This window comes from Streptomyces monashensis (assembly GCF_001866665.1).
GTDB classification, from domain to species: Bacteria; Actinomycetota; Actinomycetes; order Streptomycetales; family Streptomycetaceae; genus Streptomyces; species Streptomyces monashensis.
This window is the reverse complement of sequence record NZ_MLYO01000009.1, coordinates 173,015-230,685: the sequence shown is the minus strand read 5'-3', so window position 1 is coordinate 230,685 and position 57,671 is coordinate 173,015. Positions and strand designations below refer to the sequence as shown.

Sequence of the window (57,671 nt, the reverse complement as noted above, 5' to 3'; positions counted from 1 at the left end):
TCTACGCCGACCGGGGCTATGACCACGACAAGTACCGCAAGCAGCTCCGGGCTGTCGGGCTACCAGCCCGACCAGCCGCCTTCCATTGTGGCGGAAGCGGTGCGGGGTGCGGTGTCGGGGCCGGTGGTGCCGCGCCCGGTCGACGGCATGGAGGTGCACGGAAGAACAAAGAACATCGCGGAGTAGATCCTCCGTACCGGTCACGCGCTCGTCACCACGTGCCATACGGTGTCAATGATGCAGCAGACCCGCGAGTGTGCCCGTGAGGGTGGCGGCGAGAGCCAGGGTGGCGGCGAAGGCTGCGGCCCCGCGGGTAAGAGCAGCGGCGCAGGTCGCGTGGTCACGGCGGGCGAGGTAGCCGGCGGTGACCGCGACCAGGACTGCGATCAGCGAGATCAGTGCACAGCTCAGCAGGATCACGGCGGCGTGGTCGGTCACGGTTGTTGTCCTCTTCGTCGTGTGCGGTGGTGACGAGGGACAGGTTGAACCGATGGACGTTCGACGCCGTTCGGTGAACGATGATGAACACTGTCGAACGGGAGCTGAGCCGTACAGAGAGCTGAGGGGGCCGTGTCGGACAGGGTGCAGGGTGCGGCGGCGCTGGCCGAGCTGCGGGCTCGGCTCAGGAAGGGCTTTGCCGCATCGAGATTGCGCTCGCAGCAAGACCTCGTACGCGCTGCGAGCCTGGGCCGTACCACGGTCAGCCAGGCGTTGAGCAACTCGGCGCCGGCGCCGAGTGCCGAGACCGTCGGTGCACTGGCGAAGGCGCTGCATCTGAACGTCGATGAGCTGCTTGACCTGCATGCCGACGCGGTCGGCCGAGAAGCGTGGCAGCACAGTCGGCTCGGGCGGCCGATCAACGAGTGGGATCCGCTGGATCTGGAGATCCACCCCGCTGTCGATGTCCCATCAACCATGGGAAATGCCCGTGGAGTTGCGCGCCTACCCGGGTATGTTCGGCGCGCACACGACGAGGACCTGGCGGTGGTGGTCGAGCGTGCGGTGGCCGGCACGAGCGCGATGGCTGTGCTGGTCGGTTCCTCCTCGACGGGCAAGACCCGGGCGTGCTGGGAGGCCGTTCAGCCGCTCGCGTCCCTGGGGTGGCGGCTGTGGCACCCCTTCGATCCCACCCGCGCCGGGTCGGCACTCGACGGCATCGCCCACGTGGAAGCGCACACGGTGGTGTGGCTCAACGAGGCCCAGCACTATCTCGGTGCCGGCTCGGGTGTCGGTGAGCGTATCGCCGGTGCCCTGTACGGCCTGCTCACCGATCCCGGGCGCGGCCCGGTGCTGGTGCTGGGCACGCTGTGGCCCGAGTACGCCCGCGCCTACACCCGGCGCCCCGGCCCCCAGGACCCGGATCCACACCCGCAAGTCCGTGCGCTCCTGGCCGGCCGTCACATCAACGTGCCGGAGGCCTTCGACACCGCCGCGCTGGAGTCCGCCCGAAGGCTGGCGGCGGACGGCGACCGGCAACTCGCCCAGGCTCTGGAACGCTCCGATGCCGGTGCGGTGACCCAGTTCCTGGCCGGAGCACCCGAACTGCTGCACCGCTACCGCACCGCCTCCCCGGCCGGCCGCGCTGTCCTTCTTGCCGCGATGGACGCCCGCCGCCTCGGCGCGGTTTTCCCCCTGCCGGCCGCCTTCCTCGAAGACGCGGCCCAGGACTACCTGACCGATTCCGAGTACTACGCCCTCGCCGACGACTGGCTGGAGCAGGCCCTCGTCGAGCTGACCAGTACCGTCCACGGCAACATGGCTCCTTTGCGTCGCACCCGTTCCGACCACACCCGTGGAGCCTCGGAACCTGCAACGGCCCCACCACCCAAGCCTCGCTACGAGCTCGCCGACTACCTTGAACAACACGCTCGCTCCGAACGCGGTCGCTTGTGCCCCCCGGCATCCCTCTGGCAGTCCGCGCTCGACCACCTCACCGCGCCCGGCCACCTCGCCGTCTTCGCGGAGGCGGCTATGCGACGGTTTCGCTTGCGCCATGCTTCCCAACTCTGGGGCAAGGCCAGCGGTACCGGCGACCCCGATGTCCTGGCCCGGTTCGCATGGTTGACCGAGGACTGGGACACGGCCGGGCGTCTGTACTCGGAAGGGCATGCTTCCGGTGATCCACACGTTCTGTCGCAACTCGCGCACAGGCTGCGGGAGGCAGGAGACCGGGACACTGCCGATCGCCTGCAGCAGTTGGCCATCGGCACCGGATCTCCCGCGTTCCTGTACCAGCGTGCCAGATATGCCGAGATGTCCGGGGACCAGACGCAAGCGTTACGACTTTTCCAGCGGGCCGCGGACGCCGGCGACAGCATGGCCGTATTCGAGCTCGCCAAGCGTCGAGCAGCGGCCGGGGACTGGACGGGCGTCGAACGCCTGTACCGGCAGGACATCGATACCGCAGCCGACTTTTTCATTGCCCTGTACGTTGGGCTGTGGCGCGAGATCGCCGACAAGGACGAAGTCGAGCGGTGGCACCGGCTCGCCACTGAAGAGCACGACCCCCAAGCCATGTTCCTGATCGCCTGGATGCGGGAGCAAGCCGGAGACCAGGAAGGGGCCGAACAGCTGGCACGGCAGGCCGCCGAGGCCGGCTACCCCGTCATCGCCTTCAAGCTCGGCTGGGCTCGGTATACCAAGGACCAGGAGGCGGCCGAGCGGGCCTTCCTGCCGGCCGCGCACGCCGGCCACTCCGACGCTCGTTATTGGCTCTCCAACGTGCGGGATCTGGCTGGAGACCGGGAGGGCGCCGAGTACTGGCTCCGACAGGCCTGCGACGTCGGCAACTACTTCGCGATGCGCAACCTTGCCGTTCTGCGGGCGGCGGCCGGGGACTTGGCGGAGGCGAAACGCCTTGACCAGCAGGCCGCCGACGCCGGTGACCCGATCGTCATGATCCAGACCGCCTCGCACATAGGGTGGATCGATCCCGACGAGGCCGAGCACATGTGGCGCCAGGTCGCCGACTCCGGACACTACTTGGAACTCCCGCTCGCCCGGGATATGGCTCGGCTTTGGCCCCACGGCCTGGAGCCTGACGGCACGCCGTCCGCCCCATGGTGAGTGGCCACCGGGGATGCCGTCACCGCTCTCCCGCCAGGCCCCGGGACCTCTCACGGCCGCCTGCTGCGGCAGGAAGTCGCTGAGCCGGTAACCGGGCGCAGGACCGCCATGCAGAATCGGCGACTCGGCATCACTGATATTGCGCTGAGCGACAGGAGAAGAGGAAGAGAGGGAACGACCCTTGTCGGCGGTCAGAGTGGTCTCATACGCGCGGGCCGTGGGTGACAGCTCCGAGCTGCGACTGCGACTTCATCGTTCAACCAGCGGTCCTCAACTGCGCAACCCACCATCCCCATGGACGCGGGGAGCAGGCGAAGGTCGTCGATGCGCCGTTGCCCTGGGAGGGATCACCGCCGCGCGTGCAGGGGTGAACCGTTGACCACGAAGGAGCGGCTGGAGATCGGCTTCCGGTCCCGGCGCGAGCGGGGGGACCAGGCTGGTGTAAACGTTCTTGACCAGGATGGCGTGGTCCCCGCACCGTGTCCGTCGACGTGCCCGGCTACCAGCCCGACCAGCCGCCTTCCACCGTGGCGGAAACGGTACGGGGTGTCTGTGTGCGGCAACCGTCACGCCGATGACGTCGCCCGGCAGGAAGCTGCCCCCGAAACTGCGCGCTGCCAGGCTCTCCCACCACCGGACGGGGCGCCTTGGTCCTGCGCTGATGGGGCCGCGGTGTGCGCGGCCCCATCAGCGCAGGGCAGCGATCAGGGATTGGTCATCGCGCCGTGGTGTTGGTGCCGGTGGCCCAGAGGGCACCGCCCTTGCCGGGGCCTCCCGTGTTCTTGCAGACGACGAGGTTGCCGTCGTTCTGCACCATCGCGTACGCGCCGTCGGAGTCGGCGGACAGGCTCGCGCGACCCGGCGGCGCAGTCCCCGGGCGCGCTCAGCGGGCCAGGACGACGACCAGGAGAGTGCGGGCGGGCGGCGATCACCGCATCAGGTGAATTCCGGCCCCGATCGGAGCCATCGGCAGCGCGCCGTCCGCTCGACGGAGGTTTGCTGAAGCCGCCGGGAAAGCGACACGGGAGAGGTACATGCGGCAGGCCGTCAGCACCCCTTGAGCCCGCGAGGCGTCGCGGGTTCGGTGCCGTCGTGCTGTTCGCGCTCCTGGGCCCTGCTTCACGCGACGTTCACCCCGGGCCCGGCCCATATCTCCGGCCTCGACCTGGACGGATGCCGTGAGCAGCGGACGGCCGTGAGCAGTCACGACTGCTCACTGACCCCACCCGTGGTCCCGAGCGACCCGGCCGACGACGACCAACGTGAAGGAGCCGTCTGATCCCGCAGCTCTACGCGGAGCCGCCTCGGAGGGGGAGATCGGCCGTTTCCGGGCCGTACATGGACGCTACTGGGTGTGGAGGCCCGCTGCGGTTGCGGTACTTCGCAGCGGCAACGCAGGATCTCTGCGGGGGCGACTATGGAACGGCATCTGTTGATGCAGCTGCTGGCCGACGACAACGACGACGTATCCGCGGCTGACCTTGCTGCCCTCCGTGGCGGTGCTACCCACTTCGTGTGGGATTGGACCGTTCCCGCAGAGCAATCTGCCTGGGGCTATGCGACCCGACTTCGGTACCTGCGGCGGAAAGACATTGAGGCTCGGGGCCTGGACCGAGCGGCGCAGCTCCTTGGCCGACATGACCAACCGGTGCGCTACGGTCAGATCACGGCTGCCGACCGCACATGGGTCTTCACCCTCTTCCTCACCGAGAACGGCGGCGCACTCGTGGCCTGTGCCGGCGTACGGCAGGCGGGCGAATAGCCACTGCTTCAGGACTTCACGCGGGAGGGGCCCAGGACGGCACTGCTGCCGCGACGACTTTCAATGCCTTTCCCCGATCATGGCCGTCGGGCACCGCGCCGCAGGTCGGACGCGTGCTGGCGCTCCTGACAGGCGGTCATTGCCATCGCGTGCCCTTCCTGTCCGCTATCGGCTGAACCATGCTCTCGTGCCCCGAAGCCCACGCCCTCATGGCGTCGGCGACCTGGTTGTCGTGGCCGGCCACGGGACGGGCATGGAGCCGCTGCCTCGGCCGGACAGAGCGATGGGACGGGGCAGTGCAGGGGCCCTCGCCTACGCGGGCCGCGGAGGAGCGCCTGAGGTCTCTGCCCGCCTGTTGCGGATCCGCCGCAGGCAGATGGCGACAACGGCCATGAGCAGCAGCGCCTGCAGATAGGGCATGGCGCGGTAACCGGTCTGCAAGACCACGTAGTTGAGCCAGTCCGGGTGCATCGGGTAAGGCAGACCGGGGTCGAACGGCAGCGTCATGCAGGTGGTGTGCGCGATCAGAACGAGGTCGAACCAGGAGCGGGGCAGCATCGCTACGAGGATCCAGGCGACCGCGTCGTACCACGGCCGGACGTAGGCGGTGCCGAGCAGGTACCCGGCGGCGAGTGCCAGGGCCGGGCGGGCCGTCGCCTGGACGATGGCGCCGTCCTCGACCGGTGGCAGCGCCACCAGAAGCAGAGCAGCGATGCCGAGGACCATCAGGATTTCCACGACCGGCACGAGGTGCACGGCTGCGGAACCGAACACCGGTGTCAGCAGTCTGCGCTGAAGCAGCGGCCACGGGGAACCGACCACTGGCTGGTTGCTGACGGCCGCGGCATTACGGATGGCCCGCGGCACGACGCCGTAGCCGAGTGCCAGCAGCAGTACACCGGCCGACGCGGCGGCGACCAGGCGGCGTCGGTCGTGCCGCATGCCCCATGCGAAGGGCAGCGCGAAGATCCCCAGTGTGAGCTTGACCGCGGTCGCCGCCGCGAGCGCGAGGCCGACGGTGAGACCGGAACGCCGCAGCGCCCAGAAGGCGACAACCACACAGAATGCACCGATCACATCAACGTGGGGTCCCACCACCAGGTTCCACAGCAACACCGGGTTGAGTGTCCACAGCAGCTGCGAGCACACCTGCCGTTGTGGATCCGGTCCGGCCAGACGCAGCAGGAGCGCCCCAGTGGCGACGAACGCGGCACCGTTGAGCAGGGACAGCACCCACACGGTGAGCAGCATCGAGGTGCCGCCGACCAGCGAGGCGGCCCATTCGGTCGCGGTGACCAGAGGCCCGTAGACCGACGGATTGTGCAGCCATGGTTCAGCGATCGACAGTTGTCCGATCGGGTCGCCGTGCCGGGCCAGTCCAAAAGGCGTCACCCGGTACGGGTCGAGCCCGAGGGCCGCCATCCGGCCGTACGCGGCATAGTTGAGCGGATCCGTGGTTCCCAAGGCGGGCACGCACATCAGGCCGAGGACGGCGAGCGTGCCGGCAGCGAGCAACCTGCGGGGGCGGGGTGACCATCCGCGGCGCGTCGCGGCGAGCCCAGCGATCACAGTGGCAGTGCCGACGAGCAGCACCACGGCGACGAGCACCCAGATGAGGAGATCCGGCGGGCGAACGTTCCAGAACCATGGCGGAAGGTATCCGGCGGGCCCGAACGACGGTTCGACGGCGGAAGGTCCCAGCAGCCCCACAAGGACCATCAGGAGAACACAGCCGGCGTATGCCAACAGGGCACCGTTACCGAGAGCCCTGCCACCGCCAGATCCACCCGCACCCTCCGCGACAGGCGGACGGGATTCGGAATTCCCCCTTGAGACCAGGGAAGACGACAGATTGCCTGACACGCCTATGGCCTCGGCCTTCGTGATCAGTGAGCCTGAACAAAACTGCCCTGGTTGGTCGGGGTCCAGAACGCTGCTCAACTATTGACGCAATGAGCGCCGTACAAGACACGACCAGGTGAAACTTGGGTTACTTCACCGTGTCCAAGGAACACCACACGGCCGATCTCGACCCGCCTCTCACATGGGATCCGCACTGCCAACAGATCTGCAGGGAGGCGGAGTTGTCGGTCTCGGCGAGCAGGGAAGCCAACGGATTTCCCTCTCAGGTCTCCAGCGCAGGTAGCGTCCCGGCGTCTTGGGGTTCCAGCCGACGTCGGCGAGCGGGCGCGTTACCTCGACGATGCTCTCTTCGGTGATGGGGCTGCCGTCGGTGTCCCAGGCATCGCCGGAGGCCAGGACGCTGAGCAGGGCTTTCACGATCGGGGCGGGGGTGGCGCCGGTCATGGTGAGACGCCGCCAAGGCCCTCACCCGCGTGGGACGCCCACTCCCACCGGCCGCCGAGACTCTGGCCGCCGCCAACCACCACATCCTCGGCGAGACCTTCCACTCCATGGCCGCCCTGCGCTACGGCGACCACGTCGCCAAGGTGTCAGCCGCCCCGCGCTCGGCGAACGTGAAGGCCCTCACGGGCCGCCCCGTGGAGAAGAAGGCAGGCGGATCGGCGCTGCGCGACCTCGTCGTCGACTTCTTCGCCCACAACAGCGCCGAGTACGACATCCGCGCCCCACTCTGCACGGACATCGAGCGCATGCCCGTGGAGGACGCCTCCGTCCTGTGGCCCGAGGAACTGTCACCGTACGAGGTCGTGGCGGTGCTGCACCTCCCCGCCCAGGACGCCTGCAGCGACGCCCGCCGCCGGTACGCCGACGACCTCCTCTCGTTCAGCCCCTGGCACGCCCTGGAGGCCCACCGCCCGCTGGGTTCCATCATGCGCTCGCGCCGGGCCGCCTACCCCGCCTCCAGCGACTTCCGGCACCGCTTCAACGGGATCGAGCCGCAGGAGCCGTCCGACATCAAGGAGCTCCCCGCCTGATCAGGACTGCCCGATCCGTGGATGCGGCCACGGATCGGGCCGAAGCTCGCGTGTCAGAATGAAGGCGCCTGTTCTTCCGCCCGCCTGCAGCGAGGTTCTTCCGTGTCCCAGTCCGTCGGCCGCGTGCCACAGCGACGCAACGCGCGGTCCAACCGGGCGCGCATCCTGGCCACCGCACGTCAGGAACTCGGACGCAACCCCGACATCACCCTGGAGGAGCTGGCTCGCGCCTCTGGTGTCGTCCGGCGCACTCTGTTCGGGCACTTTCCCGGGCGGGCGGCGCTCCTCGAGGCGCTGGCCGAGGAGGCCGCCGAGGCTCTGCAGACAGCCGTGACGGTCGAAGCGCCGGTGGCGGAGCCGGCGGACCGGGCGCTCGCGCACTTCACCCTGTCGATGTGGCCCGTGGGCGACCGCTACCGGATGCTCCTGGCGCTGGCCCGTCGGGATCTTGGCGTGGAACGTGTCGACGAGATCCTCAAGCCCGCCCGTGTCAGGGTCACCGGCATCCTGGAGCAGGGCCAGCGCGACGGCGTCTTCCACTCCCATCTGCCGCCCGCCGTGCTCAGCGCCGGTCTGGAGGCGATGACGGTCGCCCTGCTGGAAGAGGTCAACACCGGGGCGTTCGAGGACGACGGCACCCGGGTGGCCGTCGCCACGCTCATCGCGACCGGTGTCCCGGAGGAGCAGGCGCTCACCGTGGTCGACGACGCCGCTGCCACGGCAGCGGCGGAGCATGTTGCCGACGCCTGAGCCCCGGTGCGCCCCGTCGAGGCAGTGGTCAGGACAGACCCCGGCGTGAAGGCGCCGGGGTCTCTTCATGTGCACCAAGACCTCCTTGTCAACCCCTGAGCTTTAATTACTCCCGAGTGTGCAATTATTTCGCCGCGCCCCTGTGGCCTGCCCGCTCGGCACGCTGTGCGACCCATGCCTCCTTCCCGGCCTTCTCCCACCCGGCGCCGGTGGACATCTTCGGCATCGTGCACCGGGACATCGAGCGGTCAGGTCGAGGGCACGGGCTTCGGGATCGCGCGGGACGCACGGGACGTCGGCATGACGCAGACGTCGGTCGTGACCGGACGGCCCAACATCTCTCGCCGGAGCAGGCGCTGGGGCGGGAGGCCGGCGCCCGTGACGGAGGCGAGGCGGCCGGCACCGTGGTTCTCATCCCCCACGACATGAGCTGCCAGTCGTCGGGTGGCGGGACACAGACCGCCGGTGTGGCCACCACGCCGGCCTCGGCGACCGGTGGTCAGTAGGACCTCGTCGGCGCCGGTCAACACCGAGACCTCGACCGACGAGTGCGGTCGAGGGCTCTTGGCTGTCGTCCTCCGGGCTGCTGCGCGGCACGGGTGCGCGCGCTGCCGTCCAGTGCGGACGGCAAAAAGGGACGGTGCCGGGCGTCCCCTCCCGGCACCGTCCGGGACCGTGCGCCGCTCAGGCACGGTCCGTCCTGGGGTGGTGGGGGCCGGAACAGGTGTCCGGCCCGCTACCTCGTGGGGCTCAGGCGGCGCCCACGGACTCGGTCTCCTGCGCCGGCACCGCCGTGTCCTGCTGACGGTGCTTGCCGGTGTGCCCCCGGCCGGGCAGGACCGCGATGACGATCACGGCTCCGACGGCCATGATGATGCCGCCGACGAGGCTGGTGTGGGCGATGGCGTGGGCGAAGGACTCGTGCACCGCCGCGACCAGGGTCTGGGCCTGCTGGGGTCCGCCCTGGGGGTTCTTGGCGACCTGTTCGGCGACCGCGAGGCCGCCGCCGACCGAGTCCTTGGCGGTGTCCGTCGCGGCGGCCGGGAGGTGGCCGCCGACCAGTTCGGTCAGCTTGTGCTTGTAGGTCGTGGCGAGGAGCGAGCCGAGGATCGCGATGCCGAGGGAGCAGCCGAGTTCCAGCGCGGTGTCGTTGGCGCCGCCGCCGACGCCCAGTTCCGACTCGGGGAAGGAACCCATGATGGTGTCGGTGGCCGGGGACAGGCTCAGGCCGATCGCGAAGCCCAGCACGAGCAGGGACGGCAGGAAGTCGGTGTACGTCGACCCCGCCTCGATGCGAGTGAGCAGGATGACGCCCGCCGTCCCGAGCACCATGCCGACGCCCACGACAGCCTTCACGCCCAGCTTGGGCGTCAGCTTCGCGGTCACCGCGGCGCCGACGAACACGGCTCCGGCCAGCGGCAGCAGGCGTACGCCGGTCTCCAGGGCGTCGTAGCCGAGGACGAACTGCAGGAACTGGGTGGAGTAGTAGATCGACCCGAAGGTGCCGAAGAAGAAGAACAGCACCGCCATCATCGAACCGGAGAACGGGCGCTCGGCGAACTTGCGCACATTCAGCATCGGGTTCGGGTGGCGCAACTCCCAGGCCGCGAAGGCCAGCAGGCCCACTCCGGCGACCGCGGACGCGGTGATCGGGCCGGTGCCCCAGCCGAAGTGCGGGCCCTCGATGGTCGCGTAGACCAGGGAGCCGATGGAGACGATCGACAGCAGACCACCGACGTAGTCGATACGGCCCATGCCCTCGGCCCTGGAGGGCGGCACGAGGAGCAGCGCGCCGACGACGCCGAGGACGGCGATGGGGACGTTCATCAGGAAAGTGGAGCCCCAGGCATGGTGCTGCAGCAGCCAGCCGGCGGCGAGCGGGCCAGCGGCGATGGCGAGGCCGGAGGTGGCGGACCAGGCGGTGATGGCCTTGGCCCGCTCGGCCCTCGGGAAGATCGCGACGAGCAGGGACAGGGTGGCCGGCATGACGACGGCGGCGCCGACGCCCATGATCGCCCGTGCTGTGATGACCAGGTCCGTGTGGTGGACCTGGCTGCCCATCACCGAGCCGCCCGCGAAGATCAGCAGGCCCAGCACCAGGGCGCCGCGGCGGCTGTACTTGTCGCCGATCGCACCCAGCACCAGCATCAGCGCGGCATACGGGACCGTGTAGCCGTCGATGACCCACTGCAGGTCACTGCTGGACAGGCCCAGGTCCCTCGTCATGTCCGGCGCCGCCACGATCAGCGAGGTGTTCGCCATGACGACGATCAGCAGGCTCAGGCAGAGCACCAGCAGCGCCCACCAGCGCCGGGGATAGGGCCCCGTCATCCTCTCGGCGGGTGTGTCGGCAAAGAGCGGCATCGAAAGCTCCTCGGCAGGAGGCGAAGCGAAGGCTTCGTGGGTTCGCGGATCGGTGTGAGCGGTGCGGGTGCGGCCATGGGCCCCCGAGGCACCGGGCAGTTAATTGCCCATCGATGTGCAGACTAGTTTGTTGCCCGTCGATGTGCAAGTATCGACCGCCCTCCCACCGTCGACCGGAGGTTCCGACATGACCAGCACGTACGGGGTAGACACCCCAGGGCGCAGCCGCAGCCTCCTCACCCGGTCCCGCATCCTCGAAGCGGCCAGGCAGGAACTCGGCCGTGACCCCGACAGCAGCCTCGGGGACATCGCCGAAGCCGCGGGGGTGGTGCGCCGTACGGTCTACGGCCACTTCGACGGCCGGGCCGCGCTCGTGGACGGTCTGGTGGAGGACGCCGCGCGGGCACTGCGGCAGGCGCTCGCGGACCCGGGGGCTCCTGGCGCGGACGCGGTCACGGCGCTGGCACGCTTCGTCCTCGCCGTATGGCCCGTCGGCGACCGGTACCGCATGCTCCTCCGCCTGGCCCCACACGACCTCGGGGCCGAGCGGGTCACCGAGGTCCTGGCTCCCGCGCGCGAGACGGCGGCGGCGATCATCGCCCGGGGGCAGCGGCAGGGGGTCTTCCAGACCAGCGTGCCGGCCGACCCGCTGAGCCGGGCGCTGGAGGGTCATCTGCTGGGGCTCCTGGAGTGCGTCAACGCCGGCACCTGGAGCGACGACGGCACGCGCACCGCGGCTGCCGCCCTGATCGCCGTGGGTGTGGACGGCGACCTCGCCGTCACCCGCGTCCGAAGCCTCGGCCGGCCGGAGCCGGTCGGCGCCTAGGTCCGGGACACCTGTCCCAAGAAGTTCCCGAGCACGTCACAGAGATGGAGAGGACACCATGTACCAGTCGCAGCCCGATGGCGAGTTCGTCGGCGAGTCGTACTACGGCGACGCCGCCGTATGCGCGAGCCCGCCCCCTCCCCGGAGGCGGCGCAGGATCATCATCGCCGCGTCCCTGGCGGCGCTGCTGGTCGGCGCCGTCGTGGCCGACCGTATCGCCGCGGCCCATGCGGAGAGCCGTACCGCCGAGGCGTTCCAGGAAGGCATGGGCACACCTGGCCGACCTTCGGTGCACGTCGGCGGATTCCCTGTGCTGACTCAGCTGGCCCAGGGCAGCCTGCGGCACGTCGACATCACCGCGGACGACATACCGGCCCGGGGAACCACCCGGCCGCTGCCGGTGACGAAGCTGACCGTCGGCCTGGACGGGCTCAAGACCTCAGGGAACGCCAAGAAGGCCCATGCGCGCAGCGTCGAGGCGACCGCCTTCCTGTCCTACGACGACCTGTCGAGCGCCCTCGGCGTGCGGATCTCACAGGGCGACAAGCCGGGACGGGTCGACGCGACGGCCAGTCTGCCGCTCGCCGGGGACGTGACCGTGAGCGCGGCCGTCTCGGCGGTCAGTGGCAACCGCATCGCCTTCTCGGACATCCGCGTCACGCAAGGCGAACTGATCCCTCCGGCCAAGGTGCTGCTCGACAAGGCCCTGTCGAAGCCCATCCCGCTCCAGAACGTCCCCGAGGGCCTGCGCCTGCGTTCGGTGACTCCCACGGAGAGCGGGACGGATGCCCGCTTCACCGGCAAGTCCGTTATTTTCCGCCCGGGTTCGTCGTCGGTCGCGTGAAGGTCAGGCGAGGTCGGGCAGGGGCCGCCGGGCGACCTCGTGCGCGTCGTCCGCCGGGAGACCCAGCATGCGCAAGACCATCTCGGCGAGGTCGACCGCGGCCTCGTCGCCGTTCAGGTCGGGGCGGGCGAACCTCAGCTCCACCAGGGACAGCAGCGTTCCGCCCAGTGCCGACATGGCGACCGCCGGGTCGACGGCGGTGAAGCGGCCGGACGCCATGCCGACCTGGAGGTCACGCAGTGCCCGGGAGACCAGGCCGTTGTCCGAGTGGATGTGCCCGAGGCCGCGGCGGCGCAGGACCTGCATCAGCTCCGGGTGGGACTCGGCCATCCGCGCACTGAGCCGGAAGCCCGCCGCCAGCAGTTCGGCCGGGTCGTCGATCCCCGCCAGGTGCTCGTCGAAGTTCTGGCCGAACTCCTCCAGGGCGTCCACCACGGCCGCCTCGAACAGTTCCGTCTTCGACTCGAAGTGGTTGTAGAAGGAGCCGAAGCCGACGTCGGCGCGCTCGGCGATCGCCTGGATGCTGGCGCCGGTGTCCCCGGTCTCGGCGAGTATCTGCCGGGCCGCGCGGACGAGCGCCCGACGGGTCTCGGCGCGGCGTCGCTCGAATCGGTTGCTGGGCGGGGCTGACGTAGGCATGCGCAGAGTCTATCGGCAGGGCGATCGCGATCGCAGTCCTGATGAATTCATCATTTCCTGTCGCGAACGGCTTGACGACAGAACTGTCACAGTTGATGATTTCCTCATTACGGCAATGTTGCTCGGAGGGCACCATGTCTGAAACCCGCGTCCACGGGGCTGACGTCAAGACGGCCCACCAGGACCTCCACAGCGAACAGGGCGCCCTGCGAGGTGAGCATCCGGGGAGGGCTCGGAACCCGCTGATCAAGGTCGCCGACCTGGCCTGGCTGGAGTTCGAGAAGCCGGACCTGGACCGGGCCGAGGTCTTCGCCCGCGACTTCGGCTTCCAGATCGCCGCGCGTACCGAGGGGGAGGTGTGGCTGCGCGGCACTTTCGCCGGATCGCCCTGCATGGTGATCCGACGCGGGCGTACGTCCCGGTTCATCGGCCCGGCGTTCCGTGCCGCCGAGCGGGCCGACCTCGACCGGCTGGCGCGCGCCACCGGCACGTCCGTGCGGGACACCGACGTGCCCGGCGGTGGCAAGGCGGTCGACCTGCTCGACCCGTCCGGCTTCCCGGTGCGGGTGGTGCACTGCGGCACTGAGTTGCCGGCGCTGCCCGAGCAGCGGCCGCTGCTGCTCAACTTCGGTACGGATCACCGCCGTACGAACGCCACCCAGCGGCCGCCGCGCGAGCCGTCCCGGATCCAGCGCCTCGGCCACGTCGTCCTGGAGACCCGGGTGTTCGCCCGGGCCCTGGACTGGTACCTGGACACCCTGGGCATGATCGTGTCCGACTTCCTCTTCCTGGACGGCCAGCGCGACCGGGGTCCGACGATGGCGTTCGTCCGCTGCGATCTGGGCAGCGTGCCGGCCGACCACCACACCCTCGCCATGCATCTGGGGCCGGGCACCGGCTATGTCCACTCCGCCTACCAGGTGACCGACCTGGACTCGATCGCGGTCGGCGGCGAGTACCTCAACGAGCGCGGTTACAAGCGCAGTTGGGGGATCGGTCGGCACATCCAGGGCAGTCAGCTCTTCGACTACTGGCGCGACCCCGACCACTTCATGCTGGAGCACTTCGCCGACGGCGACCTGTTCTCCTGCGACGTCGAACCCGGCTGGGCGCCGATGTCCACGAGCGGGCTGGCCCAGTGGGGTCCGCCGGCCACTCGAGACTTCCTCGGCGCGAGCCCCTCCCCGCAGCGGATCCGCGACGTGTTCGAGGCCCTGCGCGGCGACAACGAGATGGACCGCGCACGCCTGTTCGGCCTGCTCAAGGCCGCGAGCTCCTGAAACCCCCGACCTCTCACAAAGGCACTGACATGAGCACCAACGTCCTGCGCACCGCCGACGGCTGGTGGGTCGTCCGCGGCCACCGCGCCGTACCCGTCGACACCGAAGCCGCGACCACCGCGGAACTGATCGCCGACCGCGCCGCCGTGCACGAGGCGGCTCGTTCGGACGACGCGGGCACGCCCGTCGCCGACCTGGTCGTCCTCTCGCCGGTCACCACCCCCTGCCGGGTGGTCGCACAGATGGTCAACTACCGCAGTCACGCCCGTGATTCAGGCTTCACCGGCGACATTCCGCCCGCCTTCTTCCGCAAGGCGTCCGGCTCGGTCAGCGGACCCGCTCAGGCCGTGGTCCGACCGTCGCACGTGAAGTTCCTCGACTACGAGATCGAACTCGGGCTCGTCATGGGCGCGGCGCTGCCTGTCGGCACTGTCGTCGAGGAGCGGGACCTGCCGTCGTACGTCGCCGGGCTCGTGATCACCAACGACGTCAGCGCCCGTGACGTCCAGCTCACCAAGACACAGTTCTACGAGAGCAAGTCGTACCCCACCTTCACTCCGACCGGCCCGTACCTGACCCTGCTGGAGCCGGAGGAGTTCGCCCATCTCCTCGACCTGCGGGTGACGTTGTCGGTCAACGGCGAGCTGCGCCAGGACCGCACCCTCGCGGACATGATCGTCCGCCCGGCGCAGGCCCTGACCCTGCTGGCGCGGTTCCAGACCCTGGAACCCGGCGACCTGCTGCTGACCGGTACCCCTGGCGGCACGGCCCTCAAGGCTCCGCCCAAGGCGGTGGAGAAGATCGGCTCGCTGCTACCGCCCGCCGCGAAGTGGAAGGTGTTCTTCAAGAGCCAGGCCCGCAACCCGCACTACCTGCGCACGGGTGACGTGATCACGGCGACGATCTCGACCCCGGACGGCCGGATCGACCTCGGTGAGCAGCGCACGCCCGTCACGGACGCCAAATAGGGACCCGAGGTGAGCCGCACATGACCGCCGACCAGCCCCCACCCCCGCACTCCGCACAGCACGCACCCGTCGTGATCATCGGCGCGGGGCCGGTGGGCGTGACCGCCGCCCTCCTCCTCGCCCGGCGGGGAGTCCGCAGCGTCGTCCTGGAGCGCCACCGGGACATCTACCCGCTGCCACGCGCCGTCGCCACCGACGACGAGGTGTGCAGGATCCTCCAGGCCGCCGGCCTGGAAAAGGAGTTCGCCGCCATCTCCCGTCCCGCCAAGGGCCTGCGGCTGCTGGACGCCCGGCACCGGGTGATGGCCGAGTTCCGGCGCTCCCGACACGGCCATCACGGCTATCCGCAGACCAGCATGTTCGACCAGCCCGAGCTGGAGCGCCTGCTGCGCGACGCCCTGGCCCGGCGCCCGGAGTGCGAACTGCGGGGCGGCGCCGAGGTCACCGCCGTCGGCCCCGACACCGGGGGCCCCGTGCGCGTGACCTACCGCGACGACGACGGCGAGCATCACCTGTGGGCGCAGACGGTCCTCGGCTGCGACGGCGCCAACAGCATCACCCGCGACGCCATCGGCGCCGTCTGGGAGGACCTGCGCTTCGAGGAGCACTGGACGGTCGTCGACGTCCGGACGCACGCCGACGTCCGCTGCTGGGAGGGGGTCGACCAGGTCTGCGACCCGGACCGGCCGGCGACCTTCATGCGCGTCGGCGAGGACCGCTACCGCTGGGAGTTCCGGCTGCGGGACGGGGACGAGCCGGTACGCGAGCTGGTCGCCCCGTGGGTGCCGCCCTCGTACGACGGGGACTTCGAGGTCGTCCGCAAGACGCAGTACACCTTCCGGGCGCGCGTCGCCGACCGGTGGCACAAGGGACGCGTCTTCCTCCTCGGCGACGCCGCCCACCTCACCCCGCCCTTCATCGGACAGGGGCTGTGCTCCGGTCTGCGGGACGCCTACAACCTCACCTGGAAGCTCGCCCGCGTCCTCCAACAGGGGGCGACAGAAGGGTTGTTGGACACCTACGAGAGCGAGCGCAAGCCGCACGCACGGCATGTGATCCGGCTCGCGGTCGCCATGGGCTGGGCGATGACCGGCGGCCAGGACGGCGCCGCCGCACTGCGCCGCAACCTGCTGGCCGCCGCATGCCGTATCCCCGGCCTGACCGAACTGGCCGGCCGTGACCTCAGCCCGCCCCTGACCGCGGGGCCCCTGGTGCGGCGTCGTGCCCGCCGGGGTCTTGCGGGCACCCACTGCCCGCAGCCCTGGGTGAACGCCGACGGTCGGCGCGCCCGTCTCGACGAGGTGCTCGGTGACTCCTTCACCGTCCTGACCGCCTCCGACCCGTGGCCCTCGCTGACCGCGCTCGCCCACGGGCTCGGCGTCAGAGCGATCCCCGTGGCCGACGTGCGCGACGACGGCACGCTCGCCGCCTGGCTGCACGCCGGCCGGGCGGACGCCGTACTGCTGCGCCCCGACCGCGTCGTCCTGGACGTCGTCCCGGCCGGCGGCCGCGACGTCACGGACGCCGCCGCCTGGGCGTCCCTGCTGCACACCACACGCAGCCCCCACCCTTCCCCACGGACCGCCGAGAAAAGCCTGTTGAGGAGCACGACGCGATGAACACGCCGTACCCGGAACCGTTCTTCACCCCCGACCCCGAGGACGCGGCCGCCAGCCGGATCGTGGACTTCGCCCGGCACGTCGGGGTCGACGGCTCCGACTACGCCGCCTTGCACCGCTGGTCGGTCACCGAGCTGGAGGGCTTCTGGGGTGCGGTGTGGGAGTACTTCGACATCGACGCGGACACGCCGTACGAGCGGGTCCTGGCCGAGGAGACCATGCCGGGCGCCCGATGGTTCCCCGGTGCCACCCTCAACTACGCCCACCACGCCCTGCGCCGTGTGCCGGACGACAGTGTGGCGATCCTGGCCCTGGACGAGACCGGCGCCGCGTACGAGGTCACCGGACAGCGGCTGCGCGCCCAGGTCGCCTCGGTGGCAGCGACCCTGCGCGACCTGGGCGTGGGACCGGGCGACCGGGTGGTCGGCTACCTGCCCAACACCCCGCACGCGATCGTCGCGTTCCTGGCCGCGGCGAGTCTCGGCGCCGTGTGGTCGGTGTGCGGACAGGACTACGCGCCCAAGGCCGCCGCCGACCGGTTCGCCCAGCTCGAACCCACCGTCCTGATCACCGCCGACGGCTACCTCTTCAACGGCACCACCCACGACCGCCGCGAGGCCGCCCTCGAACTCGCCCGCGCCCTGCCGACGTTGAAGGCGACGCTGCTGGTGGACCACATGGGCCTGCCGTGGCCCCCGGAGAACCACCATGCGCTGATCATTCCCTGGGAGGACGCCTCCACCCGTAGCGAGGAACTCATCTTCGCACCGGTTCCGTTCGACCACCCGCTGTGGGTGGTGTTCTCCTCCGGCACCACCGGCCTGCCCAAGGGCATCGTCCACGGCCACGGCGGCGTCCTGCTGGAGCACCTGAAGACCCTCGCGCTGCACTCCGACCTCGGCCCCGGTGACCGCCTCCTGTGGTACACCACCACCCACTGGATGATGTGGAACCTGGTCGCCTCCACCCTGCTGACGGGCGCCACGACCTGTACCTACGACGGCAGCCCGGCGCCCTTCGCCAAGCTCGACGTCCTGTGGGAGCTGGCCGCGCGCCACCGGGTGACCGTCTTCGGCACCAGCCCGCAGTACCTCCTGGGCATGGCCAAGTACGGCATCGACCCGTCCGCGCACGACCTGTCGTCGATCCGCGTGGTCGGCTGCACCGGCTCCGCCCTGCCGGCCTCCGCCTACCCCTGGGTCCGCGACCACGTCGGCACCCACGCCCTGCTCGCGTCCATCAGCGGCGGCACCGACGTGGTGTCCGGCTTCGCGGGCAGTGCGCCCAACACTCCTGTCTGGGCGGGGGAGTTGTCCGCGCCGCACCTGGGCGTGGCGCTGGCCGCGTATGACGCCGAGGGTGCCGTGGTCACCGACCAGGTCGGCGAGCTGGTGGTCACCCGGCCCATGCCGTCGATGCCGCTGTACTTCTGGAACGACCCCGACGGCACCCGCTACGGCGACGCCTACTTCTCCTCCTATCCCGGCGTCTGGCGGCACGGCGACTGGATCACGCTCACCGGGCACGGCTCGGTGATCGTCCACGGCCGCTCCGACAGCACGCTGAACCGCAACGGGGTGCGCCTGGGCAGCGCCGACATCCACGACGTCGTCGAACGCCTCCCCGAGATCGCCGAGGCCCTGGTCATCGGCGCGGAAGAACCCGACGGCGGCTACTGGATGCCGCTGTTCGTGGTCCCGGCCCCCGGGGCGACTCTGGACGACGCCCTCCGCGAGAGGATCAAGGACGCGATCCGCACCGGGGTCTCGCCCCGCCATGTCCCCGACGAAATCCTCGAAGTCCCGGGCATCCCGCACACCCGCACCGGCAAGAAACTCGAAGTACCCGTCAAGCGCCTCCTCCAGGGCGCTCCGGTCGAGCAGGTCGTCAACCCTGCCGCCGTCGACACCCCCGAGCTGATCGACCACTACGCCCGCCTGGGAGCCGAACGCCGGAACCGGTCGGCGTGATCACGGCACGCATCACCCTCGCCGTCGCCCTGGCCCTGGTCTTCGTCCCGCCGGGTCTGGCGAAGATCGCTGCGGTGCCGTTCATGCGCCGGGCGGCGGCGCACCTGGGCATGACGACCGGGCTCTACCGCATCGTCGGGGACCCTGGAGGTGGCCGGTGCCGTCGGCGTGCTGCTCGGACCTGCCTCGTCCCCGCTCGGCGTTGGTGCCGCGGCGGGGCTGGCGCTGCTGATGGCCGCAGCGGCGGTGGTACACCTGCGCCACGGAGATCCGCCCGCGCGTGCCCTGCCCGCAACCGTGCCGGCCCTGGCAGCGGTGGCATACGCCGGGGTGGCGATGGCCGCAGGCTGACGGGCCGGGATGTGTGCCGCCTCCCGGAGGCCCGTCAGCGGTCACGGGCCTCCCGTTCGGCGTAGCGTCGTCTGTGTGGACCCCACGGCCGACGCTCTCATGTCCCGTGCCGCGCATGAGCTCGCCTCGAAGGCGGACGAGCTCATCGCCGAAGTGAAGCGGTGCCCGCGCAGTGAGGTTCCCGAGCCGTGGGACGACCCGGACCTCGCGCGAATGACGGGTGACGTGGTCGGTCGGGGCCTGGGCGAGTGGGTCCCGGGAGCGGTGCGGGAACGCGTGCCCGGGCGGCCGGCCCGCCGCACGAAGGCACTGCCTGGTGCGGAATACTCGGCCCGATGAGTTCACGTACTACTCCGATCAGCCGGCCGGTCACGATACGGAGGGCCGTCGCGCGGGATGCCAAACGGCTCACGCGGCTCGTGCGCGCCTCGGGCGCCTACGAGGGCAAGTACGCGGCGGCAGTCGCGGGCTACCGGGTCGGTCCTGATTACATCGAGGCCCACCGCGCCTTCGTCGCCGTCGGCGCCGACGAGCATGGAGGCCGGGTGCTCGGGTTCTACTCGCTCGTCCTCGCTCCACCGGAGCTCGACCTGCTGTTCGTCGCCGACGACGTGCAAGGACGGGGTATCGGACGACTCCTCGTCGCGCACATGCAGTCCGAGGCCCGTGCCGCCGGGCTCGACCGTGTCAAGGTCGTGTCGCATCTTCCCGCGCAGGACTTCTACCACCGCACCGGCGCAGTGCGGACCGGGACCGCGCTCGCGAACCCGCCCGCCGTGCCGTGGGACCGTCCCGAATTCGAGTTCCGCATTCCTCCCGAATGACGCGGTGCGCTGGTTCGCAGGGCATCGGCTTCCCGCGCGTGGCGCGCTCCGTGCCACCGCACCTTGCGCGTGCCGCGCTCTACTCCTGGCGCTGATCATCCGCGGCACGCAGAGGGGAGACTCATGCGCTCGCCGACCCCGTCAGTCGGCCGCAGCGAAGCCATGCCGTCAGCCATCCGGCCTGCATGGCCGCGTCCAGCAGGTAGGTCGGGCGGATCCGGCGCCGGGGCACATACAAAAGGTCGATCGCGAGCAGGGTCACCGCCGTCCCCACGCCGGCACGGCGCGCCTGGCGGAGCCCATCGGCCGTGGCCGGGCCGAGCAGCCCGGCGGTCGTCTGAGTGGCAGCACCTGCGTGTCGGCGCATGAGCTCCAGCAAGCTGTCTGCGGGTCGGCGACACCGGTGCGGAAGACCGGCCAGCAGATTTCGGTCCGCCATGGTGCGCTGTCCGAGGTGTGGCGCTGGCCGACCAGGTAGTACTCACGGATCGGGCCGGCCACGGCGAGCGTGTGGCGCGCGACGTGGGCGGCCGGCGTGCCGTAGGCGCGGTCGACCTCGGAGGGCGGCCCGCAGTGCTCGATCACGGCGAGCTCCACTGCCGGGACCAGCAGCGGTGTGACCCGGCCGACCGGCCGGACGGGGCCGTCGCAGGGCACGAAGACGGTGGCCTGCCCGCGGTGCGGGGTGAACAGCTCGTCCGCGTACACGCCGCCGGCGTGGCCGGTCTCCCTCAGCCCCTGGCCCGCCACGGTCGCGAACAGCTCGCCAAGGGCGCCCTGGAACCACGTTCCGGCGTCCTGGGCATCGACGGTCGCTGTGATCGCCGCGGCCTGGACAGCGCCGACGCTGCGCAGCTCGATCGCGGGCGAGTCCACGGCGACTGGCGGAGGCAGGAGGTCGCGCAGTGCCGCCACCGCGCGCTGGGTGCGGCCCAGCTCCTCCTCCAGTCGGTGCAGGTGCGCGTTGATGTGCCGGTTGCGGGTGGGGACGTCGGAGGTGGCCAGGACGGTCCGGATCACCTCCAGGGGCATTCCGAGGTCACGGAAGCGCCGCACGACCTGGGCGGAGGGGATCTGCTCGGCCGAGTGGCGCCGGTAGCCGGTCTGCGGATCGATGCCGGCCGGTTCCAGCAGCCCGATCTCGTGGTAATGGCGCAGGGTTTTGGCGGTCATGTGGGTGGCGCGGGAGAAGTCCCCGATCGACAGGTAGTTGATCACCGCCGATGGTGCGGCCTCCCGCAGGGGGAGAGTTCGGCGGCACTGCTGCCTTGGCCCTCCCGCGACGGCCGCCGGGAGCCTGGTGCCGACGGCCGGAACCCGGCCGATCACGCACCGGACAAGGGAGTCGACCCACCATGTCGCAGACCACCGCAATCGACGTCGACCGGATCGTGCAGCGCTATGTCGCCGTGTGGAGCGAGCTGGATCCGGCCACGTCGGTGTCCGGTCTGCCTTGCCTCGCCCTGCGCGTGGGTCGGCGCGGGGCTGGGAAAAGGGGTGGTGGGCTGGTCGGGCGGGTGTTGTCCGGGGCGGTCACTCGGGCCGATTGGCGCCACCGGCGGTGAGGCGGGCCTCGAAGCCGTCGAGGAGGGACTGAAGGCCGAACGCGAAGGTGTTGTCGGGCGCTGCGGTGTATTCCGTGGCGGCCGTGGTGCCGAGGCGTTCGCGCAGGCGCGGGAATTGCATGGCGGTCTCGGTGGCGCGTGTCATGGCGTCGGCCATGAGTTGCTCGGCGTCTGCGCCGTTCTTGCTCAGCCGGCGGTTCAGCGAGACCTGTGCGGCGGGGCCGAGCGCGCTGCCGAGTACGAAGGTGAGAACGGTGGCGGCCGCCTGGTCCGCGTCGGCGGCGGCGAAGCCCGCCTTTTCGTAGATGGCGAGGCTGAGGTCGTTGTGCAGGGCCTGGCCGGGTCCGTGGAGGAGGTGGCTGCCGAATGCCTGGACGAGCCAGGGGTGCCGGGTGAGCATCGTGTGCATGCCGGTGGCATGGGTGGTGGCGGCCGTGCGCCAGTCGGTGGCGTCGAGGTCGGGCGGCTCGACCTCGTGCCAGATCGCGTCGCTGGCGAGTCGGACCAGGTCGTCCTTGGTCTTGATGTGCCAGTAGACGGCCGTGGCGGCCGAGCCGAGCCGTTTGGCCAGGCTGCGCATGTTGAGGCCGTCCAGTCCCTCGTCGTCGAGCAGCTCGATGGCCGCTCGGACGATCCGGTCTGCGGTCAGTGTGTCTCGTGACATGGCCACCACCCTACTTGCACTTAGTTCACGTCACGTCTTGCACTTTGTTCGAGCCGTGGTCCACACTGTCTCTCGTACTTAGTTCAAGTACCCGGAGGGGGAACAATGCTGCAGGACAAGCTGCCGGAGTTCGTCAACACGCAGGCCGCGGAGTTCGGCATTCCCGGTGTCGCCGTCGGAGTGCTCCTGGACGGCCGGGAGATCTACGCCTCGCACGGCGTGACGAGCCTCGGCAACCCGATGCCGGTCGACGAGAAGACGCTGTTCCCTGTGGCGTCGGTGTCCAAGACCTTCACGGCGACCGCGCTGATGCGCCTGGCCGCCGAGGCAAAGGTGGACCTGCACGCGCCGGTACGGCACTACGTGCCCGAGCTGAAGCTCGCCGACGAGCAGGCCGCGGCGCAGATCACCGTGCTGAACCTGCTCAACCACACCGCGGGCCTGGACTGGAACCTGATCGACGACGGCGAGGGCGACCGCTCCCTGGCCGGCCTCGTGGCGAAGCTGCCCCAGCTGCCGCTGATCGCACCGCCCGGGACCCGCGCCTCCTACAGCCAGGCCGGATACAACCTGGCCGGACGGATCATCGAGAAAGTCACAGACCTGCCCTTCGAACAGGCCGTGGCCTCGCTCGTCCTGGAACCGGTGGGCCTTGCGGACACCGTGTACGGCCTGTCCGAGGTGATGGTCCGCAAATTCGCCGTGGGCCACAACCGCGGCGACGACGGCGAACTGCGCCCCGCCCGGCCCTGGGCAGCCTTCAGGGAAGGCGCGCGCGCCGACAACCCCGGCGGCGGCCTCGCCTCCACGGCGAGCGACCTGCTGCGCTGGGCACGGTTCCACCTCGGCGACGGCCAGGGCGTGCTGCCCGCCGCAGAACTGCACCGCATGCGGGAGCAGACGGTCGGACTGCGCGCCAGCACACTCGGCGACGGCTTCGGCATCTGCTGGTTCCTGCACGACCTGGACGGCCTGCACGCCATCGGCCACGGCGGCTCGGGCAACGGCCAGTTCGCCGAGCTGCTCATCGTGCCCGAGCGCAACTTCGCGGTGGTCGCCCTGGCCAACGCCGGCCCGGACGGCTACCCCTTCAACCAGTCCGTCGTGCGGTGGGCGCTCGAGCACTGCCTCGGCGTCGTCGAGAAGACGGCGGAGCCGGTCGCGTACGACGAGGGGCACGCCCAACAGGTCGTCGGCCGCTACGAGATCGACGCCATGAACCTCGACATCGCCACCGACGGCACCCGCCTCACCCTGGCGGTCGGCATCAAGCCGGAGATCCGCGAGGCATCGGACGAGGAAATGCCCCCGGACCACCCGGCCGCGGACATCGGCTTCCTTCCCGGCGACGGAGACGAGTACATCGTCACCGAAGGCGGCCTCGAGGGGCAGCGCGGCTACTTCTCCCGCGACGCCGATGGCGCAGTCACAGGCATCGACCTCGCCGGCCGCCTCTTCCGCCGGGTCACGCAAGCATCCTGATCCAGCGCAGGCAGGGGCGGTCCCGAGCGGCCGCCCCTGCCGACACCTCGAACCGACGACAGTCGGCTCACGGACACGACCCGACTCCGCCACCATGCCGGTGCACTCTCATCCGTACGGGGTGACGCACATCCACCCGCACGCCGGCACGCGGTCGATCGCCTCTCACGGCTGAAGGTCTTCCTCGTCAGCGAGGCACCATGCCGGAGGGCCCGGAACCGGCCGAATTCCGGAGGCGACAGCCCACCCTCAAGGCCAAGCACAACCGCGACCCCGAGACAAGCACCCGAGTGCTCTCGATTCTCGACGACACCGATTCTCGGCTCCACACGGTGCTCTCGCCGCTGACCAACATCCGCTCTCGGAGATTTGGCGGCATTCGTTGGCGGCGAGGGGCCTCGCTCGGATCGAAGTGGGGCAGGCGACCGCCCGGGGGATTTCCGCGTCGAAGGCCGGTAGGCACGACGTGCGCCCGAGTTCCTGATCCGCAGTCAGCCGCCGATGCCAGCTGTAACCGGCCTCCGCTGCGCAGGAAGCGAATGGGCCACTGGTGTCGGAGGAGGGCCTCGACGTCTCGTCAGAGGGTGGGGAGGATCCCTCCGTCGACCGAAATGGTGATGCCTGTGAGGTAGGAGGCGCGCGGGGAAGCGAGGAAGGCGATCAGCTCTGCGGCTTCTTCGGGCCGCCCGGGGCGGCCGAGTGGGGCGGCGAGGCGCTGGTGGAACTCCTCGCGGATGGTGTCCAGGCCGCGGCCGCTGCGTTCTGCCGCCTGCCGCAGGCTTGCTTCCACAGCGTCGGTCTCGATGACTCCGGGCATGACCGCGGTGACGCGCACGCCGTGCGGGCCGCAGGCGAGTGCGAGGCTCTTGCTGTAGGCGTTGAGGGCGGCTTTGGCGGCGGCGTACGGAGCGCCGTTGGGCTGAGGGTAACGGGCGGCGTTCGATGACACGTGGACGACTGCCCCGTGGCCCTGTGCGGTCATGTGCGGGACGAGGACGCGGTCAAGACGGACGGCGGCCAGCAGGTTGGCCTCGAGGTTGGCCAGCCAGTCCTCGTCGGTCGCGGCGAGGACGCCGTCGGGTACCTGGGTGTTACGTCCGGCGTTGTCGACGAGCACGTCGACGCCGCCCAGAAGGTCGAGCGCTGCTGCTGCCGCCTGCTCGACCCCGCCGGGAGTGTTCAGATCGGCGGTCACGATGTGCACTCCGGCCGGGACTTCGGCCCGGTTGCGGGCGACGGCGGCCACGTGCGCGCCGGCCGTGACCAGACGGCGCACGGTGGCGGCGCCGATGCCGCGGGTTCCTCCGGTGACGACGGCGCGTGCCCCGTGCAGTCCCAGATCCGCACTCGGATCGGGGAGCAGGGTCGGACGGGAGGGAGACATGGCGCTCCTCGGATGAAGGGTGGTAGTGCGGAGGCAGAAGGATTTCCAGTCGCTTAATAGTTCACGTACATCATTCGTTTAGCAACCTATACGATCTCGTGAGGTAAAGTGAGCGGGTGACCTCGGTTACCTCCACCGGTCGGGTGCTACTCGGCGAGCACCGCAACAGCCCCGGCCTCATGCTCGCCCTCCTGGGGCACGAGGCCATGCGCCGCCTGAGGGATGCGCACACCGCCAATGGCCTGACCCCGCGGCAGTTCCACGTCCTCGGGCTGCTCCACGATCGCGGTCCGTTGGCGCAGACCGACCTGGCCACCGAAACGGATACCGCGGCCAGCGTGCTCGTCACGCAGCTCAACCCACTGGAGGCCGAGGGACTGGTGACGCGCACGCGTGACCCTCGCGATCGGCGCCGCCACCTGGTCGTGCTGACGGACGCGGGACAGCAGCGGCTGAGAGACGCGGCAGCCGCGCAGCAGGAGGTGGAAGACGACCTCTTCCGATCGCTGACTGACACTCAACGCTCGCAGCTGACACAACTCCTGGTCCTGGTGCGCGACGACCTGACCGACGGCAACGAGCACTGCGGCACCCCGGCCTCCCTCGACGGGAAGACGTCGTAAAGCCGTGAACGGGCTGGGCCATGCGCCCGGAGGTCCTCGGGTCCGGTCGCTCCCCACGGCCGGATCACTCGGCGACGAGGCCCCTCGTCGCGATCAGCAGCTCGATGGCCGCCAAGTACAAGGCCAGGGTCGACACCCCCAACGGACCCCGAGTCTGTTTCGAGGCCCGAATCGAGCGGAAGAACAGGACGCCACTGGTCAGCCCACCGCCATCGGTGTACCGCAGGGCCTGTTGCGAAAGTGCTGGTCATAGCAAATCGGCAGGTGGTCGTGACGACGGCCAGTCTCGCCTTCTCGGATCGATGAGCTCGAAACGCCGTTGCCGCTCGACTCAGGTGTCGAGGAGTTCCGGCACGAAGATGTCCTCGCACGTCAGCTTTCGCTTCGACAGGCCCTGCTCGTGGTGGTAGCGCAAGAAGGTGTCGATGGCCTTGCGGTTCGCGGCGACGCCGTAGGGCCACCAGTCGTCGCCGAGCAGCCGACGGTTCTCCTCGAACAGCGTGCTGAACCACGGCGTGATGACGCTCATGTGCTGCTTCGTGGCGTCGTCGAGGTACTTGCGCTGGGCGAGTTCTTTGGCTTGCGTGAAGGCGTCGTACACGGCCCGTGCGAGGCCCGGCCGATGTGCCGGTTCCCTGCGGATCGCGATGATGTGCATAGGGGGGAAGATCCCGGTGCGGCGGTAGTAGTCACGCTCCACGGCCTCGTAGTCGGGGAACAGGCGGGCGACCTTCGGGGAGCCGTCCAGCACCGCCTGCGGTACGTCGACGGAGATCAGTGCGTCGATCTCGCCGGATTCGAGCATGGCGCCCAGGGTCTGGCCGTCCTCCGCGCGGCGCACGTCGACGCCGTCCGGGACGGGCTGCGGGACCCAGTCGAAGGCGGGGACGGGGTGGTTGGTGCCGCCGATGACCCAGCGGCACTGGTCGGGGGTCACGCCGTACTCGTCGGCCAGGATGCCCTTCGGCCAGATCCCGGCGTCGTGGCCGTAGAGGGCGAACTCGCCGACGGTCCTGCCGGCCAGGTCCTGCGGCTTCACGATCCCGCGGGCGGTGTTCACGAAGATCGCCGAGTGGCGAAAGTTGCGGTTGGGCAGGATCGGCAGCGCCAGGAACGGCGCGTCGTGGAGGTCGAAGGTGCGCAGGAAGTAGGTGAGTCCGAACTCGGCGAGGTCGTAGTGTCCCTCGACGGCGCGGCGGAAGATGTCCGACACGAGCGGTGCCGTCTCGAACGTCGCGTCCACCCCGTCGACCGTGACGCGGCCGTCGAACAGCGCCTCGGTGTGCTCGTAGGCGTAGACGCCGATGCTCAGCTTGGTGTTCATCGGTCGATCTCCTCTCCGGGAGTCCGTGGAGTGGCCCGCTTCCGTAAATGAACGTTCACTTTAGGGTGTTCCCGGAACGGTAGAGCTGTCAAGATGAATGTTCATTCACGATGAAGGAGGCGACCATGCCACGCATCACAGCCGAGCGCCGCGAGGCGAAGCGTGCGGAGATCGTCGCTGCGGCCCGTCGTTGCTTCGCCCGAGACGGGTTCCACCAGACCTCGATGCCGCACATCGCCGCGGAGGCAGGCGTCTCGGCCGGCGCGCCCTACCGCTACTTCACCAGCAAGGAGGAGATCATCCTCGCTATCACGGGCGACGCGTTCCGGCTGATCTTCGAACCGGTCGAGCGGCTGGCCGAGAGCGCGGACGCCCCGTCCGTCGCGGAACTGGTGGCCGCCGCGCTCGACACGATCAGCGGCGAGACGGTGCAGGACGCGGCGGGGCACGAGGTCCCAGTGGAGGAACTGCTGCGCTGCGTCGTGCAGACGTGGGCGGAGGTGCTGCGCAACGACGAGGTACGCGGCCCGGCCGCGGAGGGCTTCGAAAAGGCCCGCGCCACTGTCGCCGACGCTCTGCGCCGCGGCCGGGCCGCGGGCGCAGTGCCCGCCGCCATGGACCCGGACCGCGCAGCCCGCGTGGTGATGGGGCTGCTGCACGGATTCCTGCTCCAGCGCGTGGCCTTCGGGCTCACGGACACGGCTGGCTTCGCGGACGACCTGCATGCCGGGCTGATCTTGTGATGGGCCATGACTGCGCCAAGGCGGCGCGACACCGGCATGACGGCGGACGGAGACTCACGCATTGATCCCCGCGCCGCGCGCGTCGCGGTAGCTCACTGCGAAGTACAGGAATGCTGGTCATAGCCACTCGTTGATGGCTGCGACCAGCGCGGTCGCGTGGTGGCGGACGGCGTGAGACCCCCGGCGGCGGTCGTCCTCCGCAACCGGCTTTGAGCCGGAGCCGGGTCGACGGCGGCTGTCGACGGAGCGGGCCGTGGTGTGCGGTCGGTGGAGGTGGTGGGCGCCGTAGCGTTCGATGGCCAGGAGAGCGGCGTCGTCTCCGGGTTCGTGGCCGATGTGGTTCAGCAGGTCGTGGTGGATGTAGCGGATCAGGGCTTCGGGTCCGGACGTGGGCGCGGAGGCGGCGTGCTCGGTGAGGGGGTAGAAGGCTCCTTTGGGCGAGCGGGCTTCGATGACGCCGTCGGTATAGAGCAGCAGCGTGTCGCCGTCCTCGAACGTGAAGGGGTCGGCGCGGTGGCTGGGGACGGACAGTTCGCACATGCCCAAGGGGGGTACCGGGCGCCGTGCGTGCAGGACGGTGACCTGGTGGTCGTGCAGCAGCAGGGGCGGTGGGTGGCCCATGTTGATCATCTCGACCTGTGCGTCGTGGTCGGGGATGTCGAGCAGGAGAGCGGTGATGAAGTGCTCGCCCCGGTCGTGCTCGGTGTCTGCGACGTCTTCCAGGCTTCTGCAGACGCTCGCCTCAAGGCCCGCGGCAAGTTCGGGCAGGGTGTCATAGCGGTGCGCGCCCTCGCGGAACGCGCCCAGCACCATGGATGCCTCGCCGATGGCGGCCAGTCCCTTGCCGCGGACATCGCCGATGATCACGCGGGTGCCGCGGTCGGAGCGGGCGATCGCGAACAGGTCGCCGCCTATACGGGTCTCGTCCTCGGCTGCCAGGTACAGCCACGCCACCCGCAGCGGTCCGATCCGGCGGCGTGGTGGCCGCAGCAGCACGAGCTGCGCCGTCTCGGCCACCGACCGCGCCCGGTTCAGCTCCCGGCTGCGCCGCTCGCGCACGTGGCAGACGAAGACGACCAGGGCGGACAGCAGGGTCAAGCCAGTGATCTGCGAGAGGTGGTTGGGTGTGGTCAGTCCGCCGTGGAACACGGCGATGAGCACCTGGGCGGCCACGGCCAGTGCTCCGACGAGGGCGGTCAGTCGCGGCCCGGCCAGGGACGCGGTCAGGGCCGGGGCTATCACCAGCAAGGGGCCCAGGTGGACGTCCGGCGGGGAATGGATGTCCACCACGGTGATCACGACGATCAGCGCAAGGGGGATCGCCACCAGCCTGCGGCCCAGCTGCTGCTCCGGGAGGCGGTCCACCGGCACACGCCCCGCGCCCATACGTATCGGTATACACCCGCCTGGAGTGCATGTCCCGCAGCGAGATCTTCGCTTGGCACCCACGCCTTCTCCGGATCGCCCTGGACCGGTTCGACGGCACCGGCCGGCACTGTCGCGGCTTCGCCGCGACGGGGATCATCGAGGCCCTGGTGCACACGCCTCGACCGCAGAGCGGGCACAAGACGCCGTATCCGGCCCTCACCATGAGCGAAACCGTGTCTGGGCAGTAGGAACCAACCGATCCCCATCGACCGAGGGACGGCTTCCCGAGCCGCCGTTTCCCGTTTGCCGACCGCTCGGAAGAAGCCGATGCTGAAGGAGAGGCATGCCGACCGATCGTGTGGACCGAGCGCAAAGGCTGCGGAGCTTGGGGCGTGGACCGCGGACGCACCGGGGGACCGTGGCCTGATCAGGGAGCGGGTTCCAGATGAGGCTTGTCGTCGATCTCAACCGGTGCCAGGGATTCGCCCAGTGCGTCTTCCTCGCCCCGGACGTCTTCTCCCTCCACGGCGAGGAAGCACTGCTGTTCTCCCCACGCTTCGACGAGGCACAACGCGACCGGGTGGAGAAGGCCGCTGCCGCCTGCCCGGTCCAGGCCATCCTCGTGGACTACTCCGACGAGCCGACGAAGGGTGTGGAGCCCCATGTCGGCTGACACGGACGTCCAGGCCCTGCGGCGCCAGGGCCGCATCGTCGTCGTCGGTGCCTCGCTGGCCGGTCTGCGCGCGGCGGAGACCTTGCGCGACAAGGGATTCACCGGATCGCTGACCATGATCGGCGACGAGCCGTACGAACCCTACGACCGGCCGCCGTTGTCCAAGCAGGCACTGCTCGGGCGCGCCCGGCCCGAGGACACCGCGCTGCCGCGGCGGCGCGACATCGACGCCGACTGGCGTCTGGGCGTCGCCGCCGAGAGCCTGGACCGGGCCGCCAAACAGGTACGCCTGGCGAACGGCGACACCGTCCCCTACGACCGCCTGCTGATCACCACCGGGACCAGAGCGCGGCCCTGGTTCCACCCGGAAGAGGCCGCGCTGGACGGGGTGTTCGGGCTGCGTACCCGCGACGACTCCGCCCGCCTGCACCGCAAGCTGACCGGTGGCGTGTCCCGGGTGCTGGTGATCGGCGCCGGTTTCACGGGCTCCGAGGTCGCCTCCGCCTGCCGGGAGTTGGGCCTCGAGGTCACGGTCGCCGAACGCGGCCCGGCACCGCTGGTGGGCGCGCTCGGCGGGGTGGTCGGCGCGGTCGCGGAGCGGCTGCAGCGGGCGCACGGGGTCGACCTGCGCTGCGGCGTCAGCGTCACCGCCCTGGAGGGTGACGATGTGGGGCGGCTCAAGCGGGCCCATCTGTCCGACGGTTCGGCGATCGACGTGGAGGTGGCGGTCGTCTCGCTGGGTGCCCTGCGGAACACGGAATGGCTCGCCGGGTCGGGGGTGGCCGCAGGTCCTCGGGGGATCGCGTGCGACGCCGGGTGCCGGGTGTTCGACGTCAACGGCATCGTGACCGACGACATCTACGCCGCCGGTGACGTCGCCCGCAGCCCCCACCCGCTGTTCGACTACCAGTTCCTGGCGCTGGAGCACTGGGGCAACGCGGTCGAACAGGCCGAGATCGCCGCCCACAACATGATCTGTGCGGGTCCGGATCGCCGTCCGCACCTGTGGCTGCCGATGTTCTGGTCCTCCCAGTTCGGCGTCAACATCAAGTCGGTGGGCGTGCCCTCGCTGGGCGACCAGTTGGTCGTCGCCCAGGGGGCACTCGCCGAGGAGCGGTTCGTCGCGGTGTACGGGTACCGCGGCCGCGTCATCGCCGCGGCGTCCTTCGACGGGGCCAAGTGGCTGGGGTTCTACGAGCAGCAGATCGCGGCCGGCGCGCCGTTCCCCCCGGAGTACCGCACGGTCGACCGCCGGACCGAGACGCTGCATCCGGTCGACCCGGCCTTCCCCGACCCCCATCTGCCCACCCACGGCGCCACGGTCACGCTGACGGGTCACTCGCCGAGCGAGCGGCGTGTCGCGTTCGTTCCGGCACATGCCTGATCACCGGCCCTGCACCGCCCGGAGCCCTCAGGAGACACCATGACGTCCGGCACCATCGCCGCGCAGATCACCGACTACGCCAACCGGGCCGATCCCTACCCGCTCTACGCGGAACTGCGCAAGCAACCGGTCAGGCGGGAGGACGACGGCACCTACCTGGTCAGCACCTACTACGAGGTGCGGAGCCTGGCCAACGACCCGCGGCTGAGCAACGACACGAGCAACCGCCCTGCCGGCTACGCCCGCACCGGACAACCGGACCCGGAGACCGGCCTGCCGCCCAGCTTCATCTTCACCGACCCACCCGTGCACGACCGGCTCCGCGACACCGTCAACCGGCCGTTCGGGCCCCCGCACAGCCCCGGATTCCTCGACGGCCTGCGCGCAGAACTGACCAAGGTCGTCACCGAGTTGCTCGACGCCTTCGAGGGCAAGGACCAGGTCGACATCGTCGACGACTTCGCCTACCCCCTTCCCGTCACCGCCATCTGCAAGGTCCTCGGCGTGCCACGCGAGGACGAACCGCGCTTCCACGGCTGGGCCGACGCCCTGGCTTCGGCGCTCGATCCCCGCCCCGGCGACGACAGCGGCCAGGAAAAGGGGCAGCGGGCGCGCCAGGAACTGGGTGCCTACCTGTCCGACCTCATCGAGACCAAACGCCGCCACCCGGGCTCCGGCATCCTCAGCGCGCTGGCCCCCGCCATGACGTCGGCGGACCTGGAGGCCACCGCCGTGCTGCTCCTGGTCGCCGGCCACGAGACCACCGTCAACGCGATCACCAACACCACCCTCACGCTGCTGCGCCACCCCGACGTCCTCGACCGGTTCCAGAAGGATCCGGACCTGGCCGTCCCCCTCATCGAGGAAGTGCTGCGCTACGAGCCCCCGGTCCAGTTCGTCCCGTGGACCACCGCCCTGGCCGACATCGACGTCGCCGATACCACCATTCCCAAGGGCTCGCCGGTCTGGCTCATGCTGGCCGCGGCCAACCGCGACCCCAAACGCTTCAAGGACCCCGACCGGTTCGACCCCGACCGCAGGGACAACGAGCACCTGGGTTTCTACACCGGCATCCACTACTGCTTCGGCGCCTCTCTCGCCCGCATAGAACTGCATCTGGCCGTGCCCGAACTGTTCCGCCGGGTGAAGTTCTCCGGGCTGCTGGAGGACCCGCCGCCGTACCGCGCCAACGCCGTACTGCGCGGCCCACGCCACCTTCCCGTGGCGATGGAGGGCCTCACGGCCTGAGCCTCGCGGGACCGCAACCGCGTCGGAGTGATCCTCGGTTGTGGGATGGAAGGCGCTCCCGCCCACCTCGGTGACCCGGCGCAGTACCGCCCGGGCCCCAGGCATCAACGACGCGATCATCTGGAAGATCGTCTGATCGCTCCAGCCGTCCCCGAGGTCGTCAATGCTCAGGTCCTGAGGATCGGGTCGGGGCTCCACGGCCGGGCTTCCGGCGAGTCGGCGGAGAGCCATCATTGGTCAGCGCGGAGCGGGACACACCCTGGTCTCTGCCCGCGAGGATTCGATCGTCTCAGGAGCAGCGTTCCCTGGGGTGGTCCGAGGGCTGGACGTCACCCCGGTTGCGCCCTGGTCGTGCGGGCCGCAGGCTGCTTCCGTGGACGACAGCGCGGAAGCAGGCGTGCGGCCCATTCTGGTGACCGGTGCTGCGGGCAGCGTGGGGGCCGTCGGCAGGACCGTGGTCCAAGGCCTTCGGCGCCGGGGCCTCCAGGTCCGTGCTCTGGTGCGCCGGGACGACCACCGTGCCCAGGCGCTGCGCGCCATGGGCGCCGAAGTCGTGGTGGGAGATCTGACGCGTGCCCGTGATGTCGCCGACGCCCTCGACGGCTGCGGGCGGGTGTATTTCGGCATGGCCGTGTCGGCACAGTATCTGCTGGCCGCCGTGACCACAGCCGCGGTTGCGCGCGCCTATGGAGGGCTGGAGGCGTTCGTGAACATGTCGCAACTGACCGTCTCCGAGATGGACGCCACCAGCGGCTCCGAGTCGCATCAGCATCGACAGCAGTGGCTGGTCGAGCAGGTACTCGACTGGTCGGGCCTGCCCGTGGTCCAGGTCAGGCCCACCGTCTTCCTGGAGAACCCGCTCTTCCAGACGGCGATTTCCTCGATCGCCAAGGACGGCACCATCAGGTGGCCCTTCGGTGAGGCGAAAACCTCCCCGATCGCCGCCGGTGACGTTGCCGCGGTCGTCGAGGAGATTCTGGCCGACCCGGCCCGGCACATCGGCCGGATCTATGAGCTGACCGGTCCTCGATCACAGGACATCGCCGCTTTGGCCGCGGAAATTTCCGGTGCTTTGCACCGCACGGTCGGCTACACCGACGTCCCGTTGCAGGAATGGCTCGACAACGATCTCGGCGCGCTGGGACTGCCGGACCACGTCTTCCAGCACATCTCCACCATGGCTCGCCTGCACGTGGCGGGCCGCTATGACCGCCAGGCAGACGGCATGGCAGAGGTCACCGGGCGGTCCGCTGCAGGAGTAGCCGATTTCGTCCGCAAGAACCCCCAGCTGTTCACTCGCTGAGCCGCTTGCCGTCCGGGCCGAGAACCTCCGGTACCTCAACCGGCGTTTCACCGTCGGATACTGACCGCCGCGGGGCTGCTTGCGCACGTCAGCCCCCAGCTGACCGAGCAGGTCATAGCGCAAGGCCTGCTGGCGTACACAGGGCTGACCGTCACCGATCCCACGCGGCTGCGAGCACTGTTGTCCGAGTGCCGCGAGATCGGGGTGGAGGTGTGGTCCGCGGCCATCGCCTCCGGTCTGGCCGTGTCCCGCACGCCGGGCTGGTGGCGCTTTCGTCGATTCCAGCGGCTGGAGCACGGATATCGCGGATCTCCAGCGCCTCGGACATCCGGTCGTCGCTGCGGCGAATCCGCTCCGCGGTCTCACCGGCGACGCCGACGACATTCGCTCGGTCCCGCGGACGATCGACGAACCGGTCGTGCTTGTCGGGCACTCCTACGGCGGCGCGGTCACACCAACTCGGCGCGTGGAGTCGGCAATGTCAAGGCACGGGTGTACGTGGAGGCATTCGTCCCCGACAAGGGGGAGAGCATCGCGACCGTACTCGATCCGCAGAAGTATCCGGGTTCGCTGCTCGGCCCCGACACGACTGTCGCCCGCCCGGTCCCGAACCCGTCGGCGCCGGGCGGCCAGGACGCAGACATCTCCATCAAACCTCAGGGCTTCAGGGAGGTGTTCGCCGTCGACGTGTCCGCCTCCGAGGCCTCGGTGATGCCCTCGACGCAGAGGCCCCTGTCCTACACCGCTGGCACCGAGCCGTCCGGCGATCCGGCGTGGAAGACCATCCCGTCCTGGGACCTCGTCACGCTCAACGACAAGGCGATTCCGCCGGCAGGCCAGCGATACATGGGACAGCGCGCCCGACGGCGTGGGGACGGCGACTTCCGTCCCCCCCCCGCCCGCGGAACCGCCGGGGCAGAGCCGAGCCCGCCCCCTGTGTGTGTCCGGGCGGAGCGCTTTGTCCGGGGAGCTGTTGCACGGAGGACTTGGTGAATAGCCTGTGTCCCAGGGCTCCTGCACAGGCTTCTTGGCCGGACAGGGGCGGCCAGGCCACGGTGAACAGGAATTGCTGCTGTGACTGATACTCAACCCGCAGGTGCCCCGGTCGGTCACGAGCGCTCGCGCCTCGTGGATCCGCCGTGGCCGACCATCGCCTACATACCCGAGCCCATGGACGGCGTGCCGGTGCTCCCGCTCTCGGTGCTCGAGGACGGTTCCCGGACCTGGGACCGCGGCCGGAGACGGTTCGGGGAGCTGATCAGAGAGCACGCTCACCGCGAGCCTTCGGCCGGGGGTGACCAGGGCGACATCGTGGAGATCCTGTTCCCGGAGCTGGTGCACATGTGGGGGGCGGAGATCCTCCGCGGTGTGGAACGCGTCGCCAGGGAGAACCGCGTCGGGGTGGTGTTCTCGGAGCTCGGTTTCGACCGGGCGACCGCGGTGTACCTCGATGACAGCGGGGGGCAGCGCGGGCAGGACGTGCTGTCGGTCACGTTCCTGCGGGAGGGCCAGCGGGAGCAACTGCGGGCCCAGGGAATCCCCTTCGTCGTGTTCGACCCGGCCGAGGAGCTTGCCGAGGACGTGCCGTTCGTGAGCGCGACGCACTGGAAGGGGGCACGGGCCGCGGTCGGGCATCTGGCAGACCTGGGACATCGGCGCATCGGCATGATCAGCGGGCCCGACCACTCGTTCTGCGTCGCCCGGGTGGCCGGGTACACCTCCGCGCTTCAGGAGGCGGGCCTCGGGCGGGAGCCGGATCTGTTCCTTCGCACCGAGCTGACCCGTGAGGACGGATACGCGGCGGCGCGTGAGCTGCTGTCCCGTCCGGACCGGCCCACCGCAGTGTTCACCGCCAGCGACATGCAGGCCATCGGGCTCTATCAGGCCGCCCGGGAACTCGGCCTGTCGATCCCCCGGGACCTGAGTGTGGCGAGTTTCGACGACCTTCCCGTCGCAGCGTGGATGGACCCGCCGTTGACGACGGTGCGCCAGCCGCTGACGGCCATGGCCAGGGCGGCCGCGGAACTCGCCCTCGCTCTCGGCAGCGGCGAGGACGTGCCGCAGACAAGGCTCGACATCGCCACGTCACTGGTGGTCCGGGACAGCACCGCCCCGCCGGCGTCCTGAGCGACTGCCGCCGCAGTCGGCGGCACTGCTCGGCGGCGTACCGTGAGCAGCGGTTCCCCCGTGCTACTTGGGCTCCTTGCGGGCTGCCCGCGCCGGGCGAGCCTTCGGCGGGGCGGTGCTGGCCCGGACGGTGAGAGTGGTGGCGATCTCGAGGCCGACCTGGCCCACCTCCTCGCCGCGGCCGAGCGCGAGAGCCAAATCGGTCGCGGCCACGGCCATTTCGGTCAGCGGCTGATGCACGGTCGTCAGCGGTGGTTCCACCCAGGCCGCGATGGGCAGGTCGTCGAAGCCGACGACGCTCAGGTCCGCCGGGACGGACAGACCCAGCTCGCGGGCGGCCTGGTAGACGCCCACGGCCTGGAGGTCGTTCGCGGTGAACACGGCGGTGGGCCGGTCGTCGCGGGACAGCAGCTCGCGGGCGGCCGCGTGCCCCTCCTCGCGGGTGAGCTGGGTCTGCACCAGCAGGTCGGGCTCGCCGGGGACGCCGGCCTCGGCCAGTGCGGCGAGGTATCCGGCCTTGCGGGCCAGGCAGTACGGGTGGTCCGGGCCGGTGATCATGGCGATGCGCCGGTGTCCCAGGCCGAGCAGGTGCCGGACGGCGGTGTGGCCGCCGCGGAAGTTGGTGGCGCCGACGAAGGGCACGTCGTCCGGCAGGTCGTCGATCGGGTGGATGACGACGAACGGGATGCCCTTCGCCTCCAGTTGCTCGCGTTCCTTCTGCGAGAGCCGGGACACGGACAGCACGCAGTTGGGACGGCGCCTGACCGTGTCGTCGATGGACATGGGCTGGCTGTCGTGGAGCGCGAGTTCGGAGACCATGACGCCGACGCGGTTCCTGCGCGCCACCCGCTCCACGCCGCGGATGATCTCCACCGCCCACAGGCTCTCCAGCTCCCGGAAGACCAGCTCCACCACGTTGGCGCGGTTGGCCGCCGACTTCCGGTAGCCGTATCGGTTGATCAGTTCTTCGACGCGGGCCCGGGTCTGGTCGGAGACTCCCGGGCGACCGTTGAGCACCTTGGAGACGGTGGGGATCGAGACGCCGGCGGACTCCGCGATGTAGGCGATGGTGACGGAACCCGGCTTGTCGTCAGGAGAGCTCTGCTCGTCCGCCGTCGGCTCGCCCGATCCGTTGTCCGTCACGTTCGCCCCTTCCTCGACCATGGCTCCACCCGGGACCCGCCTCCTGGTACGGGAGGGACGGCTGCGACGCGCGAGCGTGCCTGCTGGGCCATTCTGGCATCCCCGGCCCGGGGCGGAGCCTCCAGGCTTCACCCGGTCGGCTTCGCCGCTCCCGCGGCCTCCTGCCCGCCGGTTTCCGGGGTGAGCCGGAGCACGACGGCGGACGGCGCGGCGGGGAGGGCCAGTGTCAGGACGGCGCTCTCCCGGTTCCAGTGGGAGCGTGCCCGACTGGTGGAGGGGTACAGCACCTCCGCGCGTACGGCGGCGTCACGGAACCGCGGCAGCGGGAGCACGGTGGTGTCCTTCCCGTCCGGGCGGCGCCAGACAGTGAGGTAGGTGGCGGCCGGGGTGTGCAGGGCGAGGGCGATCCACGGGTCGTCCCAGGCAGGGAGTCCGAGCGGCCAGGCGGGCAGCGCGGTGGCCAGGTCGGCGCGCAGGGCCTTGTGCACGGCCACCGCCTCGGCGACCAAGTCCTGTGCGCCGGGCGACAGTTCCGGGAGCCGACCGGACAGGTGGATCCGTCCGAGCAGGGCGTTGGCCATGGTGAAGGCGACCTCGTCGAGGGTGTCCTCCGGCTGCGGGTAGGCCCAGACGGCGCCCTGTTCGGGGGTGACCGCGGTGGGCGCGGACGCCGCGATCGGCGCGTAGAGCGCGAGGTTCTGCTGGTCGCTGGTGGACTGGAGCTGGAGCCGGGACAGCAGCGCGTAGTCGGTGCGCATGCCGCCGGAGGCGCAGTTCTCCAGGACCAGGTCGGGGTGGCGGTCCAGGACGCCGTCCAGCCAGTCCAGGTGGGCGCGGTTGTGGCCGAGCAGGCCGTCGGCGGCAGCCTCGCCCGGGTTCCCGCTGGTGCCCGGCCCGGGGTCGATGTTGTGGTCCAACTTGAGGTAGCCGATGCCGAGTTCGCCGACCAGGCGGTCCACCACCCGGTCGAGGTGGTCGCGTGCGGCCGGGTGGCGCAGGTCCAGGTGGTGGCGGCCGGTCTCGACGACCCGGACGCCGTCGCGGCGGAAGAAGGCCTCCGCCGGAAGCGAGTGGGCCAACGGGCTGGTCACGCCGACGACTTCGGGTTCGAGCCAGAGGCCGGGGACCATCCCGAGCCGACGGATGCGGTCCAGCACCTCGTGGATGCCGCGCTCCCCGGGGAAGCGGGAGGAGGAGGGCTCCCAGGCGCCGACGCCGGTCCACCAGTTGCCCTCGTCGTCGTCGTACCAGCCGGCGTCGATGACGAAGTACTCGGCACCTGCCGCGGCGGCCGCGTCGATGTGGGGGAGCAGTTTGGCCGTGGTCGGGTCGCCCATCAGGCAGTTCATGTAGTCGTTGAAGATGACGGGCAGGCGCCGGTGGTCGGGGTGCGGTCGGCGGACGGCGCGCCGGTACCGGGTGAGCGCGGCGAAGGCCTCGTCGGGTCCTTCGACGCCGAGGGCGATCGCGACCGGGACGGTCTCGAAGGAGGCGCCGGGCTCCAGCAGCCGGGACCAGCCGTGCCGTCCGGCACTCGGGCCGGACAGGGCCAGGTATGCGGAGTCGTCGTGTTCGCCGCACTCCCAGTGCCAGCCCCCGCCGTTGTGCTCGATCTGCCACACCCACGTCCGGCCGGTCCGGCGGTCGGTCAGCCCGCCCATCGGCAGCCGGTCGCAGCTGGACCACGTGCCCTGCCCGGCGACGGCGAAGCCGCCCTTGCCGTACCGGTAGTGGACGCGGCCGCTGAGGACCGGTGAGCTGAGCCGCATCGGCCGGCGCTGCCAGCGGTACTCGGCGAGCCAGTCGTTCTCCGCCCACAGCAGGTCGGCCGCCTCGAGGTCAGCATTCGCGGTGAGGCCGCCCAGCACGAGCGAGGTGACGGACTCCAGGCGCAGGCTCCGGGTGCTCTCGTTGCGGATCACTACCTGGCTGCGCAGCGCCGGGACGCCGTCGGGGGAGCTGAGGACCACCTCCGCGGCCAGTCCGCCGGCCGGGTCATGGAGCTGGACGGTCAGCCGGTGCCAGGCGCCGTCCCGGGCTGCGGTGTGCCCGCGGTAGCGCAGGTCGGCGCCGATGACGGTGTCGATCACCCGGTGTCCGGACCAGTGGTGGCCGTGGTCGGTGGTGGTGGCTTCGACGAGCGGCAGGGGCGCTGCCGAGGGCGGTTCCGCGGGCAGTTGCCCGGGGACGCCGATCCGACGCAGCCGTGGCGGGGCGTCCGGGTCGGTGTCGATCTCCAGGTGGAGGGCGTCGTGGCCCCAGCGGACGGTGGGGGATTCCTCGGTCACGGGGATTCCTTTCCGGAGGAACGGTCAAGGATGGCAGGGGAGTTCAGAACCTTCGAAGTACGGCGCAGCCGCCGGGTGGCAGTTCGGTGACGCAGGTGCCGGTCAGCAGGTCGTGCCCGGGGTCGGGCAGCGGCACCGTGTCGCGGCGGTGGTTGAGCAGGAACTGCCAGGCGCGTCCGTCGACGGCGTGGCGGGTCACCGCTTCCACGTGCTGCGGCAGGCCGGGCGACTCCGGTTCGAGGGAGGCTTCCGCGGCCAGCCGCCGGACCAGGGCGGTGTAGGCCGCCTCGTCGAGCCGGGTGGACAGGTACCAGCCCTGGCCGGAGCCGAACCGGTGGCGGGTCAGCGCCGGTCGGTCCGTCAGCATGCCGTGGGTGTAGCGGGCGAGGGTTTCGGCGCTGTCGGTGCGCAGGCTCTCGGACCAGGAGCGCGCCTCGCTCCCGTCGGACAGGACGATGCGCTCGCCCCGGCGCAGCGGCCGGTGTTCCTCGACCCGGACGCCCAGTGCCTCGCGGAGCGGCTGCGCGGGATAGCCGCCGAGACGGGCGTGCAGGCGTTCGTCGACGCAGCCGCTCGCGTACTGGACGAGCAGGGTGCCGCCGTGCTCGACGTAGCGGCGCAGATTGGCGGCGGCCGCGTCGGTGAGCAGGAACAGCGCGGGGGCGAGCACCAGGCGGTAGCGGCTCAAGTCCTGCCCGGGGCGCGCGAGATCGGCGGTGACGCCCGCGTCCCACAGCGCGCGGTGGGCCCGGCGCAGCGCGTCGTGGTAGTCCAGTTCGGCGGAGGGCAGACCGTCCACGTCGAGGGCCTACCAGGCGTCGGAGTCGTGCAGTACCGCGGCATGGGCGGTCACGGTCGAGCCGGCCAGTTCACCGAGGCGGGCCACGGCCGCGCCGGTCTGTTCCACCTCGCGGAAGACGCGGCTGCCGGGGCCGGCATGCGGGACCATCGCGGAGTGCCACTGCTCGGCGCCCGCGGGGGACTGGCGCCACTGGAAGAACAGCGCGCCCTCCGACCCGCGGGCGATGTGGCCGAGGGAGTGCCGCAGGGTCTCCCCGGGTTCCTTGCCGAGCACGCGGTCGCCGTCGTAGACGGTGCTGGTGCCCTGCTCCATCAGCAGCCACGGCCGGCCGCCGCCGAACGAACGGGCGCGGTCCGCGCCGAACGCCGTGTCGGCGGCGGCGTCCAGACCGGGGGCGACCGGGTAGTGGTCGATGGCGACCAGGTCGACCTCGCCGCCGAAGGCCCACAGGTCCAGGTTCTGGTAGCCGGGCAGCATGAGGTTGGTGGTCACCGGACGGTCGCTGCGGGCGCGGATCGCGTCGCGCTGCTCCCGGTAGGCGCCGAGCACCTCGTCGGACCAGAACCGATGGAAGTCGAGGCTCTGCCCGGGGTTGCGGTGCCACTGGGTGGCGCGCGGTGGCAGCACCTGCTCCCAACTGCCGTACCGCTGGCTCCAGAAGGCGGTCCCCCAGGCTTCGTTGAGGGCGTCGAGGGAACCGTGCCGGGCACGCAGCCAGGTCCGGAAGGCGGCGGCGACGTGGTCGCACCAGCACAGCGTGGCGTACTCGTTGTGGACGTGCCACAGCGCCACCGCCGGGTGGTCGCCGTAGCGTTCGGCCAGTGCGGCGGCCAGGCGGCGGGCCGCCGCACGGTAGGCCGGGGCGGCGAGGCAGTAGGTGTCGCGGCTGCCGTGGGTGAGCCGCACCCCCTCGGCGGTGACCGGCAGGGCGTCGGGATGTGCCAGGGAGAACCACGGCGGCGGGGAGGCGGTGGGCGTGGCCAGGTCGACGGCCACGCCGTTGGCGTGCAGCCGGTCCAGGTGGGCGTCGAGCCAGGTGAAGTCGTAGCGGCCCTCCTCCGGCTCCAGCAGGGCCCAGGAGAACACGCCGACCGTCGCCAGGTTGACCCTGGCTCGGCGCATGAGCTCGTCGTCCTCCTTCCAGACGGCCGCGTCCCACTGCTCGGGGTTGTAGTCGCCGCCGAAGGCCAGGCCCCGGAGGCGCCGGCTCAGTTGTTGTGCGGACAAGGGCACTCCTCGCGGATTTATGAACGAAACTTTCTTGAAGGGGCGGGTACACCCGGTGCGCATCCAGCTGCCCGGGAGGGTCGGAGTCGGACGGAAGTCATTGACGCGCTCATGACCAAGCAGTACGTTGCCGCGGAAATTACTTGGAAACAGCCAAGAAACTTTCTTGCGGAGGTGGTTGTGCGCAGAACGCTTCTCACCCGCGCCCTTGCCGGCCTGACCACAACGCTGCTCGCCTCGACGGTCGCGCTCCTCGGCGGCGTTCCCGCCGCCCACGCGGACACCGCGGTGACCGTGTCCGTGGACGCGAACCGGCCGCTGGGCTCCATCCCGTCCATCGGCTCGGGCGTGAACACCGCCGTCTTCGACGGGCAGATGAACTCCTCGGCCACGCCCTCGCTGATCGCCGGCGCGGGCTTCAAGGCCGTCCGCTACCCCGGCGGCAGCGTCTCCGACGCCTACCACTGGCAGACCAACACCGAGGAGAACGGCGGGTACGTCGCCCCGAACACCGGCTTCGACGCCTTCATGGGCACCGTCCGCGCCGCCGGCGCGCAGCCGGTCATCACGGTCAACTACGGCTCCGGCACCCCCGACGAAGCCGCGGCCTGGGTGCGCTACGCCAACATCACCAAGGGCTACGGGATCAAGTACTGGGAGGTGGGCAACGAGGTCCCCGGCAACGGCGAGTACAGCAACGGCAGCGGCTGGGAGCTGGACAAGCACAGCAGCCACAGCGCCACCACGTACGCCACCAACCTGCTCCAGTTCGTCTCCGCGATGAAGGCCGTGGACCCCGGCGTCAAGATCGGTGCGGTGCTGACCACTCCGGGCAGCTGGCCCGACGGCATCACCGGGCCCGGCGACACCGCCGACTGGAACCACACCGTGCTCTCCATCGCCGGCCCGAAGATCGACTTCGTGATCGTGCACCACTACCCCAGCACCACCAGCGAGAGCGACCTGCTGACCAAGCCGCAGGCGGACATCCCCCGGATCACCTCCACCGTCCGCTCGCTCATCAACCAGTACGCGGGCAGCAACGCGCCCAACGTCGGCATCGCGATCACCGAGACGAACGGCCAGCGGGACGTGGACACCGCGCCCGACGCGCTGTTCGCCCCGGACGAGTACCTGACCTGGTGGGAGAACGGCATCTTCAACGTCGACTGGTGGGACCTGCGCAACGGCACCGACTGCTCCTCGGTGACGAACGTCGACGGCGCGACGGACTACGCCGACGGCGGTCTCGTCTCCAGCGGCGCCTCCTGCGAGCCCGCCCTCAACACGCCCTTCGCCCCATACCACAGCCTCCAGCTGATCACCAAGCTCGGCGCCCCCGGGGACACGATGCTGTCGTCCACCAGCTCCACCTCGCTGGTCAGCGCCCACGCCGTCCGCCGCGGCAACGGCGACCTCGACGTCATGCTGATCAACAAGGACCCGAACAACGCGGCGAACGTGGCCCTCTCCTACAACGGCTTCACCCCCTCGTCGGCCACTCCGACCGTCTGGTCGTACCTGAAGAACGCAGGCGGCCTCAGCTCGGCCGCGACCGGCGGCCCCTCGCAGCAGACCGTGCCGCCCTACTCGATCGTCGTGGTCCAACTGCACCCCTCCGGCGCGGCGGCCACGGGCTCCCTGCACGCCGTCGGCGCCTCCAAGTGCCTCGATGTCCCCGGCGCCACCACCACCGCGGGCACCCAGGTGCAGCTCTGGGACTGCATCGGCAGCGCCAACCAGCGCTGGACAGCCACCAGTTCGGGACAGCTGACGGTGTACTCGGGCAGCTCCCAGATGTGCCTGGACGCCTACGGCGCGGGCACCGCCTCGGGCACCAAGGCCGTGATCTGGTCCTGCACCGGCGGTACCAACCAGCAGTGGAAACTGAACTCCGACGGCAGCATCACCAGCGCCCTGTCCGGGCTGTGCCTGGACGCCGCCGGGGGCGGGACCACCGACGGCACCCTGGTCCAGCTGTGGAACTGCACCGGGGCCGCCAACCAGAAATGGCAGCTGAACTGACGCCATGTCACCGATCCGCGGCGAGGACACGCACGTCCCAGGGCCCCAGCTCGACCGGGGACCCGGCCGGGACAGCGCTCCTCGCCGCACCGCCCGTCCCGGCAGCGAGCACGTCCACCAGGTCACCGGGCGCGACGGCGGAGGCGGGCGCCCAGCTCCAGTTGTGCACGACGTGGACGCGGCGGCCGTCCGGCGAGGTCCCGGTGCAGGCCGTCACCGAGGCGGGCAGGTCACGCCAGCCACTGCACGGCTTCGGCACCAGCCACGCCATCAGCGCCCGGGCCGCCGCCCCGTTGGGGACCGTGCCCACGCAGGTCACCCGGCCCCGGCCGTGAACACGGCTGGTCACCGCGGGCCAGCGGCCGAAGTGCGGGTGCCGGTACCCGGCCAGCACCTCGGCGCCGTCGGCGACCAGGGCATCCACCCAGCGGGTCGCCCGGGCCCCCGCCGGAAGCTGCAACGGGCTCTCCGGCACGGCCCGGAGCGGCAGTTCGGCGGAGAGGTTGCTGAATTCCTCGTAGCAGACCCCGGCCGCGCCGGACAGCCGCGCGGGCGCGGGTTCGGGCCGGGCGCGCCCCTCGGGGTCGGCATAGCCGGTGCGCGGGCCGAGGACCAGGTGGCCGCCCGCCTCGGCGTAGGCGGCCAGCCAGTCCAGCAGGCCGTCGTCGGCCAGGTACAGGCCGGTGGCGACCAGCACCGGGTGGCGCCGTGCGGCCACGTCGGGGGCCGGCCTCGCGCCGGGGTCCTCCGGGTCGTGCAGCTGCCGGGCGTGCAGGATGCGCACCTGCCGGCCGGACTCCACCGCGCCCCGGTAGAAGGGGTCGAACAGGCCGTGGTAGGAACGGTTGTCGGGGCTGTCGTCCGCGGCGGCCAGCGGCGGGTACTTCTGCATCAGCCACTTGCTCGGCAGCGAGTACACCATGGCGATGTCGGCGTCCGGCTCCAGTCCGGCCACCAGCTCGCCGGCCGCCGCGAACTCACGGCCCAGACGGGCGAGCTCGCCATACAGGCGGCCGGGACGCCCGCTGTGCGGCAGCACCCCGCCCCAGTAGGTCTCGGCGCCGAAGTGCAGGGTGTGCCAGTGCCAGTACTCGACCATGCGCGCCCCTCGGGCGACCAGCGCCCAGGCGGCCTGCCGCCACTGTCCGTCGTAGGCAGGACGGTTGTCGTGGGTGCCGCCCACCGCCTGCGCGTTGGTCTCCGTGACGAGGAAGGGCTCCTGGCGTGAGGACCAGGCCCGGTCCGCCTCCTGGAACAGCCCCCATACGCCTCCGGCCAGCCACGCGTGCGGCGGCCGGTCCGGATCGGCGGGCAGTGCCAGCGCGTCCTGCATCTCGTAGTACGGGTTGGCCGCCGCGGTGTCCAGACGGTCCGTCAGCCGGTCGTCGTCCAGGGCGGGATGGTGGTAGTGCAGACAGGTGGTGACGAACTGGTCGGAGCGGGCGTACTCCCGGACCAGGTCGGCCTGCCAGGTGATGAACTCGGTGGTCTGCCTTGCCTGGAAGGCGCGCCAGGCCACGTCGTACTGCGGCTGCGCGTTGCCCTCCGGGGTCCACAGGTCGGCCCAGGTGGTCAGCCGGTGCGACCAGTAGACCAGTCCCCACTCCCGGTTGAGCGTCTCCACGTCCCCGTAGCGGGTCCGCAGGTCGTCGACGAAGCGCTGGAACACGCCGTGGTTGTGCGGAAGCCGGCAGCCGGGTTCGTTGTCGACCTGGAAGCCGATCACGGCCGGGTGGCCGGCGTGGCGGGCGAGGATGCGGCGGACCACGCGCTCCGCGTGGAAGCGGAAGGCGGGGTGGGTGATGTCCATCTCCTGGCGGGCGCCCCACGGGGCACGGCGGCCGGTGGCGTCCTCCGCGGCGATCTCCGGGTGGAGCCGGGCCAGCCACGGGGGGACGGCATAGGTCGGGGTGCCCAGCACCACCGCGATGCCGCGGGCGTGGGCGGAGTCGAGGACCGGCTGCAGCCACTCCAGGTCGAAGCGGCCGTTCTCCGGCTCCCAGGTGGACCAGACCGACTCGCCGACGCGCACCACCGTGAAGCCGGCCTCGGCCATCAGGTCGAGGTCGGCCTCGATGCGGTCCATCCGGTGGTACTCGGGGTAGTAGGCGGCCCCGAACAGCACGCGGGGCGGAAGCGTGGTCACGGCGGTCTCCGGGCGGGTCGGTGCGACCGGCCGGACACCGGCCGGTCACATGCGGGTTGACATGGGTGCTCCGGTGCGGAGGTCCGGGGAGGAGGCTCCGCACCGGAGCGGTTCGCGGTGCCGGCTGGTCCTGGCTCAGGAGGCGGTGCCGGTCACGGTCGAGCCGGAACGGGTGACGTGGTAGGTGACGGTGGCCCCGCTCCAGAAGTGGAAGGTGAGCGTCACCGGGGCGCCGTCCTTGAGCGTCTTGAGGAAGTCGGCCTTGACGGTGGTGGCGTTGGTGCCGTAGTCGGGGCGGTAGTTGTCGAACGACTGGAAGGTGGTCCAGGAGGCCGGGCCGGCGGCGGTGCCGTCGGCGTAGGTGGACTCGACGTCGGCCATCAGATCACCGTTGAACCGGGTGGGGATGGTGAGTCCGTCCTCGGTTCCGGTGGCGTCGGTCATCACCGGCTTGTCGTACGAACGTACGAAGAGTTTCCACGGGACGCCGTCGGAGTACCGGACCTCGAGGGTGGCGTCGACGCCGGCAGCGCGGTCGCCGGCGAGCCGGGTGAGGGCGTCGGCGGTCAGGGTCAGCCGGTCGCCGTCGAGGGTGTAGTCGACGGACGGGACCAGTCGGCGGTCGCCCTGCCAGAGGCCGGTGAACGAGAGGCCGTTGCGGTTGAGCGTGATGGTCTGCGCCGCGACGGGACCGGACTTCGGCAGGAAGAGGTTGTCGGTGGAGGCGGTGCCCGAGCGGGTCCGCCAGGAGCTCTGGATCAGGGCCTTCATCTCGGGGACCTGCCACTGCATGGTGGAGCGGTTCAGGAAGTCGTTGGCGGCGTCCCAGACGGCGGAGGTCATGCCGTTGATCCGCGCCTCGTAGTTGACGTGCTCGAAGTACTTCAGCATCTCGCCGCGTTCGACCACGCCGGAGTACGGCGAGGTGAGCAGGCCGTACTCGCCCAGGTAGACGGGGATGCCCTTGGCCACGAAGGTGTCGTGCACCCGGGCGAAGCCGTCGGTCAGGTCCTTCTGGGCCGTTGCGTCGTAGGTGGTCCCGTTGGCGATGTTCACGCTGAACGGGTACCAGCTGTAGTAGTGCACGGTGGCGACCAGGTTGGGGTCGTGCAGCGAGCTCATCGTCGTGGACAGGTCGTCGAGCCAGTGCTGGGCGGAGTTGGTCTTTTCCGAGGGCAGGACGAGCAGGCGGTCCTTGTTCCTGCCGCCGGAGTTGCGCACGACGTCGTGGAACGAGGTGTTGAGCTCGCGCAGGTACCGGGTCTTCTGCGCGTCGGTGGCGTCGGCGAACTGCGGTTCGTTGATGCTCTCCATGAGCAGCTTGCGCGGCTCGTCCTTGAAGGCGGTGGCGATCTGCTGCCAGGTCGACGTGAACCGCGCCATCACGTTGTCGTGGTCGGTGGACATGGCGGCGATCCACTTCCACGAGTCGTGGTGGACGTTGATCTCGACGTAGAGGCCGTCCTCCAACGCCCAGTCGACCACCTGCTTGACCCGCTTCATCCACACGGGGTCGATGGTGTACGGGGCGGTGTCGGACTGGTGGGGGTACCAGGTGACGGGAATCCGGACGCTGCGGAAGCCCTGGGCGCGGAGACCGTCGAACGTGGCCTTGGTGGTGACCGGGTTGCCCCACGAGGTCTCGTCGGGGATCGCGTCGAAGGTGTTGCCGAGGTTCCAGCTGGGCTGCATCCGGGCCACGGCGGCCATCGCGCTACGGGGGGTGTGGTCCGCTGCTGCCGGCGTCCGGTCGGCCGGTGAGGCGACGGCGGTGCCGCAGGTGAGGCTGCCGGCGGTGACCACGGCCGCGAGGAGCCCGGCCGTCCGGTGCAGGCGGCGGTTGTGTGGGCGGGCGGCGCCCGGTGTGCCCTTCTGCTGTGCGTCCTTCACGGTTCGTCCCTTCCGATGACATGGGTGGTGGGGCGAGAAGACCCCTGACGCGTGCTCAGGGGAGCGGGAGGGGCTCGTAGTCGAACCAGTCGAAGCAGACCGTTCCCGCGGCGGCGTACAGGCCGATCACGCGGCCGGTGAAACCCCCGGCGACCTCGGTGGACAGGTAGCGGCCGTCCACCGACGCCAGGTCGCTCGTGGTGCCGTCCGCCGTGCCGGCCGCGAAGACGAGCGAGTCCGGGCCCCTGCGCGCGTCGTGCGGCTCGGGGGCCGGGCCGGTGCGCACGGACAGGACCAACGGACCTGCGGGGAGCGCGCGTTCGGCGACGACGGACCGGACCGTGCCGATCCGGGCGATCACCCGGACCCGCCCGTCGGCGTCGGCCTCGATCGCGTAGTGGTGGCGCTCGTCCAGTCGCACGGCCAGGCCGCCGGTGCCTGTTCCGGGGTCGATCAGCGTGCGCGCCTCGAAGGCGAGGTGCTGCTGGCGGCGTCCGACGAGGACGACGTCCGGCTCGTCGAGGGAGCTGCCGCGGGCGCGCAGGGTCAGCCAGCTGTCGCGCTCCTTGGTGCCGACCAGTTCCGCCGGGCGGTCCCGCAGCGAGATCCAGCAGGGCCGGAGCTCGGCGGAGTCGAAGTCGTCCCGTTCGGGCAGTGGCTGAGGCGGGGACACCTGCCAGGGAAGTTCCGCGAGTTCGAGGGCGACCTCGCCGACCACGGGCCAGCCGTCCTCCCAGGTGACCGGCGCCAGGAAGGTCTCACGTCCCAGCACGTGCCAGCCCGGGGTGCCGCCCTGGGGCCTGACGCCCAGCAGCACCATCCACCAACTCCCGTCCGGCGCCTGGACCAGGTCGGCGTGCCCGGTGTTCTGCACGGGCTCGGTCGTGCTGCGGTGGGTCAGGATCGGATTCGCGGGGCACGGCTCGAAGGGCCCGCCGGGAGAGGGGCCACGGGCGATGGAGACGGCGTGGCCGCGCTCGGTGCCGCCCTCGGCGATCATCAGGTACCAGTACTCGCCGATCCGGTACAGGTGCGGCGCCTCGGGCGCGGCGGCTCCGGGCGTGCCGGACCACACGCGGTACGGCTCGCCCAGAGTCTCGCCGGTGTACGGGTTGAACCGCACCTGCCCGACGCCTGCGAAGGTGCACCAGCAGTCGCCCTCCTCGTCCCAGGCCAGGTCCGGGTCGATGCCGGGCACGCCGGGCGCGTGAACGGGCTCGGACCAGGGGCCGGCCGGATCGGTCGCGGTGACCACCAGGTTCCCGCCGCCGGAGACGTTGGTGACCACGAGCCAGAAGCGCCCGTCGTGATGGCGCAGGGTCGGCGCGTAGATGCCTCCGGACGAGGACGTCTCCACGGGCAGCCGCAGCTGGCTCGGCCGGTCGAGGACGTTGCCGATCTGCGTCCAGTTCACCAGGTCGCGGCTGTGGAAGATCGGCACGCCGGGGAAGTACTCGAAGCTGGAACAGGCGAGGTAGTAGTCCTCGCCGACCCGGCAGATGCTCGGGTCCGGATGGAAGCCCGGGATCACCGGGTTCGTCGCGACGGTGGACGGCTGGGGCGTCGGCATAGGGCAGTCAGGTCCTCGGCAGGGAAACGGAAGGAGAGCGCTGGGGACGACGGCCGTGCCTCCCCTCACAGAGGTACGGCCGCCGTTGGCTTTCAGGGGGTGAAGGCGAGGGTGGTGAGCCGTTGTTCGCCGGTGAGGATGACGCGGAGGTCGTGGACACCGGTGGGTTGGTGTTCGGTGACGTCGGCGAGGACGGTGGTCCAGGTGTGGCGGTCGCCGGTGGAGGGGACCGTGACGGTGGTCAGCAGGCGGTCGCCGGCCCGGAGTTGGAGCTGCGCGGTGCCGGGGGCGGTGCGGGAGACCTGGAGGGCGACGGAGCCGGCGCCGGTGAGGTCGACGTCGCGGAAGAGGAGTTCGCCGTGGTCGGCGACGGGGGTGACGGCGTCGCCGTGGGTGGGGGTGGCGTCGACGAGGGTGATGTTCTCGTGGTCGTCGAAGTCGGCGGCGTGGAGCGGGACTTCGAGGACGCGGCGAGGCTCCGGTGCGGGGCCGGTGACGGTGAGGGTGGCGCTGCGGACCGGCCGGCCTGCCGAGCGGGCGGTGATCAGCTCGTAGCGGCCGGGGTGGACGGTGAAGGCGCTGGTGGCCACGTCCCAGTGGGCGAGGGCGTCGGTGGCGGGGAGGGTGAAGTCGAGCTCGGTGGTCTCGCCTGCCGCGAGGCGGACTTTGCGGTAGGCGGCGAGGCGGAGCTGGGGGGCGTGGTAGCGGGCGTCGAGGTGGCGGGTGTAGAGCTGGACGGTCTCCGTGCCGGGACGGGTGCCGGTGTTGGTCACGGTGAGGGTGGCGGTGATCTCCCCGTCCGCGTCCAACTCGGTGTGGCGGAGCTTGAGTTCGCCGTGGTCGAAGGTGGTGTAGGACAGGCCGTGGCCGAAGGGGTAGAGGGGTGCGGTCCGGTGGTACTGGTAGGTCCAGCCGGCCTTGATGATGTCGTAGTCGAGGGGTGCGGGGAGTTCGTCGTCGCTGCGGTACCAGGTCTGGGGGAGGCGGCCGGTGGCGTCGGTGTCGCCGCGCAGGACGGCGGCGAGGGCGCGGCCGGTCTCCTGGCCGGCGTGGGAGGTCCAGACGATGGCGGGCAGGTGCTGGTCGGCCCAGTTCACCGCGTAGGGGTAGCTGGACATGACGACGAGAACGGTGTCGGGTCGGACGGCGGCGACTTCGCGCAGCAGCCGGTCCTGCTGCGGGGGAAGCCGCAGCCCGGCGCGGTCCTGGGTCTCGCGGCCGTTGATGTGCGGGTCGTTGCCGAGCACGACGATGGTCACGTCCGCGGCCTGGGCGGCGGCGACGGCTGAGATGATGCCGTCGCGGACGGTGGTGCGGGTGAACCGCAGGGCCTGCTCGGGGGTGTCGGCGGTCATGGTCAGCTCGCCGGTGGCGGGGTCGGCCTGGGCGTAGCGGCCGGTGAACTGGTTGCGCAGCACCTCGGTGCCGTCGGTGGCGGGTTCGAGGTGGAAGGTCTCGCGGACGAACCAGTCGCCGGGCTGGTCGCGGTTGGCGGTGACGCGCTGGTCGGCGTCGCGCAGGGAGGCGTACCTGCCGGTGGCGGCGGAACGGAGGGTGAGCACGCCCAGGTCCCAGTCGAACAGGTCGAACAGGTCGAACTGGGCGGCGGCGTCCGTGTCCTGGGCCGGGCCGAGCACCAGCAGGCCGTCCTCGCCCACGGCGGTCACCGCTTGCCCGTCGGCGGTGCGCAGCACGATCCGGTCCACGCCCTCGACCCCTTCGACGCCGAGGCCGTCGGAGACGGTGAAGCGGTAGGGGTGGGTGCCGCTGTACCAGTCCTCGAACAGGGTGCAGGCCAGCGGCCCGACCACCGCGATCCGCCGCTCCGGGGCCAGCGGCAGTAGCCCGGTGTTCTTGAGCAGCACCACCTGTTCGGTGGCGGCGCGCAGCGCCAGGGCCTGGTGTGCGGGGGAGTTGACGACGTCCCAGCCGATCCCGGCGTAGGGGTCGAGGTCGGGGTCGAACTCGCCGAGGCGGAAGCGGATCGACAGCTGGCGGCGCACCGCCCGGTCGATGTCGTCCTGGGTCAGCAGGCCGCGCTCGAGGGCGGCGGTGATCCGGCCGATGGTGACGGCGCTGTCCTCGCCGTGGTCGGTGAAGGAGTCGATGCCGGCCTTGAGTGCGGCGGCGTGGGAGGCGGCGTGGTCGTCGAAGTAGTGCTCCGGGTCGACCAGGTTGGAGGGGGCTTCGGCGTCGCTGACGACGAACAGCTCGTGGCCGGTGGGCTCGGCCCAGCGACGCAGCTCCTGCTCGAGCAGGGGGCTGACGTGGCAGGGGCGGCCGTTGACGAGGTTGTAGGCGGCCATGACGCCGGTCGCCGCGCCGGTGGCGATGGCCGGGCGGAAGGCGGCCAGGTCGTACTCGTGCAGTACCCGGGGCCGAATCGCCGAGGAGGTGGTGCAGCGGTCGTCCTCGTTGTTGTAGGCGAGGAAGTGCTTGAGCACCGGGGCTGTGCGCAGGTATGTCGGGTGGTCGCCGGTCATGCCCCGGCAGAACGCCGTCCCCAGCCGGGCGGACAGCAGCGGGTCCTCGGAGTAGCCCTCCTCGTTGCGGCCCCAGCGCGGGTCCCGCAGCAGGTTCACCACCGGCGCCCACCCCTGCAGGCTGTTGCGGCCGGTGCCGATGACGGGCGGCCGGTGGTGGTGGAACGCCCGCTGCTCGACGGAGATCGCCGCCGCCACCTCACGGACCAGGTCCTCGTCCCAGGTCGCGCCCAGGCCCACGGCCTGCGGGAAGGTGGTGGCCTCGCCCAGCCACGACACGCCGTGCAGGGTCTCGGTGCCGGTGCGGAACTCGGCGACCCCGAGACGCGGGATCGCGGGCGAGTACTGGTGCAGCATCGCGATCCGCTCCTCGAGGGTCAGCCGGGAGAGCAGGTCCTCGACGCGCTCGGCGAGCGGGAGCCCTGGATCGCGGAAGGGCAGCGTGACGGCAGCAGTGCTCACAGGCGGAAGTCCCTTACAGGTGTGTGTGAGGCGGGGTGGAACACCCCGGACGGCAGGGCCGGATGGTCGGCTCCGGTGCTCCGAGGGCAGTCGTGAGGACGGGCGTTGAAGCGCTTCGACGCTGGCATTACACCTGAAGGTCTGTCAAGAGAAAGTTTCCAAGGAGATTCTGTTCATGTTGCGGGGGGATTTTCCACGGCACCTCTTGCATCGTGCGTGAAGCCACCCTTAACCTCGCGGCAACATTGAAGCGCTTCGACGCTCCGCAGGGATGCGACGACAACCTGCCGGTCGCCTGCATGTCGACGGTGCCGTTCGCGCCGTCCCCTCCGCACCGCAGCACACCCGCACGTCGCTCGATACGGATCGTCACCGGCGAAGGGCCGCCCACCATGAGCATCGCAATGAACCGCAGAGCCTTCGTGAACGGCGCCGTCGCCGTCGCCGGGGCTGCTGCACTGTCCCCCCTGCTGTCCGCCTGCGGCAGCGGCTCCTCCCGCAGCAAGGGCGGGACCAACTCGAAGAGCGGCCTGAGGGCCGCGCTGCCGGACTACGTGCCGGGACAGGCCGTCAAGCCCGACATCCCCTCGGTGCACGGAGCGGCAGGCGCGTTCACCGACCCGGGCTTCCTCACCTACCCGGCCAAGCAGATCCCGACGGTGTCCGGCACCCCGGGCAAGGGCGGCAGCTACACCGCGGTCACCCCCCTCTGGGGGACCATCCCGCCGGCCGGAAACTCGTTCTACCAGGCCGTCAACAAGGCGCTGGGCGTGAACCTCACCATCAAGCCGGCCAACGGCGTCAGCTACGACACCATCGTCCCGACGATGACCGCGTCGAAGAAGCTGCCGGACTGGATCCAGCTGCCCACCTGGTGGAACGCGGCGTTCAACATGGGGGAGCTGGCCGGTACCCAGCTGGCGGACCTTACGCCGTACCTGGCGGGGGGCAAGATCAAGAAGTATCCGAACCTGGCCGCCATCCCCACCTTCGCCTGGCAGGTCGGAGCCTGGGAGGACAAGCTCTACGGCATCCCGTGCGGCGCCAGCGGCATGTCGCTGGCCGGCCACGTCTTCTACCGGGCCGACATCCTGGAGTCGAAGGGCATCACCGCCGACCAGGTCAAGTCCGCCGACGACTACATGAGCCTGGGCAAGGAACTGACCAGCGCCCAGGCCGGCGTGTGGGCGTTCGGCGACGTGTGGACCTACCTGTCCCTCTCCTGGGGGCTCCCGCCCGGGTGGACGGTCAAGAGCGGGAAGCTGGTCCACGCCTACGAGTTGCCCGAGTTCCTGGAGGCACTCGACTGGCACTACAAGCTCGCCAAGTCCGGCTATGTGCACCCCGACGCCCTGGCCGGCAACGTCAACGCCGGTGCCACCCGCTTCTACGCGGGCAAGGAACTGATCCAGGGCGGCGGCACCGGCGCCTGGAACCTGTCGGACCACCAGTCCGGCACCGCCGCGAACAAGAACTACCGGCGCGGGGCGTTCAACGTCATCGCCGCCGACGGGAGGTCCGACCCGCAGATCTTCCTCGGCGCCGCCACCGGCGTCGTCAGCTACCTCAACGCCAAGCTCTCCCCGAACCAGATCGAGGAACTGCTGGCCGTCGCCAACTACCTTGCGGCGCCCTACGGTTCGACCGAGTACACGATGATCACGTACGGCGTCGAGGGCGTCCACCACACGATGGTGAACGGGATGCCCAGCTACACGGACGAGGGCAAGAAGTACGCCCAGCCCACCACCTACACCTTCCTCGCCTCGGCCCCGCAGGTGATCAGCAACCCCGGCGCCGAGCAGGTGACCAAGGACTACACGTCCTGGTTCGCCCGCACCGCCCCGCACGTCTACAAGCCGGTGTTCTACGGCATGAACATCACCGTGCCGCAGCGGTACGCCACCGCGGCCGCCGCGAAGTCGGTCGTGGACACCGTCATCGAGGTCACCCACGGCCTGAAGAAGGTCTCCGACTTCCAGGCCGCCGTGTCCTCCTGGAAGTCCAGCGGCGGCGACCAGTTGAAGAACTGGTACCAGACCGAAGTCCTGGACAAGTACGGCACCGGCCAGTAGCAGACGACGTCAGGCAGCGGGCCGCTCGGCTCGCCGCGGAGCGAGGAGGAACGGTGGCCGGCACGTTCACCACCAAGACGAAGAAGGTCGGCGCAGGCAGCTCCGGCGGCACCGAACCGGCGGCCGACGCGGAGCCGGACGCCGACGGCCGCGCCCGGTCGAGGAAGCGGCCCGGGCGGGCTGAGGAGGGCGGACTCACCTGGCGGCTGCGCCTGCGCCGGGACAGGTCGTTGATCCTGATGACCCTGCCGGCTGTCGCGCTGCTGCTGGTCTTCAACTACGCGCCGCTGTTCGGCCTGATCACCGCGTTCGAGTACTACGACCCGCTGGTCGGCGTGCTCCACAGCGACTGGGCCGGGCTCGACCAGTTCCGTGCGCTGTTCAACGACCCGCTGTTCTGGGGGGCGCTGCGCAACACCCTCTGGCTGAGCTTCGTGCAACTGGTGCTGTTCTTCCCGATCCCGATCGCGCTGGCCCTGGTGCTCAACTCGGTGACGAGCGAGCGGCTGCGGAACTTCATCCAGTCGGTCGTCTACCTGCCGCACTTCTTCTCCTGGGTGCTGGCCATCACGATCTTCCAGCAGATGCTCGGGGGCGCCGGGGTGCTCAACCACTTCCTCGCCCAGCACAACCTGGGGACCTGGGACGTGATGACCGACCCGCACACCTTCGCACTGCTGGTCACCTCGCAGGCGGTGTGGAAGGAGGCCGGCTGGGGCATCATCGTGTTCCTCGCGGCGCTGGCCGCGATCGACCAGAACCTCTACGAGGCCGCCGCGGTCGACGGCGCCGGCCGGTGGCGCCGGATGTGGCACATCACCCTGCCCGGCATGCGCGGCGTCATCGTGCTGATGCTGGTGCTGCGGCTGGGCAACGCGCTCACCGTCGGCTTCGAGCAGTTCCTGATCCAGCGCGACGCCGTCGGCCACGACACGGCGGACGTGCTGGACACCTTCTCCTTCTACTACGGCATCACCACCAACAACTACAGCTACGGTGCCGCCGCCGGGCTGTTCAAGAGTGTGATCTCGCTGCTGCTGATCTGGGGCGCCAACAGGGTCGCGCACGCCTTCGGTGAGGACGGGTTGTACCGGAAATGAGCCAGACGCTGACGCACACTCTGAACCGGCCCGCGCTTCGGCCCGACCGCAACAAGGGCCGCCCTGCGTGGGACGAGCAGCCCGGCGCCGCCGGACAGACCCTCAAGGGCGGCGTGCTGCTCCTGGTCCTCGCCGTCGTACTGGTGCCGCTCTGGATCGTGGTGCTGACCAGCTTCTCCACCAGCGGGGCGATCAACCGCGCGGGTGGCCTGGTGCTGGTCCCCGACGGCCTCACCCTGGACGCCTACCGTGCGGTGCTCGGGGACGGCCCGGTCACCAGGGCCTTGCTGGTGAGCCTGGTGATCACCGCGGCCGGCACCCTCCTGTCGATGGTCGTCTCGGTGCTCTGCGCCTACGGCCTCTCCCGCTCGCGCTCGTTCGGACACCGCACCATCCTCATGCTCCTGATCGTCACCATGTTCGTCAGCGGCGGACTGATCCCCACCTACCTGGTCGTCACCGGCCTCGGCGGCTACGGCCAGTACTGGGCGCTGGTCCTGCCCGGCGCGGTCTCCGTCTTCAACATCCTGGTGCTGCGCGCCTTCTACTCCGGCACGGCGGCCGACCTCATCGACGCGGCCCGCATGGACGGGTGCAGCCAGTGGCGCATCCTGTGGTCGGTGGTACTGCCCACCTCGCGCGCGGTCACCGCGGTGGTCGCCCTGTTCTACGCGGTCGGCTACTGGAACTCCTTCTTCAACGTCATGCTCTACATGCCGACCGAGAGCGCCAAGTGGCCGCTGCAGTACGTGCTGCTCCAGTACGTCAGCTACGGCCAGTCCATCCCCGGCACCACCAACTCCGGGTTCGGGTCGCTGCACCAGCAGAGCGCACCGTTGTCCCTGCAGATGGCGGTGGTGGTGCTGACGCTGGTCCCCATCCTGCTCGTCTACCCGTTCATGCAGAAGCACTTCAAGACCGGTGTGCTCACCGGCGCCATCAAGGGCTGACGTCACGTCAGCGACAGTACGAGGGAGGGCACCACCGGCATGGTGACACCGGCCGAGGTGGTCAAGGCCGCGGGCGTCTCGCCCGTCCTCGCTCGACTCCCGCGTCATCGGCTGGCCGGTGTACGACGGCACCCGACGCACCTCGCCCACCACGGGCGACAGCGACGAACCCGCCCCAGCCGCACCGCCCCGCCACACCCAGGAGCTCCCCCGTGTCGCACGTCATCCTCTCGTCCGTCACCTCCAACTCGCTCCACCCGGAGGAACACCCCATGCCGTTCACCGACTTCGGACGTGACGAACTCGTCCGCTACCGCCCTGAGTCAGCCGCCCCGCCCGCCTTCGACGCGTTCTGGCAGCACACCCTCGACGACGCCCGGGCACGGGCCGGGGCCACCAAGACGGAACCGGTCACCGACCGGCACCGGCTGCGCACCATCGAGGTGGACGACGTGCGCTTCACCGGCTGGAACGGCGAACCGGTGGCCGCGTGGCTGCTGCGCCCGCGTGGCGCCGAAGGCCCGTTGCCGGTCGTCGTCACCTACGCCGGATACACCGGCGGCAGGGGCCTGCCCACCGAGCACCTGTTCTGGTCGGCGGCGGGCTACGCCCAGCTCGTCGTCGACAGCCGCGGCCAGGGCCACGACACCCCGGACCGAACCCTGGGCGACGGCACGCAGTGGGCCGAGGGATTCATGACCCGCGGCATCGACTCGCCCGAGAACTACTACTACCGGCGCCTGATCACCGACTGCGTGCGCGCCGTGGACGCCGTCGCAGAGCTGCCCGGCCTCGACGCCAACCGGATCGTGGTGACGGGCGGCAGCCAGGGCGGCGGACTGGCCCTCGCCGTCGCCGGGCTCACCGGGGACCGCGTGGCTGCGGTGATGCCGGACGTCCCGTTCCTGTGCCACTACCGTCAGGGCGCGCAGACATCCCTGGACGGCCCGTACCAGGAACTCGTCAAGTACCTGCGCTGGCACAGCCGACACCGCTTGCAGGCGACCTTCGCCACCCTCGACTACTTCGACGGCGTCCACTTCGCCCAGCGGGCCACCGCCCCGGCGCTGTTCAGCGTCGGTCTGATGGACCCGGTCTGCCCGCCCCGGACGGTCTACGCCGCGTTCAACCACTACGCGGGCGAGGACCGCACCATGACCGTCTGGCCCTTCGCCGACCACGCCGGCGGCTGCGGCTCCAACCCGCCCGTCCAGCTGTCCTGGCTGCACGACCGCGGGCTGGCACCGGAGCTGTGACCGTTCCCGATCACCGAGAGAACAGTGAGGTGCGCCGCATGAGCAGGTCGGCCTTCCCGGAACTGCCACCCGGCTTCCGGTTCGGCGCCGCCACCGCCGCGTACCAGATCGAGGGCGCCCACGACGAGGACGGCCGCGGCCCGTCCATCTGGGACACCTACAGCCACACCCCGGGCCGTACCCTCGGCGGCGCCACCGGCGACACC

48 protein-coding genes and 1 pseudogene (1 of these 49 cut by a window edge) are annotated in these 57,671 nt (G+C 70.5%); 30 read left to right on the top strand and 19 right to left on the bottom strand.

All coding sequences use genetic code 11. From position 1 onward, the window contains the following. Positions 1 to 18 precede the first annotated feature (18 nt). Positions 19 to 186 (top strand): hypothetical protein, encoded by a 168-nt coding sequence (locus tag BIV23_RS53805; RefSeq protein ID WP_177239660.1) that lies wholly within the window; start codon positions 19 to 21, stop codon positions 184 to 186. Between the two features lie 45 nt (positions 187 to 231). Here BIV23_RS53805 and BIV23_RS02375 read toward each other — a convergent pair whose 3' ends face one another. After that, complete coding sequence (locus BIV23_RS02375) at positions 232 to 438, bottom strand: hypothetical protein (protein WP_071379006.1); 207 nt, start codon at positions 436 to 438, stop codon at positions 232 to 234. A 132-nt stretch (positions 439 to 570) separates the two neighbouring features. Between BIV23_RS02375 and BIV23_RS02370 the strand changes: the two genes are divergently transcribed. Further along, complete coding sequence (locus BIV23_RS02370; protein WP_079172887.1) at positions 571 to 3,066, top strand: helix-turn-helix domain-containing protein; 2,496 nt, start codon at positions 571 to 573, stop codon at positions 3,064 to 3,066. 1,417 nt (positions 3,067 to 4,483) lie between these two features. Then, positions 4,484 to 4,828 (top strand): hypothetical protein, encoded by a 345-nt coding sequence (locus tag BIV23_RS02365; RefSeq protein ID WP_071379005.1) that lies wholly within the window; start codon positions 4,484 to 4,486, stop codon positions 4,826 to 4,828. A 312-nt stretch (positions 4,829 to 5,140) separates the two neighbouring features. Here the strand turns inward: BIV23_RS02365 and BIV23_RS02360 are convergent, their stop codons facing one another. Together BIV23_RS02360 and BIV23_RS49495 are read right to left on the bottom strand one after the other, a co-directional pair. Continuing rightward, a complete protein-coding gene (locus BIV23_RS02360; protein WP_177239658.1) occupies positions 5,141 to 6,424 on the bottom strand; it encodes a glycosyltransferase family 87 protein in 1,284 nt (427 codons plus the stop codon). 444 nt (positions 6,425 to 6,868) lie between these two features. After that, entirely contained in the window at positions 6,869 to 7,135 is a 267-nt protein-coding gene (locus BIV23_RS49495) for a hypothetical protein (RefSeq protein WP_143079036.1), read from the bottom strand. Positions 7,136 to 7,164: 29 nt separating this feature from the next. Between BIV23_RS49495 and BIV23_RS02355 the strand changes: the two genes are divergently transcribed. Both BIV23_RS02355 and BIV23_RS02350 read left to right on the top strand, forming a co-directional pair. Beyond that, on the top strand, positions 7,165 to 7,725 hold the full coding sequence (locus BIV23_RS02355; protein ID WP_245790305.1) for a catalase family protein: 561 nt from the start codon (positions 7,165 to 7,167) through the stop codon (positions 7,723 to 7,725). Positions 7,726 to 7,827: 102 nt separating this feature from the next. Beyond that, positions 7,828 to 8,475: a TetR/AcrR family transcriptional regulator gene (locus BIV23_RS02350; RefSeq protein ID WP_071379003.1), complete on the top strand. Its 648-nt coding sequence runs from the start codon at positions 7,828 to 7,830 to the stop codon at positions 8,473 to 8,475. A gap of 750 nt (positions 8,476 to 9,225) precedes the next feature. Here BIV23_RS02350 and BIV23_RS02345 read toward each other — a convergent pair. Then, on the bottom strand, positions 9,226 to 10,839 hold the full coding sequence (locus BIV23_RS02345; RefSeq protein WP_071379002.1) for an MFS transporter: 1,614 nt from the start codon (positions 10,837 to 10,839) through the stop codon (positions 9,226 to 9,228). Between the two features lie 187 nt (positions 10,840 to 11,026). Here BIV23_RS02345 and BIV23_RS02340 point away from each other — a divergent pair, with 187 nt between their 5' ends. After that, positions 11,027 to 11,665, top strand: a complete 639-nt coding sequence (locus BIV23_RS02340; protein ID WP_071379001.1) for a TetR/AcrR family transcriptional regulator — start codon at positions 11,027 to 11,029, stop codon at positions 11,663 to 11,665. A 58-nt stretch (positions 11,666 to 11,723) separates the two neighbouring features. Next, positions 11,724 to 12,509 (top strand): LmeA family phospholipid-binding protein, encoded by a 786-nt coding sequence (locus BIV23_RS02335; RefSeq protein ID WP_071379000.1) that lies wholly within the window; start codon positions 11,724 to 11,726, stop codon positions 12,507 to 12,509. 3 nt (positions 12,510 to 12,512) lie between these two features. Here the strand turns inward: BIV23_RS02335 and BIV23_RS02330 are convergent, their stop codons facing one another. Then, the gene (locus tag BIV23_RS02330) at positions 12,513 to 13,148 is read right to left on the bottom strand and encodes a TetR/AcrR family transcriptional regulator (RefSeq protein WP_079172886.1); all 636 of its coding nucleotides are present in this window, start codon (positions 13,146 to 13,148) and stop codon (positions 12,513 to 12,515) included. Positions 13,149 to 13,282: 134 nt separating this feature from the next. Here BIV23_RS02330 and BIV23_RS02325 point away from each other — a divergent pair, with 134 nt between their 5' ends. The 6 genes from BIV23_RS02325 (at position 13,283) to BIV23_RS02295 (ending at position 20,160) form a co-directional block, all read left to right on the top strand. Beyond that, positions 13,283 to 14,428 (top strand): VOC family protein, encoded by a 1,146-nt coding sequence (locus BIV23_RS02325; RefSeq protein WP_071378999.1) that lies wholly within the window; start codon positions 13,283 to 13,285, stop codon positions 14,426 to 14,428. Positions 14,429 to 14,457: 29 nt separating this feature from the next. Then, positions 14,458 to 15,396, top strand: a complete 939-nt coding sequence (locus BIV23_RS02320; RefSeq protein ID WP_071378998.1) for a fumarylacetoacetate hydrolase family protein — start codon at positions 14,458 to 14,460, stop codon at positions 15,394 to 15,396. Positions 15,397 to 15,416: 20 nt separating this feature from the next. Continuing rightward, entirely contained in the window at positions 15,417 to 17,015 is a 1,599-nt protein-coding gene (mhpA, locus tag BIV23_RS02315) for a bifunctional 3-(3-hydroxy-phenyl)propionate/3-hydroxycinnamic acid hydroxylase MhpA (RefSeq protein WP_071378997.1), read from the top strand. After that, positions 17,012 to 18,985: an acetoacetate--CoA ligase gene (locus BIV23_RS02310; RefSeq protein ID WP_071378996.1), complete on the top strand. Its 1,974-nt coding sequence runs from the start codon at positions 17,012 to 17,014 to the stop codon at positions 18,983 to 18,985. Before mhpA ends, BIV23_RS02310 begins: the two co-directional genes overlap by 4 nt. A gap of 168 nt (positions 18,986 to 19,153) precedes the next feature. Further along, positions 19,154 to 19,336: a DoxX family protein gene (locus BIV23_RS51465; protein ID WP_245790304.1), complete on the top strand. Its 183-nt coding sequence runs from the start codon at positions 19,154 to 19,156 to the stop codon at positions 19,334 to 19,336. Between the two features lie 335 nt (positions 19,337 to 19,671). Continuing rightward, positions 19,672 to 20,160 carry a GNAT family N-acetyltransferase gene (locus tag BIV23_RS02295; RefSeq protein ID WP_079172885.1) on the top strand — a complete coding sequence of 163 codons (489 nt, stop codon included), beginning with the start codon at positions 19,672 to 19,674 and terminating at the stop codon, positions 20,158 to 20,160. A gap of 121 nt (positions 20,161 to 20,281) precedes the next feature. On the opposite strand, the gene BIV23_RS02290 is transcribed toward BIV23_RS02295, so the two are convergent. From BIV23_RS02290 to BIV23_RS02280, 3 genes are all read right to left on the bottom strand, one after another. Beyond that, positions 20,282 to 20,422, bottom strand: a complete 141-nt coding sequence (locus BIV23_RS02290) for a hypothetical protein (RefSeq protein WP_245790302.1) — start codon at positions 20,420 to 20,422, stop codon at positions 20,282 to 20,284. After that, positions 20,419 to 21,378 carry a MerR family transcriptional regulator gene (locus tag BIV23_RS02285; protein WP_071378992.1) on the bottom strand — a complete coding sequence of 320 codons (960 nt, stop codon included), beginning with the start codon at positions 21,376 to 21,378 and terminating at the stop codon, positions 20,419 to 20,421. Before BIV23_RS02285 ends, BIV23_RS02290 begins: the two co-directional genes overlap by 4 nt. 315 nt (positions 21,379 to 21,693) lie before the next feature. Further along, positions 21,694 to 22,389 (bottom strand): TetR/AcrR family transcriptional regulator, encoded by a 696-nt coding sequence (locus tag BIV23_RS02280; protein WP_071378991.1) that lies wholly within the window; start codon positions 22,387 to 22,389, stop codon positions 21,694 to 21,696. 105 nt (positions 22,390 to 22,494) lie between these two features. Between BIV23_RS02280 and BIV23_RS02275 the strand changes: the two genes are divergently transcribed. Beyond that, positions 22,495 to 23,871: a serine hydrolase domain-containing protein gene (locus tag BIV23_RS02275; RefSeq protein ID WP_071378990.1), complete on the top strand. Its 1,377-nt coding sequence runs from the start codon at positions 22,495 to 22,497 to the stop codon at positions 23,869 to 23,871. Between the two features lie 577 nt (positions 23,872 to 24,448). Here the strand turns inward: BIV23_RS02275 and BIV23_RS02270 are convergent. Then, complete coding sequence (locus BIV23_RS02270) at positions 24,449 to 25,255, bottom strand: oxidoreductase (RefSeq protein ID WP_071378989.1); 807 nt, start codon at positions 25,253 to 25,255, stop codon at positions 24,449 to 24,451. Positions 25,256 to 25,434: 179 nt separating this feature from the next. Here BIV23_RS02270 and BIV23_RS02265 point away from each other — a divergent pair, with 179 nt between their 5' ends. Further along, the gene (locus BIV23_RS02265; protein WP_071379092.1) at positions 25,435 to 25,878 is read left to right on the top strand and encodes a MarR family winged helix-turn-helix transcriptional regulator; all 444 of its coding nucleotides are present in this window, start codon (positions 25,435 to 25,437) and stop codon (positions 25,876 to 25,878) included. 331 nt (positions 25,879 to 26,209) lie between these two features. Here BIV23_RS02265 and BIV23_RS02260 read toward each other — a convergent pair whose 3' ends face one another. Next, the gene (locus BIV23_RS02260; protein ID WP_071378988.1) at positions 26,210 to 27,202 is read right to left on the bottom strand and encodes a substrate-binding domain-containing protein; all 993 of its coding nucleotides are present in this window, start codon (positions 27,200 to 27,202) and stop codon (positions 26,210 to 26,212) included. Positions 27,203 to 27,327: 125 nt separating this feature from the next. Here BIV23_RS02260 and BIV23_RS02255 point away from each other — a divergent pair, with 125 nt between their 5' ends. Then, positions 27,328 to 27,945, top strand: a complete 618-nt coding sequence (locus BIV23_RS02255; RefSeq protein ID WP_071379091.1) for a TetR/AcrR family transcriptional regulator — start codon at positions 27,328 to 27,330, stop codon at positions 27,943 to 27,945. A gap of 117 nt (positions 27,946 to 28,062) precedes the next feature. Here BIV23_RS02255 and BIV23_RS02250 read toward each other — a convergent pair whose 3' ends face one another. Continuing rightward, positions 28,063 to 29,331, bottom strand: a complete 1,269-nt coding sequence (locus tag BIV23_RS02250; protein WP_079172883.1) for a PP2C family protein-serine/threonine phosphatase — start codon at positions 29,329 to 29,331, stop codon at positions 28,063 to 28,065. A gap of 29 nt (positions 29,332 to 29,360) precedes the next feature. On the opposite strand from BIV23_RS02250, the gene BIV23_RS02245 reads away from it, so the two are divergent. From BIV23_RS02245 to BIV23_RS02215, 8 genes and pseudogenes are all read left to right on the top strand, one after another. Beyond that, positions 29,361 to 29,561: a hypothetical protein gene (locus BIV23_RS02245; protein ID WP_071378987.1), complete on the top strand. Its 201-nt coding sequence runs from the start codon at positions 29,361 to 29,363 to the stop codon at positions 29,559 to 29,561. A 197-nt stretch (positions 29,562 to 29,758) separates the two neighbouring features. Next, complete coding sequence (locus BIV23_RS02240; RefSeq protein WP_071378986.1) at positions 29,759 to 29,986, top strand: ferredoxin; 228 nt, start codon at positions 29,759 to 29,761, stop codon at positions 29,984 to 29,986. Continuing rightward, a complete protein-coding gene (locus tag BIV23_RS02235; RefSeq protein WP_071378985.1) occupies positions 29,976 to 31,370 on the top strand; it encodes an NAD(P)/FAD-dependent oxidoreductase in 1,395 nt (464 codons plus the stop codon). Before BIV23_RS02240 ends, BIV23_RS02235 begins: the two co-directional genes overlap by 11 nt. A 39-nt stretch (positions 31,371 to 31,409) precedes the next feature. Then, complete coding sequence (locus tag BIV23_RS02230; RefSeq protein WP_071378984.1) at positions 31,410 to 32,618, top strand: cytochrome P450; 1,209 nt, start codon at positions 31,410 to 31,412, stop codon at positions 32,616 to 32,618. A gap of 373 nt (positions 32,619 to 32,991) precedes the next feature. Then, positions 32,992 to 33,921, top strand: coding sequence for an NmrA family NAD(P)-binding protein (locus tag BIV23_RS02225; protein WP_107471051.1), 930 nt, complete (start codon positions 32,992 to 32,994; stop codon positions 33,919 to 33,921). A 157-nt stretch (positions 33,922 to 34,078) separates the two neighbouring features. Continuing rightward, a pseudogene (locus BIV23_RS53800) lies at positions 34,079 to 34,411 on the top strand (alpha/beta fold hydrolase); the annotation flags it as partial. A gap of 2 nt (positions 34,412 to 34,413) precedes the next feature. Continuing rightward, positions 34,414 to 34,914 (top strand): hypothetical protein, encoded by a 501-nt coding sequence (locus tag BIV23_RS02220; protein ID WP_071378983.1) that lies wholly within the window; start codon positions 34,414 to 34,416, stop codon positions 34,912 to 34,914. A gap of 81 nt (positions 34,915 to 34,995) precedes the next feature. After that, on the top strand, positions 34,996 to 36,048 hold the full coding sequence (locus BIV23_RS02215) for a substrate-binding domain-containing protein (RefSeq protein ID WP_245790300.1): 1,053 nt from the start codon (positions 34,996 to 34,998) through the stop codon (positions 36,046 to 36,048). A 63-nt stretch (positions 36,049 to 36,111) separates the two neighbouring features. Here BIV23_RS02215 and BIV23_RS02210 read toward each other — a convergent pair whose 3' ends face one another. The 4 genes from BIV23_RS02210 to BIV23_RS51455 all read right to left on the bottom strand — a co-directional run bounded on the left by BIV23_RS02210 (position 36,112) and on the right by BIV23_RS51455 (position 41,508). Continuing rightward, a complete protein-coding gene (locus BIV23_RS02210) occupies positions 36,112 to 37,191 on the bottom strand; it encodes a LacI family DNA-binding transcriptional regulator (RefSeq protein ID WP_425443454.1) in 1,080 nt (359 codons plus the stop codon). A 128-nt stretch (positions 37,192 to 37,319) separates the two neighbouring features. After that, positions 37,320 to 39,479, bottom strand: a complete 2,160-nt coding sequence (locus tag BIV23_RS02205) for an alpha-galactosidase (protein ID WP_071378981.1) — start codon at positions 39,477 to 39,479, stop codon at positions 37,320 to 37,322. A gap of 43 nt (positions 39,480 to 39,522) precedes the next feature. Continuing rightward, on the bottom strand, positions 39,523 to 40,278 hold the full coding sequence (locus tag BIV23_RS51460; protein ID WP_245790298.1) for a beta-galactosidase: 756 nt from the start codon (positions 40,276 to 40,278) through the stop codon (positions 39,523 to 39,525). 9 nt (positions 40,279 to 40,287) lie between these two features. Beyond that, positions 40,288 to 41,508 carry a beta-galactosidase gene (locus BIV23_RS51455; protein ID WP_245790296.1) on the bottom strand — a complete coding sequence of 407 codons (1,221 nt, stop codon included), beginning with the start codon at positions 41,506 to 41,508 and terminating at the stop codon, positions 40,288 to 40,290. Between the two features lie 180 nt (positions 41,509 to 41,688). Between BIV23_RS51455 and BIV23_RS51450 the strand changes: the two genes are divergently transcribed. Next, positions 41,689 to 43,533 carry a ricin-type beta-trefoil lectin domain protein gene (locus BIV23_RS51450; protein ID WP_245790294.1) on the top strand — a complete coding sequence of 615 codons (1,845 nt, stop codon included), beginning with the start codon at positions 41,689 to 41,691 and terminating at the stop codon, positions 43,531 to 43,533. Positions 43,534 to 43,540: 7 nt separating this feature from the next. On the opposite strand, the gene BIV23_RS02190 is transcribed toward BIV23_RS51450, so the two are convergent. The 4 genes from BIV23_RS02190 to BIV23_RS02175 form a co-directional block, all read right to left on the bottom strand. Next, positions 43,541 to 45,679, bottom strand: coding sequence for a beta-galactosidase (locus BIV23_RS02190; RefSeq protein ID WP_079172881.1), 2,139 nt, complete (start codon positions 45,677 to 45,679; stop codon positions 43,541 to 43,543). Positions 45,680 to 45,814: 135 nt separating this feature from the next. Beyond that, positions 45,815 to 47,569: a cellulase family glycosylhydrolase gene (locus tag BIV23_RS02185; protein WP_079172880.1), complete on the bottom strand. Its 1,755-nt coding sequence runs from the start codon at positions 47,567 to 47,569 to the stop codon at positions 45,815 to 45,817. A 55-nt stretch (positions 47,570 to 47,624) separates the two neighbouring features. Beyond that, positions 47,625 to 49,139 carry a glycoside hydrolase family 43 protein gene (locus BIV23_RS02180; protein WP_071378979.1) on the bottom strand — a complete coding sequence of 505 codons (1,515 nt, stop codon included), beginning with the start codon at positions 49,137 to 49,139 and terminating at the stop codon, positions 47,625 to 47,627. A gap of 92 nt (positions 49,140 to 49,231) precedes the next feature. Next, positions 49,232 to 52,084 (bottom strand): glycoside hydrolase family 3 C-terminal domain-containing protein, encoded by a 2,853-nt coding sequence (locus BIV23_RS02175; protein ID WP_071378978.1) that lies wholly within the window; start codon positions 52,082 to 52,084, stop codon positions 49,232 to 49,234. A gap of 392 nt (positions 52,085 to 52,476) precedes the next feature. Here BIV23_RS02175 and BIV23_RS51445 point away from each other — a divergent pair, with 392 nt between their 5' ends. The 5 genes from BIV23_RS51445 to BIV23_RS02150 form a co-directional block, all read left to right on the top strand. Next, a complete protein-coding gene (locus BIV23_RS51445) occupies positions 52,477 to 54,159 on the top strand; it encodes a type 2 periplasmic-binding domain-containing protein (RefSeq protein WP_143079035.1) in 1,683 nt (560 codons plus the stop codon). 53 nt (positions 54,160 to 54,212) lie between these two features. Continuing rightward, a complete protein-coding gene (locus BIV23_RS51440; RefSeq protein WP_245790292.1) occupies positions 54,213 to 55,259 on the top strand; it encodes an ABC transporter permease in 1,047 nt (348 codons plus the stop codon). Continuing rightward, the gene (locus BIV23_RS02160; RefSeq protein ID WP_071378976.1) at positions 55,256 to 56,209 is read left to right on the top strand and encodes a carbohydrate ABC transporter permease; all 954 of its coding nucleotides are present in this window, start codon (positions 55,256 to 55,258) and stop codon (positions 56,207 to 56,209) included. Before BIV23_RS51440 ends, BIV23_RS02160 begins: the two co-directional genes overlap by 4 nt. Positions 56,210 to 56,481: 272 nt before the next feature. Then, the gene (locus BIV23_RS02155) at positions 56,482 to 57,465 is read left to right on the top strand and encodes an acetylxylan esterase (RefSeq protein ID WP_071379085.1); all 984 of its coding nucleotides are present in this window, start codon (positions 56,482 to 56,484) and stop codon (positions 57,463 to 57,465) included. 38 nt (positions 57,466 to 57,503) lie between these two features. Next, positions 57,504 to 57,671 carry the beginning of a GH1 family beta-glucosidase gene (locus BIV23_RS02150; protein ID WP_071378975.1) on the top strand. It continues 1,233 nt past the right edge of the window, so the window shows 168 of its 1,401 coding nt (coding positions 1-168); its start codon is at positions 57,504 to 57,506; the stop codon falls past the right edge of the window.

What these genes read in the sequence shown, in the direction of transcription:
- BIV23_RS49495 (WP_143079036.1), bottom strand. Translation starts at nt 7,135, where the DNA reads ATGACCGGCGCCACCCCCGCCCCGATCGTGAAAGCCCTGCTCAGCGTC.
- BIV23_RS02155 (WP_071379085.1), top strand. Translation starts at nt 56,482, where the DNA reads ATGCCGTTCACCGACTTCGGACGTGACGAACTCGTCCGCTACCGCCCT.
- BIV23_RS02330 (WP_079172886.1), bottom strand. Translation starts at nt 13,148, where the DNA reads ATGCCTACGTCAGCCCCGCCCAGCAACCGATTCGAGCGACGCCGCGCC.
- BIV23_RS02260 (WP_071378988.1), bottom strand. Translation starts at nt 27,202, where the DNA reads ATGAACACCAAGCTGAGCATCGGCGTCTACGCCTACGAGCACACCGAG.
- BIV23_RS53805 (WP_177239660.1), top strand. Translation starts at nt 19, where the DNA reads ATGACCACGACAAGTACCGCAAGCAGCTCCGGGCTGTCGGGCTACCAG.
- mhpA (WP_071378997.1), top strand. Translation starts at nt 15,417, where the DNA reads ATGACCGCCGACCAGCCCCCACCCCCGCACTCCGCACAGCACGCACCC.
- BIV23_RS02255 (WP_071379091.1), top strand. Translation starts at nt 27,328, where the DNA reads ATGCCACGCATCACAGCCGAGCGCCGCGAGGCGAAGCGTGCGGAGATC.
- BIV23_RS02270 (WP_071378989.1), bottom strand. Translation starts at nt 25,255, where the DNA reads ATGTCTCCCTCCCGTCCGACCCTGCTCCCCGATCCGAGTGCGGATCTG.
- BIV23_RS02345 (WP_071379002.1), bottom strand. Translation starts at nt 10,839, where the DNA reads ATGCCGCTCTTTGCCGACACACCCGCCGAGAGGATGACGGGGCCCTAT.
- BIV23_RS02340 (WP_071379001.1), top strand. Translation starts at nt 11,027, where the DNA reads ATGACCAGCACGTACGGGGTAGACACCCCAGGGCGCAGCCGCAGCCTC.
- BIV23_RS02310 (WP_071378996.1), top strand. Translation starts at nt 17,012, where the DNA reads ATGAACACGCCGTACCCGGAACCGTTCTTCACCCCCGACCCCGAGGAC.
- BIV23_RS02325 (WP_071378999.1), top strand. Translation starts at nt 13,283, where the DNA reads ATGTCTGAAACCCGCGTCCACGGGGCTGACGTCAAGACGGCCCACCAG.
- BIV23_RS02265 (WP_071379092.1), top strand. Translation starts at nt 25,435, where the DNA reads ATGCTCGCCCTCCTGGGGCACGAGGCCATGCGCCGCCTGAGGGATGCG.
- BIV23_RS51445 (WP_143079035.1), top strand. Translation starts at nt 52,477, where the DNA reads ATGAGCATCGCAATGAACCGCAGAGCCTTCGTGAACGGCGCCGTCGCC.
- BIV23_RS02250 (WP_079172883.1), bottom strand. Translation starts at nt 29,331, where the DNA reads ATGGGCGCGGGGCGTGTGCCGGTGGACCGCCTCCCGGAGCAGCAGCTG.
- BIV23_RS02240 (WP_071378986.1), top strand. Translation starts at nt 29,759, where the DNA reads ATGAGGCTTGTCGTCGATCTCAACCGGTGCCAGGGATTCGCCCAGTGC.
- BIV23_RS02335 (WP_071379000.1), top strand. Translation starts at nt 11,724, where the DNA reads ATGTACCAGTCGCAGCCCGATGGCGAGTTCGTCGGCGAGTCGTACTAC.
- BIV23_RS02160 (WP_071378976.1), top strand. Translation starts at nt 55,256, where the DNA reads ATGAGCCAGACGCTGACGCACACTCTGAACCGGCCCGCGCTTCGGCCC.
- BIV23_RS02180 (WP_071378979.1), bottom strand. Translation starts at nt 49,139, where the DNA reads ATGCCGACGCCCCAGCCGTCCACCGTCGCGACGAACCCGGTGATCCCG.
- BIV23_RS02365 (WP_071379005.1), top strand. Translation starts at nt 4,484, where the DNA reads ATGGAACGGCATCTGTTGATGCAGCTGCTGGCCGACGACAACGACGAC.
- BIV23_RS02280 (WP_071378991.1), bottom strand. Translation starts at nt 22,389, where the DNA reads ATGTCACGAGACACACTGACCGCAGACCGGATCGTCCGAGCGGCCATC.
- BIV23_RS02320 (WP_071378998.1), top strand. Translation starts at nt 14,458, where the DNA reads ATGAGCACCAACGTCCTGCGCACCGCCGACGGCTGGTGGGTCGTCCGC.
- BIV23_RS02295 (WP_079172885.1), top strand. Translation starts at nt 19,672, where the DNA reads ATGAGTTCACGTACTACTCCGATCAGCCGGCCGGTCACGATACGGAGG.
- BIV23_RS02245 (WP_071378987.1), top strand. Translation starts at nt 29,361, where the DNA reads ATGTCCCGCAGCGAGATCTTCGCTTGGCACCCACGCCTTCTCCGGATC.
- BIV23_RS02235 (WP_071378985.1), top strand. Translation starts at nt 29,976, where the DNA reads ATGTCGGCTGACACGGACGTCCAGGCCCTGCGGCGCCAGGGCCGCATC.
- BIV23_RS02275 (WP_071378990.1), top strand. Translation starts at nt 22,495, where the DNA reads ATGCTGCAGGACAAGCTGCCGGAGTTCGTCAACACGCAGGCCGCGGAG.
- BIV23_RS02230 (WP_071378984.1), top strand. Translation starts at nt 31,410, where the DNA reads ATGACGTCCGGCACCATCGCCGCGCAGATCACCGACTACGCCAACCGG.